Below are 57,671 nucleotides of genomic sequence, written 5' to 3' on the forward strand. Positions count from 1 at the left end.
GACAAACGCCATATATAAATACATATAAATTTGCCAGTTAATCTTTTAAATTTAATTGTTTTTTATCATAGAATGCGCTACTTCGGTAGCTAGCTTCTATCCCTCACGCGGTCGTAATCAACATCAGTTTTCAATAAAAACATTTAGTTCTTTCAAAATCACTCACCCTATTTTCAATCTTCTTTCTGAAATCTGAAATCTACCTTCTTTATTCCATACTCTTTTTTCTAATTTCTAACTTTCAAAATCATCCAAACAAATTTCCGCCTTTCAGCCTAGCCTTCAAATGCGCTTGAGCCAATCGGGATCTTTTTCCCTCAGGGCTTAAATCCAAGTGTGATGTTCCGTCTTCGTGCGTAAAATCAAAACCCAATTGTTCAGTTACGGTTTTCAAATCTTGAATATGAAGTTTTGTGGCAAACTCCTCTCCGGTATGCGGGCAAACCGCCATTCCCATTTTCATTCCTTGCTTCTTGTAAATATGTGCTCCAATTTGAGCCGGACGCTGAATGATATGGAAAAACTTTCCAAACGGAATCCAAATCAAAAACATAATTACCGTAACGGCGTGTAATACCGCCAAGAAATCAAACGCAAATCCTTTCATAAATTGATACGAATACGTCAATCCCAATCCCGTTACCGAAATCGCTATCAACAAAATAAGTGGCAACAAATCGCCCTCAAAAGATTGTGTGGCAATCAATCCTGGATTCGTCAAACGTCTTCTTAAATAATACAGTGAACCAAAAATCACCAAGTACGAAGACCAGTTCAAAGCGTGGAAAGTCAAAAAGGCGATTATAGAACCCAATTCAAAATCCATTACTTTAAATCCAAAAAAGTAGGCTTCATATGTAGAAATCGTGTTGGGAGCCATCGCAAAATGAATCCACCCAAAGGTAAGCGGAATGGTAATCAAAAATGCCGAAGTACATCCCACCGCAATCATAAAATGCGCCACCCAACGGTATTTCCCTCTTGGATAAATAAACTTCTGAAAAGCAATATTCTCTACGGTCTCTTTCGTGGCAAACCAAAAATGCGAAAACACTTTTCCAGTTACCAAATACGTAATTCCACGTTTGAAATAAATCCAAGTAGGCGGTCTTTGCAACCAAACCGAATAGCGGTATACAATTCCGAAGAAAGCAAACACGGTCCCGAACAAATAAGTCACCAGTGCCGCATCAAAATTCTGTAATTTTCTGGAACCAAAAAAAACAAGAGCAATCATAAAAATGGAAAGTCCCGTTGAAATCAGTAAGGCTTTGGTGTTATAGGTTTTGTTTTTCATTATTTGATATTATTTTGAAAACACAAACTGTTCTCATTTATTATTTTTAATTCCGATAGCGTACTTGCAGCTACAAATACGCTAGCGGAATTAATAAAATTTGATCAATAAACAATTAACTTGGTTTCTCACATCCTTTACGGTTGTAAAACCACCAGTTGATAACTGTAGCTAAGATAGTAAAAACAATCAAGCCAAAAAAGAATTGATTTACAGTTCCGTTTGCTGAAATGTTATTCCCTATTAATTTAGAAAAGATAAACGGTCCAAAAGCAGCAATAGCGGCAGTCCAACCAATTACTCCAGCTGCCTGACGTTGGTTCTCTGCAAAAATGATAGGGTATTGTCTAAAAGTCCCCGCGTTACCAACACCCGTAAAGAAGAACATAGCCAAAATTACTCCCACAAACAGCGGAAACTGATCCATACTTGTAGGCGCAACCAATCCTTGAGTCACTAAGATAATGGCTCCTGCCAAAATCCCCAAACCGGTGATAGTTGTGAGTATTGCACCTCCCACTTTATCGGCCACAAAACCAAAAGCGATTCTGCTGGCAGAACCAATCAGTGGACCATAAAAAGCATATACCAACGGATCCGGAGCATTTGGAAAATCTCCATATAAAAATTTAATCATCAATGGAAATGCTGCCGACATACCAGCGAAAGTTCCAAAAGTCATAACGTAGGTAATCGTACAATACCAAGTGTGTTTGTTTTTAAAAATATCCATTTGTTCTTTTATAGAAGCTTGCATCGGAATACTTCTCAAGTAAAACCAACTGATAACAGACAAAATCAAAAGGAAAGGAATGTACCAAAAAGCAGCCGATTGGATGTAGATCTCTTTGTTTTTTACCGCCGTATTGTCGGGGCTGATTTTGTTTAATATTTTCTCAGCCAATTTTGGATTGGCATTGGCAATGGCTTTTGATTTTGCTTTTAAGGGCAATGCAGCAAAAATAACGGCATTATCGGTAGCATGAGTAGCCGCCGTAACCGAATCCAATACCGGTTTTTTTACATTCGATAGAATTTTAGTTTGCACTTCGGCATCCAAAGTAGCAAATACTTCTTGTTGTTTTTCAATGGTTGAATTTTGAAAAACGGTAAGCGTTTCTTTCGGGTCAATACTGGTAAAAACCGATGCCGCTCCATAAATACTCACACTGATGATCAGCGGTGTTATGAACTGTGCTAGAGAAACCCCAAAATTCCCAATCCCCGCTTGTATTCCCAAAGCGGTTCCTTTGAGTCTTTTCGGAAAAAACAAACTCGTACTTGGCATATAGGAAGAGAAATCTCCCCCACCAAAACCACAGGCAAAAGCCAAAACGGCGAATACCCAAAACGGTGTATTAGTATCCATCACGGCAAAACCAATTCCGATAACTGGAATCAATTTAATGAAAGTAGCAAACGCCACCACATGTCGCGTTCCAAAAATTGGCAATATAAACGTGTGTATGATTCTTAAAAAACCGGCCGCCAAACCTGGAATAGCCACCAACCAAAAAAGCTGATCTTTAGAAAACGGAAAACCAAGCCCCGGAAGTTTCACCGCAATCACACTCATCATAAACCAAGAGGCAAATGACAAAATCAAAGATAGTGTTGTAATTGTTAACGTTTTCCAAGCAATTTTACTTCCTGTGTTTTCCCAGAATTCTTCGTTTTCCGGTTCCCATTTGTCTAGCCAAGTTTTCATATTATGTGTATTTAATTTGTATTTGATATTGTTTTTTATATTGACATTGAAATTGATATTGCCATTGTCATTGAAATTGTCATTGCCATTGATATTGCTTAATGATTATGCTCAATATCTTTTGTGAAATTCGGTGATTTGATTCTTAGAATTTTGATAATGGTACGGTGCATCCAAAGCAGACAAAGCACGGAAATCACAAAAATGAAGATCCAGGAACTAGTCCAAAGCCCGGTGGAGTTCAGCAGATACCCAAAGATAATTGGCCCTACAAAACCTCCCAATCCGCCTATCAATCCAACCATTCCACCCACTACACCCACTTCATTTGGAAAATATTCCGGTATGTGTTTGAAAACGGCAGCCTTACCAATTCCCCAAGAAATCCCGATAAGGATAACCAACACCAAGTACACCCACATATTGGCCTCAAACTTGATTTGTGTAATTCCTTTGGCTAAAAGTTCTTTCTTTTTTACCTCCTGATTTTGCTGTACCACAATTTCCTGCCATGATTTTTTTACGGGAAGAATCGATTTTATTTCTTTTTCTGAAACCTCTTTAGTGTTTACGCTTTGTGCTTTCCCGTCTATTTTTATTTCAGCAGCCGATATTTCGGTAACTACTCCCGATTTTGCTGCCAAAACACCTGGGCCTGCCGTAAGGATTTCCATTTTTGGAAACATCAATAAAAAGCTGATGACTATAGAAGAACCCAATACCCAATACATCACTTTTCGGGCACCATATTTATCCGACAAATAGCCTCCAAAAGCCCTAATAACTCCTGACGGTAAACTGAACATGGTGGCAAACATTCCTCCCATGACCAATGTTGTTTGATACACATTCATGAAATTGGGCAACAACCATTGCGAATAGGCTACGAAACAACCAAAGACCAGAAAATAATAGGCTCCAAATCGCCAAACACGAACCGATTTTAATGGTGTCAATAGCGTTTTGATATCTTTAGAATCACCTAATGGTTTTTTGTTTTTGGCAAATAGTATAAAAAGAAATCCCATTACTACCAATACAATTGCATAAGTAATAGGCAACATTTTCCAACCGTTTATAGGATCATTTTTGGAGAAATTATTCAATAACGTAGGTGCTACAAAAGTGGTGATGGCGGCACCTGCATTTCCCATTCCGAAAATACCCAAAGCTCTACCTTGCCAATTCTGGGGGTACCAAACCGAAGTGTACCCAATACCCACAGCAAAACTGGTTCCCACTAATCCGAAAAGGAAACTCAATACCGCAAAACTCCAAAACGAATTGGCCAATGGCAATAAAAAAAGAGGAATTGAACAGAGTAATAATAAAGTTGAAAAAATTATTTTGCCCCCATATTTATCCGTCAAAATCCCAATTGGTAATCTAAAAATGGCTCCTGATAAAATTGGAATTCCAAGTAGCCACCCCACCTCTACGACACTCCAATTGAAAATTCCTTTGTCTACGAGATAAGTGACCAAAACACCGTTTAAAGTCCAACAGGCAAAACATACCGAAAAGGCTAAGGTATTTAGAAATAAAATTTTGTGGGATTGAGATAAATTGCTCATATTCTAACTATTCATTTATAAATTCAGTTCAAGTTTCTTCTATACTATAAAGATAAAATAGTCCTTTATTCTTTGATGTAAAATTAATATCTAAAAATAAAATAAAATATGATATTTATCATTTGGTTCTGCTCATAATAAATCCTTTCACAATAACTATTTTGATAATCCATTCCAATTCAATATTGGTTTTGTCTTTCATTTTTAAAAATGTATTGTGATACGTTTTAATAACCGCTCTCTGAGCCCCTGTTATCTCTTAAACCTAGTTACCGCATTAGAATCATAGTAGTTAGCTTTTGAATCGGTAAATTGCCCACCGAAATAACGAATTCCACTGATTCTCACTGATCCTTATTTTTTTATAGGCATTTTGAATTGGTGATAAAAATTCGTATAAATCCGTTTGATCTGTAATCCCGATAGCTATCGGGAGTGGGCTATTGCGTAATCTGGGTACAATCATGAGACCATCTTCATAAGCAAAAAGCTCCGAAACCTTTCGAATTCGGAGGTTGTTTCTTTTAGGCTCATTGAAACCATTTAGTCAAGACGATTAGTTATACTTTTTATTCCGTTCCATTTCGTCTTTTATTCTTTTGTTGACATCCACTTTTGCGCCTCGCAAAACATAAATGGAGATTTCTGGTTCTCTGGCAAACTTATTGATTCTTTTGCCTGCTAAATAAACGGTGTCAAATAATGGAATTTCCTCTTTTCTGTCTTTGTCCTCATCGTCTTCCTCTTTTACTAAAATAACATCTTTAATTTCCCTATCTAACGGTAGCCAATTGATATAGTCGGCATTAAAGGAATGGGCAACCACTTTTTTGTTGGCAGTGTAATAATTGATGGCTCCTGCTTGCCCATAATTGTCACAAAGAATTAAGGTATGATCCAAATTGGGCAATGTTGCAGAAACAGAATCTACTTTCATGGCCAATTCTTTCCAACCCAGCATATCTGCAAAGTCTTGCGGCAACAAATGATCTTTACCATCTTCCCAACGAAGTAAGCCGAATTTCTGGTACTTTTTAGCATGATTCACTATATATTCAGGGCTTTTATTTGGAAAAAAAGCATTGTACATCGGAATAAAAAGCAGTATTGGTATTATAATTAAAACTGGTTGCAAATATCTTTTCCAACCTTCTTTTAATTGATTCCCTATATAAACAGAACCAAAAGAAATATAAATCGGATACAATCCAATCGCATAATAATCTTTGGCTTTGAAATACATAAAGACTACAAGTGTAAACATAATAGTCCAAAAGAACAGTTTGTATTTTTGGAACGGTTTGTACAAAAACAAGGCCAACCATCCCGATACAATCACAAAAAAAGACCCTATAAAAAAGAGTATTTGTGATTTTAAAAAATCCAATCGATCCACATAAACCAACTGCGTATCGGCCAATACCTTTAAATGATGAATCACCGGGAAGTTGTTTCTATATTGCCACCAAAGGTTTGGTGCTATTAATAACAACCCCACAACAAGGGCAACATACAATTTGGGTTGACCAAAGATTTTACGTTGTTCTGTCAATACAAGAGCGGGTATCAAACCAATAATTAGAAAACCGATGTTGTACTTATTTAAAAAACCAAAAGCAAATAGAATCGCTCCAATGAAAAGCCACTTGGTGTTTTCGGTATTGATGTATTTAATTAGGATAAAATAAAAAGTGGTCCAACATAACACATCAAAAGAGTTGGGTTGATACAATGTGTTCAGCCTTAAAAGGGCCGAAAAAAACACACAGGTTGCGCCCAAAACTAAGGCAAACAAACTCCCTTTTAATTCTTCAATGGCCTTCCATACCACCACAATGGTCAAGGCACCAAACAAGGCAGGGAAAAATTTAATCCAAAAAACCGAATTCCCCAAAAGATAAATAATATAGGAAATCCAAGAGGTAAAAGGCGGCACCGATAAATACCCCCAAGCCAAATGATGCGCTTGGTCTAGATGCAAATATTCATCTCGCTGTAAGTCGTAGTCGGCACTTATTAGTGAATATTGCAAAACAAATTTTAGTATGATGAAGCCGAGTAATAGGACTGTTTTTTTTGTCATTGGGTATTATCTATTAAAATCATCGCTAATGTCAGTTCGTATAAATACCACTAAATTAAACTTTTACTACAATTTGTTGTTTTATACTCTCCTTTGCTTTTCCCCATTCAGTATTCAAAATACTATAAAAAGCTGTATTTCTAGGCATTCCATTTGGCTCAATTTTATCTTTCCTTAAAATCCCTTCAAATACACCTCCAATCTTTTCAATTGCCCTTCTAGAACGCAGATTATTATCTTTTGCTCTAAACTGAACTCTATTGGCTTCTAAAGTTTCAAAACAGTAATTTAGTAATAATAACTTACATTCTAGGTTTACTGTTGTTCCCCAAAATTCTTTCATAATCCAAGTAACACCTATTTCTATTTTTTTATCATTAGGGCATATTTCAAGTAATCTTGTAGTTCCAATAATCGTATTTGAATATTTATGAAGTATTACAAAAGGATAAACATTTCCGCTATCCCTTTCATTCAAGGCCTTGTGAAAATTTGGATAAAAAATCTCCTCAACAGAATAATCTACGGATGTTAGCTCCCAGATTTCTTTATTAGACGCAGCAAGAAATAAACTATCTAAATGTGCTCCCTCTAAAGGAAGAAGTTCTACTTCATTACCTTTTAAAATTATAGGATGATCTATCCAATTGTCTTTCATATTTTTTGTTTTTTAAGCTTATCGCTAAAGTTAGTACATCAAAAAAAATTAGATGAACCACTTTTTATTAATTACAACGTAAATATAACAGATTTAAACTACAGTAAAAGTGCTTCTTGCAAAAAGACAAATTTGCAGGAAGTTTAAGAATACTATTGATTGATAAAACAAATCCCCTCGCTTTCCCTAAACATCTTGAGAGCTGCGTGAGGGATAAAAGCTAGCTACCGAAGTAGCGCGTCCCGATAGCTATCGGGAAGCCCGACAGCATTATGGAAAGAGGCCGAATATGCGCAATACAGAATAGGCCTATTTCCATAATGGTGGCACGCCCAAAAATCCTAATTGATTTCTAAATTAGATTGTATTTTGAACCTTGGATGATTCCTCTGCTCTCGATTGTGGAGTCGATGTAATGCTGAATTTGGGTCTTTTTGAGTCCCCAATTTGGTGCGATGAGCAAATCCCTCTGGTGCTCGTTTACAACGAGCGCCAGAGAACTTGAACAAACGAGCGCCAGTAAGATGATTTTTCTATCAAATGAAATCGAAAGCTAATTTCAATTAATAACTTTAAATTGTTTCATTTCTTGTAAAGGTTCGATGGCATTGTAATCTTTCCACATCTTAGGATCATAGGATTTAATAGTTTTAAATTGAAAGTTCTCTTCCTTGATTTTTTCAATTGCTGATGCAGTCGTTTCAGAACGAGACATATTTAGGAATTCAATTTTATTGAGAATATTGGCTTCAATTTTAAAATCAAATGCCAAAACATCTTTTTCGCTATTGGTCAATTCTATAAGTTTTAAAGGTCGATTTAAATATAAGTAATTTCCGTTTTCTGTTGCGGCGTACTGCATGTAGTAACTATCGTCTTCGGCTCTTTTTTTGTAAATTATTGTTCCTTTACTAACATTTTCGGATACTTTAATTCCAAAAAGAAACTTCATATTAAAATTATGCACCTTTTCACCTTCGTCTAGAACATAATCGGTTCTCAGGACGGCATAATCGCTTTCAGAAATATATAATTTGCCCACATACATGGCTTTACTTTTTCGAGGTTTAAAAGTAAGGACATAAGCAAATTCATTTTGATTATTGTAGATCGTGCCTTCCAAAGTATAGTAATAAAGCTCAGGTTTTTGTATAAAATCGAATCTCTTGTTACTTAACAAATTATTTTCATACATGAAGTTGTTAAGATTACTTTTTTCAGCAGTTAATTGATTTTTTGGTTCTTTGTCTTTACCTGGTTTTTTATTGAACTCTTTACGCAATGATATAGTATCCCTTGATCCTATAAGACCGCTCTTTATACGGTAATATTTAGTAGTATCAAGATGTTGTAGCATCAAGTTTTTGGCTTTTTTTTCTAAATCTTCTATAGACGTAGACTCTCCTTCCTTTTTTAAGATAGTGGCTTTTAAAACATCTAATTTTGAGGTAAACACAAACTTATCTGCTTTTTTTGTTTTAACCGAATAGTAATTACAAAGGATATCAGTAAATGACACCGGTGGATGCGAAATTAATTGACTAGAAAAAGTCTGCAAGTCATTGTTGACTTTTGACAAGGCTTGTTTACTAAAACCCGTTGATTTGTTAATCTCCACATCGATTATTGAAGGCTTAAAATAATTGGAGGTTCTATAAAAGAACATTTCTTTTGACCCTTTTTCTCCAGTAGTATAATTTCGACTTAAGTTGGCTTTTACATTTGCCATGATTTCGTAGGCATTCGGTTTTTTATTAGACACCACAACATCATTCAGTTCGTAAATTCCGGGTAATAGTTTTATTGTATAATCGAGCTTTTTCAATTCCCCAACGGTCAGTTTCCTATTAACAAAACCCATATAGGAAACCGTAAGTAGCGTATCATCCTTACTATTGTTTTCAGAGAGTGCAAAAAAGCCTTCGGCGTTAGAGACCAGGTTTTCGGACTCGTTTACCATAATATTAGCATACGGAATACTTTCTCCCGTTGTAGAATCAATAATTTTCCCTTTTGTATTTTGAGCCATTCCAAGCTGGAAGAAAAGCAAAATAAAAAAAACAGTAAAAAAAGTTGTTCTCATCAGTATAATGTTCGTTCATAAACAAGACTAATTTATGGCGGTTTTGTTACAGAATTTAGTAAACTTTTTACCAAGGGGCTTATTTATGAATAAAGTATTAAACATAAAAATAAAAAAAAACAGAAGTATTATTTTAAAAACACTTCTGTTGTAGTGAGCCGAGTTGCAAACGCTACGATTTATCTTTTACTATAACTTAGGTACTCATTGCAAACGAGTACTAGAAAACGCAAACAAACGAGCGCCAGTGAAAGACATTCACGGAAAAGTCGGGAGACTTTTATCGTATTTATGGTTTTTAAGGACTTTTAAAAAAAACAAAGTCATGAGACTTCGCATAGCAGCTACACTTTGCGCAGCTGGGAGAAGGATAAGATTTCTAGGATTCTCTAAATGGGATTGTATTGGGAGCCTTGGATGATGCCCCTACTTTCGATTGTGGAGTCAATATAATGTTGAATTTGAGTTTTTTTTATTCCCCAATTTGGTGCGATGAGCAAATTCCAATCGGAGATTCCGAAGAGGCGTTGGATGACGATATCGGGGCGCAGGAGCGGGATGAGATCGCAAAGCAAATCGGTGTATTGTTCTAAAGTGAAAAGCGGGAACGGGTTTCGCTTGTAATGCACACCCATAATCGAGCCTTCGACGATGTGTAAATGATGGAATTTGACGAATTTTATTTGGGGGAAACGGTTGATTTCGGCAATGTAGTTGAGCATCATTTCGCGGGTTTCCCAAGGGAATCCAAAAACGGTGTGCACACACAAATCGATAGGACTGTCTTTTAATAATTCTACGGCGGTGATGAACTCGGCGTGGGTACAGCCTCGGTTTATTTTCGAGAGTGTTTCGTCATACATCGATTCCATTCCCATTTCGAGGTCGACATCAAATCTATCGCAATAGCTTTCGAGCAAGGCTATTTTTTCGGCATCAATACAATCGGGACGAGTCCCTACCGAAAAGCCAACCACTTCTTCTGGATTGAAAGACAAGGCTCGGTCGTAAATATTTTTGAGATAATCGACGCTGGCGTAAGTGTTGGTGTTGGGTTGAAAATAGACTATGAATTGGTCGGCTTTGTATGATTTTTTGGCACGCTCCATTCCTTGCAGTAACTGCTCTTCGATGGTGGGCGCTTTTCTGGAAATATCGGGCGTGAAGGAATCGGTATTGCAATACGTACAACCACCGTAGCCTTTTAGTCCGTCTCGATTGGGACAACTAAAATTACCGTCTACAATTACTTTGAAAACTTTTTGACCGTTGTATTTTTCACGGAGATGGGTGCCGTAATTGTTGTACCCTTTCTTGCTAGATTCTGTTTCTGCCTTCATCTTGCAAAGGTATTCACTATTATATCGTGCCAACAATGACTTTTGTCAGGAATTTTAAAATGGGTTTTTGTTAAATTAAAAATTTGTTTCGCAAAGTTTCGCAAAGCACACGCAGAGAATCCCAAAGGTTCTGTAAAAACAGTAATAACCTTTGCGAATCTTTGTTTTTTCCGCGAGTCTTCGTGAAATGATTTTCTATTGCTTCACTTACCCCCCAATCTTTATCATACTTCGGTTTTGGGAAAAAAGCAGAGGATTTTGGAATTTAGCATCATCGTCCATTCCGCCGCGCATGGCGTGTTTGGATTTTATGTTTTGAAAGATGAGCGGTTCTATCGATTCTCCTGCTCGTAATATATCGAGCAATGATGTTTCCGTATTCGAAAACAAACAGTTTTTCAGCTTTCCATCGGCGGTTAAACGGATGCGGTTGCAAGTGCTGCAAAAAGGATTGGTCACCGAACTTATTACCGAGAAACTGCCTTTATACGATTCTATTTTGTGATTTTTGGCCGTGTCGTTCGGTTTGTCTTGGGTACGTTCTACGTTTTGTTCACTATAAAAAGTGTTGACTTGCGAAAGGATTTCGGCATAGGATACCAGCTTTTCTTTGTTCCATTGATTGCCGTCAAAAGGCATGAATTCTATAAACCGAATCTGAATGTTTCGGTCTTTGGTCATTTCAATAAAATCGATGATTTCATTGTCATTAAAACCTTTGATAACGACAACATTTAGTTTTACCTGAAATCCATTCACCTCCAATAAATCTAGATTTTCAATTAGTTTTTCAAAATAATTGCGGCGGGTGATTTGGTTAAATTTGTCTTTTTGTAAACTGTCAATACTCACGTTCAATGTGGTAATTCCAGCTTCTTTGAAAGTATCTATAAATTCGTGTACCAGTATTCCGTTGGTCGTCAATGTCAATTCGACACCCAATTTTCCTAATTGTTCAATAATGACTTTGGCATCTTTTCGTACCAAAGGCTCGCCACCGGTCAATCGTATTTTGGTCACACCGAGTTTTACGAAAGTCTTGGCGATGGTAACAATCTCGTCTGCAGTCATCAGATGCGCTCTTGGGGTAAGCGCAATCCCCTCGGCTGGCATACAATACGTACATCTCAAATTACAATGTTCTGTAATCGAAATGCGGAGGTAATTGTGCCCTCTGCCGTGGTTGTCCTGCATTGGATTGGTGTTATTTTCCATGGTTGAAACCATTTAATATTTTGAATAAATGCAATATGGAAGGAAATACAGCATCCATAGATTCGCTGGCGCCTGCTGTCGAACCCGGCAAGGCCATAATCAAAGTATTTCCTTTGAAACCCACCACCGATCTGGACAACATCGCATAAGGTGTTCTGTCCTGCCCGTACGAGCGAATGGCTTCCTCAATACCTGGAATGCGTCGGTCGAGCATTGGGATTATGGCCTCGGGTGTGACATCTCGGTTGGACAAACCTGTTCCGCCAGTGATGATAACCAAATCTTTGTTGGCTAAACATAGTTTGTTTACAGTTTCTTGTATATCAAGAACCTCATCCGGAATGACCGAATAACTCGAAACGCTCAATCCTAGATTCTTGATTTTATCCGAGATTACTTTTCCCGCTCGGTCTTCTTTCTTACCGCTGGAAACAGAGTCCGAACAAACGATTACAGCTACAGATAAATCAAGATTTTCTTTGACTCCATAATCGGATTTTCCTCCTTTTTTATGGAGTAATTTTATGGTCGAAATTTCGACTTGCTTGTCGATGGGTTTTAGCATGTCATACATCGTCAGGGCAACTATTGATGCTCCGTGCATGGCCTCGACCTCAACACCGGTTCTGTAAATGGCTTTGACGGTTACCTTTATCAAAACCGAATCTTCGAGCATTTCATACTCAATTCCGGTAAATTCAATCGGCATAGGATGGCAATCCGGAATGGAATTCGACGTATTTTTTACGGCAAACAATCCCGCTGTTCGTGATACTTCCAACACATCGCCTTTTGGAACGGTTTTGTTCAAAATAGCCTGCATCGTTGCCGGAGAACCTACTTTCACAATGGCTTGCGCCGTAGCGGTGCGTTGTGTGATTATTTTATGGGTGATATCTACCATTACTTATTTTTATTTTATGGGCCACTGATTACACAGATTAAACGGATTTTGGCTGATTGTTTTTACAATATAAAAAATTACATTTCTATATTAAAAAATCTGTGTAAATTCTGTTTCGTCCGTAATATCCGTGGGCTATTTTTTTATGTGTTCTTTTTCCAAGTATACGATTCGTCTTCAAAAATTTCCTTTCCGAAAATGGCTGTTTTTTCTTTTATTTCTTCCACCAAAAACTCCAAGGCTTCGTAAACTACTTTCCTTCTTGGAGCCGAAACAAAAACAAACAAACAAATTTCGCCCGTTTTTACCGTTCCCAAGCTGTGGTAAATGTGCAAACACGAAAGTTCATATTTGGCGAAAGCCGCTTCTCTAATTTCATAGAACGTTTGTTCTGCCATTTCTTCGTAGGCGGTGTATTCAATTGCGGCGACTGTTTTGCCTTCAATCACATCGGCACGAACTTGACCCAGAAAAATATTATGGGCACCAATCGTAGTTTTGCTTTGGTGTTTGGCAATCGAATTTCCAATGAATTCGGATGTTATTGGTCCCTGAATAAAGGAACTTTTCTTTGGTTTATCTGTTGACATATTTTTGTGTTTTGGCCACGGATGACACTGATTTTACGGATTCTCGCTGATTCCTTTTTATAATGACTAATTATTAAACCGTATTCTCGATACATTTTATTTTCGCAATGCTTCCAAAAAACACTCGCATTGAGGTTTTAATAATCTGTGTCTATCTGTTTCATCCGTGCAATCTGTGGCCTATTTTTAACGTGTTATTTTTTTATTGACATTGGCATTGTAATTAAATTTGATTTTTCAAAGATTCAATGCCTTTTCCTAAATGAAAAACCCCAACAAATCCTGATTTTTGTAGATAATTCATAGCGGCTAAACTGCGTTGACCTGTTTGACAAAACAAAACTATTTCCTGATTTTTATCCAATTTCTTACTGTAATCTTCTAACATACTCAAAGGAATCCGAATAACATTATTCCCTTTAAACTCTGGTGTTTCTTCCAATTCTCGAACGTCAATAACAACGATTCCTAACTGGTTGCATTTTTCTAAAAACGCTTCCGGGCTTAAATCAACTTCTGTTTTTTTACTGTTTAAAAGCAGAGTTCCATTTATAATTCCTTTTTCAATCATTTTCGGATTTTTGGAAAAATTGATGGTTTGAGTTTGAAAATGCAAAGCATCATAAATCAATAATTTACCCGACAACACCGTGCCAATTCCCAGTACTATCTTGAGCACTTCGGTGGCTTGAAACGTCCCTAAAGTATTAGGCAAAATGCCCAAAACTCCAGATTCCACACAATTTGGAACCGCATTCAATCCTTCTTGCTCCGGAAACAAACAACGGTAACTGGGTCCATTTTTATAATTAAATACCGAAACCTGACCTTCAAATTTATGAATCGAAGCATATACTACCGGAATCCTTTTGGAGACAGCCACATCATTAATCAAATAGCGAACAGCGATAGCATCGGTGCAATCCACAATGATTTGGTATCCTTCAACAATTCGAGCTGCATTTTGAGCAGTAAAAAATTCTGGAAACACCATCATATTAATCTCTGGATTGAGTTCCAAAACGGCTTTCTTCGCTGTTTCGACTTTGCTGTTTCCGCAATCTTTTAAGGTGTATAATAATTGTCTGTGCAAATTGGTTTCATCCACTACATCACCATCTACAATCCCGATGTTTCCAACTCCTGCCGCAACCAAATTTTGCAGAACAGGACAGCCCAAACCACCCGCACCAATTACTAGAACACGAGCATCCTGTAATTTTTGCTGACCTATTTCTCCGATTTCCGGGAGAATCATTTGTCTGGAATATCTCATATTGTTTAAAGTTTAATGGTTTAAAAGTTTAAAGTTAAACGGGTTTGAACCATTAAACTTTAAACAAATTTCACCCTCCCGCAAATGGTGGCAAAAAAGCAATTACATCTTGGTCTTTTATAGTGGCTTGCAGACTACTCATCGCTTGATTGACAGCAATTGTGTAAGTCGTATTTTGCATGCTTTGGTAACTGTTTTCTATTTTCGATTTTAATGCAGAAACTGAAATAGTCTCTTCCACGAAAGTGAATTGCTCCTCTTTCAATTGCGTAATATCGGCGAGTAAACCAAAATATTTTAACGTTATAGTCATTTGATTAAATTTTGATATTCTTCTTGTGTATTTATATTTTGTAATTGATTGCTCCATTTTTCTGGAACTTCAATAGTTTGATGTTTGACATCCTCAATCACTTGTCGTAATTTCAACTGGTTTCCAGCCATGTGTTCCCCAAAAACAATTCGCATCGAGCGGTCGTAAACCCCAATAAGCGGGCTGGTTTTATCTCCGCTTTTCGTTTGTGTAACCATATCTGTTTCGTTATGACTTTCTATCAGCCATTGCAATAATTCAGTCGATACCATTGGCACGTCAATACTTAAAACCAGATTAATTTTAGTTTTAGATGCTGCCAGAGCAGTGTACAATCCACCAACTGGGCCTTTGTTTTCAACAATATCTTCTACTCTGGAAAAACCTAAAACATCATATTCCTTGTTGGCAGACACAATTAAAATATTGGAACCGACAATAGGCTGTAAAGCATCGCAAATGTGTTTGATGAAGGTCTTTCCGTTCAAATGCAATGAACCTTTGTCGGTTCCCATGCGTTGGCTTTTCCCGCCGGCCAATAGTATTGCTGTGATTTTATTTTCCATAATTCTCTTTAATGTTGATTATGCTGTTGCATATAATTTAAAAATGGCAATTCCTATAACAACCGACAAAACGTAACGCAATGCCTTCGAATTGAATTTGACACTTCCATAATACGCTCCAAATAATCCTCCTATAAAAACCAATCCGATTAACATTCCCGAAGATGCCGGCAAACTTCCGCCTTGGGAAACAAAACCAAAAAGTCCCGATATTGAATTCACCAAAATAAACAATGCCGATACGGCTGCTGTTTGCTTCATTGTAGCCCAGCCCATAAGCAATAGAACGGGACTCAAAACAATACCTCCTCCAATACCCAACAAACCCGACAAAAAACCGATTAACGCTCCAAATCCTAATGCCATTGAAACATTTATGGCTTTTAAATTTTCTTTCTCTTTGCCAAAAAAACCTAATAATCGCATTACTGCAAAAACCAATACGGTAGCCAGAATTATTTTATAATAAAAAGCATCTATTTTTAAATAACCGCCAATAAACGAAAACGGAATTGAGGTTAGCGCAAAAGGATAAAAGAGATTGAACTTAAAGTTTTTTTCTCTGTAATAAAAATAAAAAGAAAGCCCCGAAACCAAGATATTCAACACCAAGGCTGTCGGTTTCATGAATGTCATTGGGAAAGCAAAAGCACTCATCAAAGCGAGATAACCACTCGCACCCCCGTGTCCTACACTGGCATATAAAAAGGCTACAATAGGAAACAACAATAATAATAAAGGCATGTCTAATAAATGTTCTACGCTCATAAAGAATATTTTTTAAGTTCCGAATCCAAAAATTTCCAACAAGCAATATTGATTTTTTCGAAAGAGTCAATTAGTAATTTACCATAAGGAGTCAAAACAGTGCCTCCGCCTTTATTGCCTCCCACTTGGGTCGCTATCAAAGGTTTTTTGGAAGCTTTGTTCGAAGCATCAATCAATTTCCAAGCTTTTTGATACGAAATATTCATTTCCTTGGCCGCTTTGTTTAGCGAACCCGTGGATTCAATCAATTTTAACAACTGAATACGTCCTTCGCTAATGAGAATCCCCTCATCGGTTTCAATCCAAATTTTACTTTTAATTTTCATATGGAAACACCTATTGATTTTTTATTGGTCATATGTAATTCACATAACTACTTTTGGTAGTCGCGACCAATTTACGGTCATGCTCATTTCAAAGTCGATTGTTTTCGTTATGCTTTTACAAATATAACGAAATGATTGTTTCCCGAAAATAAAAAAACACCCAAGCCGTACATTTTTTGTTATAAAAAAAACGGCTACTAGTACACTTGCTAACTTTAATTATTAAAAACAACAAAACAGCAAGATAATTACTTCAAAATAATTCACTTAAAAAATAAAAACAATTATATTCGCTCTCCCTATTTAACCATAACCAACTTTAAATGAATACAAAACAAGCCACTACCATAGACGAAGTCATTCAGTTTTTGGATGATATAATAGAAACATCAAAACAAGAGCAAAGTGCCATCGGTTTATTTACCACATTATACCGTGAAGTAACCCTGAAAATAAAAGAAGGCATCGATAATGGTTTGTTTCAGGATGGTCCACGAATGGAGAAACTGGATGTTATTTTTGCCAATCGGTATTTAAACGCCTATTACCAATACCAGGCAAATGAAAAACCATCTGAGTGTTGGGAATTTTCGTTTCAAAAAGCTGAAACCTATTGGCCTATCGTTGTGCAACATTTGTTACTCGGAATCAATGCCCATGTAAACTTAGATCTAGGAATTGCCTCTGCCCAAGTTAGTACTGTAGAGAACATCGGATCCTTAAAATCCGATTTCGATCAAATCAACGCTATTCTTAGTAATCTGGTAGGAAGTGTCGAAAAAGCCTTAACGGTAATTTGGCCAACGATGACGATTATACTAAAATTATCCGGTAAGATCGATAATTTCTTTATTGACTTTAGCATGAAAACCGCAAGGGATGGAGCATGGAAATTTGCCAACGAATTCGTGGCACTTCCAGAAAATCAAAGAGAGGCGATCATTCAAGAAAGAGATGTCAAAATCACCCAAATAGCCCGATTAATTTCAAATCCCGGATATTTGGTTAGTGGTGTTTTTAAATTCATTCGATTATTTGAAAAAGGAACCGTTTCGCAAAAAATAATCGATTTAGGGAAAATTGAGTAAAAAATTTAACCGCAAAGCTCGCAAAGTAGGCACAAAATTCACAAAGTATTGGCAAAGCTTTGTGAACTTTGCGATTTTTCTTTGTGAACTTTGTGGTTAGACATTTACTTAAGCGCGTTCCTTTACAAACCCATCAATGACTTCCTGATAATAATTAAAGGTGATTTTGGCAATCGATTCCCAGCTAAATTGTTTCAAAACCCGAACCCTACCCGCTTTTCCCATAGCTGTTGCCAGCTCTTCATTATCCAACAGTACATTCACTTTAGCCGCAAAGGTTTTCTGGAAACCCGCTGGATCTATTGGATTAAAATTGGTTCTCGAAACACTTTCCAGCGGAATCAAATAGCCTGTTTCTCCCTCTACCAGTATCTCCGGAATTCCACCCACATGACTGCCTACAACTGGTGTTTCGCAAGCCATCGCTTCTAGATTGATGATCCCGAAAGGTTCGTACAAAGAAGGACAGGCAAAAACTCGGGCATGGCTGTACAACACTTTGACTTTCTCGCGGGGCAGCATTTCCGAAATTAAAATTACCCCTTTTCGTTTCGATTTGAGCTGATCGATCAATGTTGCCGTTTCAATAGCAATTTCTTCGGTATCGGGAGCGCCGGCACAAAGCACTATCTGGCAATCTTCATTAAAATATTGAGCCGCTTCTATCAATTGCGAAATTCCCTTTTGGCGGGTAATTCGACCTACAAAAAGCACAAACGGAATATTCGGGTCAATACCGTATTCCTTTAACAAATCCGTATCAAAAGTAGGTTTATAAAATTCAGGATCGATTCCGTTATGAATTACGGTTACCTTTTTCGGATCTACGCCATAGGCCTCAATCACGTCGGTTTTCATTTGCTCGCTTACGGCTATGACACCATCGGCTGTTTTATAGGCATTGGCTTCAATCCATCTGGACATAAAATAACCGTTCCCCAATTGTTCGACTTTCCAAGGACGATGCGTTTCCAGACTGTGCGTGGTCAAGATCAACGGCACCTGCAACAATTCTCTGCTAAAAACACCTGCCAAATGTGTATACCAAGTATGGCAATGAATGATGTCGGCAGTTGGAGTTGCTTGAGCCATTTCGACATTTCGGCTTAAATTATGAAACATCTTAATGTGCTCATTTTCGGGATCAACTCCTTTTGTCAAGCAAGAATCAATTCCTTCCACGTGCATGGTTTCCTTGTTTTCTTTTTGATCTCCAAAACATCGAACTTCAACTTGGCCCAATTTGGCCAATTCATGACTTAAAAAATCAATATGAACTCCTGCTCCGCCATAAATATTTGGTGGAAATTCATTAGAATAAAGCGCTATCTTCATTTAGTTATTTTATAATTAATAGTATTTGATACAACTGAAGCACACCGATTAAAATCTTGAACAACATAAAGCATCAATTTAGTAAAAATACAAAACCTCAATTTAACTCGTCTTGAAACAAACCATTATTTTTAAACATTTTAGCACAAAAAAATCGCTTTTGTCTGCACAAAATTTATTAGGCGACTTATATGTTTTTAATTAAGACTACAAAAATCTTAAACTTATCACAAAATACATCATTATTTAATATCGATAATTACTACAATTTAACTAGATTAGCTTAATAATATTTTTGCTTTTTTATTCATCTAAAAAAATTAAAAATGGACCAAAATAACTCAAATTTCTACGGTTACAATTTCGAAAAAATAGCAGATACCATCATCCGACTCGGAGTCCTGTTTTTGTTAATCGGTTGGTGTTATGACATCTTGAAACCCTTTGTTTTAATCCTGATTTGGGCGATTGTTATTGCCATAGCTTTCAGTCCAGTCTACGAATCGGTTGTGAAATTATTTAGAGGCAAAAAGATTTTGGCCACTGTTTTTTTAGCCTTAGTATTACTCAGCATTTTAGTTGTTCCCAGCGTACTCGTATCCAAATCTTTGTACGAAGAGATCAATAATTTAAACATCTCTTACCGAGCAGGAGAACACTTGATTCCGCCACCGGGAGAAAGTACCAAAGACTGGCCTACTGTAATAAAACCCATCTTGGATATATGGAAAAGTGCCTCCGAAGACGTTTCCAATGTCGTATTCAAATATTCCGACCAACTAAAAGTCGTTGGAGAATGGTTATTGCTCACCTTAGCCGGGATTGGAAAAGGTATCCTGCAATTTATCGCCTCTATCATAATTGCCATGGGGTTATTATTGTATTCTGAATCACTAACTGCCGTTTCCAAAAACATATTCACCAAATTAATAGGCAAAAACGGCGAACACTACGCTATGATTACCGTAGCTACGATTCGCAATGTCGTAAAAGGATTTTTGGGAGTAGCGTTAATTCAATCCTTAATGGTGGGTGCCGGATTCTTTATGGCAGGAGTTCCCTTTGCCGGTATTTTTACCATTATTTGTCTTATCCTCGCCACCATACAAGTAGGGGTTGGTCTCATTGCCATTCCTGTGGTGATTTATATGTTTTCGGTCACCGATACCACTACTGCCACCATTTTAGCCATTTGGATAGGCATCACCATGATTTCAGACAATATCTTAAAACCCATCTTTTTAGGAAGAGGCAATCCTCCTGCCCCAATGCTTGTAATCTTTCTTGGAGCCATCGGAGGTTTTCTCTACAACGGCTTCATCGGATTATTCCTTGGCGCAGTTATCCTAACCTTAGGATATAAATTTTTCCTTTCTTGGATAGAAATAATAGAAGACGAAAAAATAGAAGAATAGTTTTTTTCATAAGTCTATTTGCAAAATACCCACCACTGACCATACGAGAATTTGCCGAATTAAGTAAAACATCAAAACTGGACAGTGAACACTTATTTGAAAAACTTACGAAACAAACCAAACTCCACAAAAACAATCACTAAAAATGGAGTCCTTTACGCAATCAAAAACACCACATTGCAACAGTTAGCTAACTAGAATGAACCTCTTAAAAATACATTTGAGAGGTTTTCTTTAGCTTAAAAAAATGCAACAAAAATACTTTCAGCTTATCTCTTTTTTCAAAACACCATTACACTTACGCAATTTGCAAATTACAGTCTAAGAAACAATACCTTATTCTATACCATAAATGGTGCAGAGTTTATAGTAAAAATCCAGGCATTGAAAGAATAAATTTAAAATAATTATCCCCAAATCAAATACGTTTGTTTACTTTTATGGAAGCAAAAAACATCAATAATTAGTTAAAAATTACAATATAAAAAAATGGAAAACAATATAAAACCTGATTTACTAAATTGGGAAACCACTAAAATAAAAGGATTTTCATCAAAACAACTTATTGAAATGAAAAATGGGGGCTTGAAGCTTATAAAGGTCGAACCAAATTCGTCCTATCCTCTTCACAACCACCCAGATAAAACTGAGTATATTTATGTTTTGAAAGGTTTACCGGAAATAAGTATTGGAGAGGATGACTTTACAGGAAAAGAAGGAGAATTTTATATATTGAATGAATCAGTTAGACATAGTATAAAAAATAACGACAGCAAAGATTGCATTCTGTTAATTGGCTCTATTCAAAGTTAATACATCCTAATATTTGATACCATTCATGTGACACGAAAAGTATTTAACTAGTTCATAAAAAAGATACGTATTCACAACAAATACACTTTAACCTTTTCTTCTTTTTTCAATTCATAATGCCCGTGGGGTACATTAATCAATCCGTTGGCAATAGAGAAAGAGTTGAGCATCGACGAATTTTGATGCGTCAAAATTTGCACTTCTCCATTACTGATATTCACTTTCAAAAACTGACAACGGGTAATTTTTACCGCAGAATCATCTACCAATTGGTCGGCGGTACTATAGGCGTCCTTCGACTTCGTTCTGCTTTATGGTAGTTTTACATTGCAAAAATTAAAATCGCCATTCGCTCTTGATTTTTATTTTATGCTTGATTTTTCAATTTAAAACACAATTTCCATTACCTATAAATGGGGATTTTAGGCAAACTTTAAGGATTTTTTGTATCTTTGAACTCACTGATTAACAGAAAGTTGTGTCGTATATTTTTTAAAATACCCCAAAACATCGAATATCAAAGCTCCATTAATATATTGTATTTCATAAATCAGCTGGTTAGTATTCCCTACTTCCATTTTGATTTAAAGCAACCCAAAAACATAAAACGATTAATACTTTAAACATGGATTACATTAAGGTTTGTACCAAAGATGAGTTGCCTAACAATTCACAAAAAGTAGTTAATTTAGATACTAAAAAAATAGCCCTTTTTCATTATAATGAAAAAATTTCGGCCATTGCTAACGCCTGCCTACACAAAGCAGGGCCATTGGGTTTAGGCGTGGTAAGAGCCAAATATGACGGTATGTATGTAACCTGTCCTTGGCACGGATGGGAATATAATATTGAAACAGGTGGCGCGCCTCCAGGTTATTTAGATCAACAAGCATTGTACGAAGTAAAGATCGAAGGTGAATTTATATTGATAAGCAAAGAACCCATAGTGAATGCGCACAAAGCACACCATGACAATCCTTTACTGGAAGATTTAATGAAACTAAAATACCAAACTTCGGAAAACAGTCTAAATGTTTTAGGCATTAGTACAACCAACATGTCAGCCAATTTACCACGTTTTTCAACTTCTGAAGATGCATTAGAGAAATCTTTGACTTACGCACAAGAGAAATATGGTGCTGCCATCAAAATGGTGAAACTTCGAGAGCTGGAATTTCGCAATTGTGAGGGATATTATTCGCAACATAGCCATGCTTGTACTTGGCCTTGTAGCATTACCCAAATGAATCCCCATGATGGAATGACCGAAGTTTATGAAAGTATGATTCTATGGGCTGATATTGTAATTGTAGCTACACCTATACGATGGGGAAATGCATCTGCATTGTATTATAAAATGGCAGAACGATTAAACTGTGTGCAAAATCAAATTACAATAAGCAATAGAATTTTAGTAAAAAACAAACTGGCCTCTTTTATTATAACAGGCGGACAAGATAACATTCAGCAAGTGGCAGGACAAATGATGTATTTCTTTACCGACCTTGGATTTACTTTTCCACCATTTAGTTTTTTGGGATGGAGCCGTGGCTGGACAGCCGAAGACATGGATAAAAATGTAATGCAATTTAAAAAAAGCCAATACATAAAACGCACCACAATGGAAATTGTAGATAATTGTGTGGAACTCTTGAAACAAATAAAAAATGTAAATAGCGCTAATATTAATGCTCCTTTACCTAAACCTTCCGATTCATTAAGTTCTGAAATTGAGAATAAGGATATGAACCTATAGAACATTCGTCCATTGATTGATTCCGAGATGTATCCCTAAGTCCAACATCATGTCTTCGCGAGCTATTCTGTCTTAACTACTGATTATCAGCAAATAAAAGCGAAATTTTTCTCTATAAAAGTTATTTTATTAGAATTCCTTACTAACTTTATAACATCATTCACCAATTAAATTCAAAAAAATGGAAGAACCAATTAAGGGTTACACCTACGGGCAAGTAGGGCAATCACCTGTAAGCATTGCCGATTTAGACCTTCTTAAAAAAACGGTACTGTTTACGGAAGAAGATGAAAAATATTTGCGTCTTGCAGGCGAAGTATTGAAAGATCAAACAAATGAGGTTCTTGACCTTTGGTATGGTTTTGTTGGTGGTAACGAACATTTGGTTCATTATTTTTCCAAAAACGGTCAGCCTAATATGGATTATCTCACAGCTGTTAGAGTAAGGTTCGGACAATGGATTATGGACTTATGCAATAAGCCTTATGACCAAACTTGGCTGAACTATCAACACGAAATTGCTTTGAGACATCACAGCACTAAGAAAAACAAAACGGACGATGTTGACACTGTTCCTATTGTCAACTATCGCTATATGACAGCATTTATTTTTCCAATTACCGCAACGATCAAAGGATTTTTGACTAAAAAGGGACATGATGCCGAAACAGTGGAAGCTATGCACTCGGCTTGGTTCAAAGCTGTAACGCTTACCATAATTCTTTGGACTTACCCTTACATCAACAAAAATGAATTCTAATTTAAAGCTTATCTTAAAAAAAAGGAATAGTCTGATTTTATTTTTTTTTCAGCTGAAGACTCTGGCTATTCTTTTTTTTTACAAAATATAAGGAGGAAATGCTGCCCGTGTCCATTCCAATTGTCAAGAACAAATAAACCCATCATTCCCTATAACAAATACACCTCCACTTTGTCGCCTTTCTTCAATTCATAATTTCCATCGGGCAAATAAATCAATCCGTTGGAAACCGAAAAAGAATTCAGCATCGAAGAAGCCTGATGTGGTAAAACACTGACTTCATCAGCAACAACATTTGCTTTCAAAAACTGGCAACGGGTGTTTTTTACGACATAATCATCCGCCAGCGATACTAATACCGCTTGATTATAATTAGCCTTTGCTCCAGACAAGATCGCCAATGTAGGCAAAACATACACATAAAAACAAGTCAGGCAAGCTGCTGGATTCCCAGGCAACGCAAAAACCATTTTATCCTGTAACTTCCCTGCAAATAACGGTTTTCCCGGTTTTTGGTTTACTTTATAAAATAAGGTTTCGACTTCGAGTTCATGCAAAGCACGCGCCACAAAATCATAATCGCCAACAGAGATTCCTCCAGACACCAAAACCACATTATTGGCAGTTAAAGCTTCCTTCAATTTATTTTTAGTATTATCAAAATCATCATTGACTTCATATAGCCTAACGGCATCATAATAGGCATCAATTAATGCTGATTGCAACATAATCCCATTACTTTCGTACACTTTGCCGTATTCTAGAGGCATTCCGGGTTTGGATAGCTCATTTCCTGTAACCACAATTCCGATCTTTGGCTTTTTATAAACCATAACTTCTGTAAAACCAAGTCCCGCCAAAAAACCAATAGCGGCGGCGTTCAACAAAGTTCCTTTTTCGAGTGCCAAATCCCCTGCCGAAATTTGTTCGCCAATGGGTCTAACGTTGGTTTCAGGCAGTACCAATTCATCCAACAATAATTGCGTTCCGTTTGCAGCTACTTTCTCAATTTGAATTACTGCTTGAGCCGAATCCGGTACGGCAGCTCCCGTAAAAATCTTGACGGCCTGGCCCGGAAGCAATTCGACTAAGCGCGAATCCCCCGCTTTTATTTCGCCTACAATTTCATAGGTCAATCCATCATGCAAGCACAAAGCATAACCATCCATCGCCGATTGCCGAAAAGGCGGCATATTGATGGGCGAAAAAAGTGATTGCGCTAAAATATGTTTTCTGGCTTGAGAAAGAGGACATTCTACTTCTTGCAAAGCGGGCAAGTTATTTTGTAATATCGAAAAGGCTTCTTGAACGGAAATCATGGGTTAATTTTTAATGGTATTCAAAAATACAATTTCTTTCGCCATTCTCCACTACAGAATTAAAACTTCAATTTATCAAAAAAAATATGAAAGCCCAATAAAATTGAATACTATATCTGTATTTAAAAAAACGCTAAGTAATTAATAACAAGCAATATCTGATTATTTAAAACACAAAAAAATCGTAACATGATAAAAATCATATAATTATATTATGTATATTTATATTTTTATCGCTAAATAATTTTGCTTTTATATAAATCAAAAGACACTTATTAAACCTTGAATCTTATGCAAATAGACTTAGATTTACTATTTACTTGGGGAGCAGTTGCGAAAAAATACAAAAAAAACGAAGTGATTTTTGAGGAAGAAGAAACGGCTAATTTCTATTATCAAATAATTGAGGGTAGTGTCCGAATGTTTAATCTAAATCTTGAAGGAAAAGAATTCACCCAAGGGCTTTTTAGCAAAGGAGATGGATTTGGTGAACCGCCATTATTCATAGATGAAACCTACCCATCAAAAGCCGTTACGACTCAAGACAGTACCATTATAAAATTATCTAAGGACAAGTTTTTGAAAATTATTGATGAGTATCCCTCCGTTCAAAAATCATTTTTATTTTTGCTTGCCCAAAAAGTATATACCAAATCTAAATCCTCCAACGAAATAATCAACCATAAACCTGAGCACAGAATTATTGCTTTTTTAAATTCATACAAGAAAAATGCCGAAAACAAAGATGCAAAGCTAATAATTCCATATACCCGTCAAGAAATTGCCAACCATACCGGTCTGAGAGTTGAAACGGTTATTCGTGTTTTATGTAAAATGAACACTTGCAACAAAGTAGAGATCATTAATCATAAAATATATTATTAAATGAACTTAAATGTCAAATTCTGGCTTAAAATCTCCTTGTTAAACCTTTGTATTGTTGCCTTTCTTGGTGTTTTAATGCGATATAAAATAGGCTTTGATTTCCCTTATTTAGACCAAAAAAACCTCCAACATTCCCATTACAATTTTGCCTTTTCGGGCTGGATAGGTCATACTTTAATAACCTTGATGGTTCATTATCTTCAAACTAAAATAACTTCTTTCAATGGCAATAAATACAGATCAATAATCATTGCCAATCTAATTTGTTCTTACGGACTGCTAATTAGTTACATTATACCCAGATTCGATTTATTGTCTATTATTTTTTCTACACTCTCCATTTTTGTAAGTTATATTTTTTGTTATCAATTTATAAAAGACCTAAAACAACTGGACAATGATTATTTGGCAAAAAAATGGTTTAAAGCGGCGTTACTTTTCAATGTTTTATCCTCTTTGGGAAGCTTTTATTTGGTTTACATGATGATCAGTAAAAATATCGTTCAGGATATATATCTTTCCTCTGTATACTTTTACCTTCATTTTCAATATAACGGCTGGTTTTTCTTTGCTTGCATGGGTTTATTTTACGGTTTTTTAAATCTAAAAAAATCCGACCACCCTTTTTTCGAAACCTTTTTCTCTTTATTTACGATTACCTGTATCCCCGCTTACTTTTTATCTACATTGTGGTTAGATCTGCCGTTATGGCTTTACAGCATCACAACACTCGCGGCATTTATACAGCTAATTATATGGTTTAAATTCCTTGGTGTTTTGACAAAAACAAGAACGGGTTTCCTAGAAAACTATACGGTATCACTACGTTATATTTTAGTTTTTGTTGGTCTTGCTTTAAGTGTAAAATTAGCGTTGCAATTAGGATCAACACTACCAACTGTCAGCCAGCTGGCATTTGGGTTCAGACCAATTGTAATTGCCTATCTGCATTTGGTTTTATTGGCTGTAATTTCATTGTTTTTACTGTTTTATATCTATGCCAGCCATTTGATTTTAATCACAAAAAAAATAAAATTTGGCTTGATCTTATTTTCAATCGGCGTTTTACTAAATGAAATAATTTTAGCCGTTCAGGGAATCGCTTCTTTTAGCTACACTCCAATACCCTATGTAAACGAACTGTTATTTATTACGGCTTTGATTCTTTTTTCGGGCATAGGAATCACTACTTATTATTCATTAAAAAAAGTCAAAAACAGTCAGGTTTTATGATTTCACTCATAAAATAAACGCTAGATATTTTGGTTATTTGTTCTATAAACCAAAGTCTTATAATTATGAAAAAATCGATTCAATTATTATTGGCTGTTAGTTTTGTGACCTTCTTAAGTTGCAAGCAAAACAGTGAAGCCAACGCCGAAACAGCAAAAACAACAGAAGCTACAGAAACAACTGGAACTGGACAATCTGGAGTAAAAGATGAAACTTCGTCCCCAAATATTGTACAGGTCGCATCAGGAAGTAAGGATCACACCACACTTGTAGTGGCCGTAAAAGCTGCCGGATTGGTAGATGCATTAAGCAATGCAGGTCCATTTACAGTATTTGCACCAACAAATGCCGCTTTTGATAAGTTACCTGCAGGAACAGTAGATGGCTTGCTAAAACCTGAGAAAAAAGGAGATTTAGAAAACATATTGGGATACCATACCTATGTAGGAACTTTGAAAATAGAGTATATGCAAGACGGTCAAGAATTTGATATGGTTTTTGGTGGTAAAGTAAAAATTACCAAAAAAGGGGATAAAACCTATGTAAACGGTTCCGAAATTGTAGCTTCAATACCAACTTCAAATGGAATTATCCATGTTATTGGAGATGTCTTATTGCCTAAATAAAATATTATTAATTCACTAAATTGAAAAAAGCGGTAGTTGTAACAACTACCGCTTTTTTTTACAAATCTTTTTTACAAGCAACTACTCTAATGCTTTAGTCATCATAACTGCAGCAATATTCTTTGCCCTTTGCTTGATTTCAGTAGCTCTTTCACCTGCAAACAACTCATCAACAGTATCATTAAATAGTGTATTCCAGTGTAGAAAATGAGTGGGGTTTAATTTGCTTTTTTTATTTAATTCTTTGTGTTTAAGCATCGGATTTCCATCAAAATTTCCAGTAGAAAACAAAATGTTTTCCCAGAAATTATACATTATAGGCAAATGTTTTCCCCAATCTACTCTGGCAACTTCTGTAAAGAAATAACCAATTTCGGCATCTGTTTTTATTTTATCATAAAATACATTGACTAACTTTTCTATATCGGCTCTATTTTTGATATCTGGTTTCATATTAGATAATATTTAAATTTTGGAGATATAGTATCGCCAGATCTTTATTAGTGTTTGCAACAAACAGGGTTAAGGCGATTTCATCCATATAAAATTATCATTAAATACTAACTCCTTTTAATATTAGAAATAAAAGTCTAAAGATCTTTATATTTAAATTTTCTTAAAGAAATAAAAAACGGAATAACGACCCACAAACACAACAATGAAAAAGACAGTATCAGCCCCAAAGTTGTGCCAAAAAAATCTTTAAAAATAGCCCCAGTATACCCCATCATTGCAGATTGATCCAAGTGTAACAAAATTTGTATTCTCGCTAAATCTATTGGACTAAATGCGGTAATCAAAACCATTGCTTTTTCTATAGGATAATCCGAAAGTTGAAACAGTAAAAACAAAACTATTCCGTCAAAAAGCAAGGCAAAATACAGCCAGGTCATGATAACAATACCTATTCCTTTTGCTTTATCCCTAGTGAGAATTGAACACAAAAAAGCCAGTGCAACGAAAACAACCGAAATCAAGCATCCCACAATAAGCATCATTATTCCAATACTATCGGCTGCATAGATCAAAAGCGGTATTCCGGCTCCGATAATAAAAGCTAGAACCATAGAAAGTGACAAACCAAAAAACAAGCTCAACCAAATCTTTTTTCGTTTGATGGGCTGACTCAATAACAGCTCGATAAACTCCGAACTATTATACAAATATATCGTGGCAAAAAGAATCGAAACCAAAGGCACCGTAAACAAAATAACGTTTAAAATAGTAAGTAATCCCTTGGCGGAATTATCTTCTAAACCAAAGGAACTCCAGGAGAGCAGCCCCAATATTAATGTATACCCAATGATAATTTTATTCTTAAGAATGTCCAACAGAATAATTTTAATGATTCTATTCATTTTTTTTCTCTTTTAATATTTTAGCAATTGCTTTAGATATTTTTTGTTCGTTTGTAGAAAGTAATAAATCGTCAATTGTTTTATGAAAATGCACTTTCCCTTCTTGCATAAAAATAATTTGCGTAATCATGTCGTCCAACTCGCTTAATAAATGTGACGTAATCAAAATTAATTTCCCCTTCTCCCTTTCTTTGATTATTTTTTCTTTTAATATCTCGGAGGCCAATGGATCTAAACCAGCTGTAGGCTCATCAAGAATCAACACATCCGGGTTGAACAAGAAAGCCAATGTGGCACTTACCTTTTGGGTGGTTCCTCCCGAAAGGGTTCGCATGGGCTTATCGAATATTTTTTCCAGTTCAAAACTCTTAATCAAATCTTCGTCCAATTCCTGGTTTGAATTCCTGATTTTCTTCATCATTTCGATAATTTGACCAATGGTCATATAATCTGGGTAGCGCCCCATTTGTGGCATGTAGCCAATGTTTTCGCGGTATCTATATTTTCCTAAAACAGACTTTTGATCAAATAAAACGTCTCCTTTGGTCGGGATAACCATCCCCAAAACACTTTTTATCAAGGTTGTTTTCCCACAACCGTTTGGGCCAATGAGTGCAATACATTCGCCGCTATTGAAAGTTAGGTTGACATCATTTAAAACTTCTAACTTTCCAAATTTTTTACTAATATTTTTTATTTCAATCATAAAGACAAAGAATGCATTAATGGGGTTTTATCCACAAAATTATCGGGAGTAATACTGGGTAATATTTTTTCTGATTTATCCAAAAGCGTAATCATGAAACTTCTAAAAAGCAACATCGCAGAGGGATTATTTTCCGTAAGAACGGCAAATAAACTCAACGGATGATAGTGAACATCTCCCACCCCGTTTTTATCTAAATCATAACCCTCATATTTATCCCAATAATTACTATTGAAGGTATTGAGGACTAAACTCCCGTTGGTACTAATATCAAAAGTATTTCCAACAAAATTATTGTTCTTGATTTCATTATCCATACAGCTGGCCTGAATTTTCATCCCCCAGCCGTTGGCTTCAAAAATATTTTTTTCAATAAGAATCCTACTCGTTCCTTCCATGTGAATTCCCGATGTGTTTTTCTTAAATTTATTGCCAATGATATAGCTGTCCGAGATTTCTTTTAGCAATAATCCATAAGCGGCATCACCCCAATTTTCCTCAAAATAATTATTAAACATTTTCACTCGTCTGGTAAACATAACCGCTACTCCAGCTCCATTGTTTTTAAAAACATTAGAAATGTAAGCATCATCATTAGAAAACATAAAATGTAAACCGTAACGGATATTTTTAGACGAAAAATTTCTCCAGATTATAGAATTGGTGACAAACTCAAAATAAATTCCGTCACGATGTCCCGAAACTGTATTGGCAATAACTTGAAGACTGTCGCTTTTCCAACAATGAATCCCATTACCAATGCGTTGCTCTTCTTTTCCGTAAGCCTTGATTTTATTGTTTTTTACAATGCAGTTTGTTCCGTTCTGAATATAAATCCCAAAGAAATTGTCATTCAGGATATTATTCTGAATGGTAACATGACTTTTATTATAGACTTTTATTCCGCAGGGATCTTCGAGTGTTCCATAACCCGAATTTATTATTTTGAAACCATCAACGATTACGCCATCCGATTTTACAGAAAGGACTTCGTATTTCTTTTGGCCATCTAATACTGGAAAGTCTTTTCCCAAGAAAACAATCTTTTTATTGATAACAATATTTCCTTCTTTATACAATCCTTTATGGACCAAAACTGTGTCTCCAACTTTGGCTAAAGCAATGGCTTTTTTTATCGATTTTATGGGTTTATTTACTCCAACTTCAATTACATTGGCTTGGAGAAATGAGGAAAAGAGAAGAATTAAATAGAAGAGATTTTTCATGTATTGATTGAAAAATTATATTTGTTAAATGAAGAACTTATCCGCTTAACAAACTGATATGTGCTTTAAATTATTTTTTAATAACTGCTTCCCAAGGTATTACTTTGGCATTAAATTTTGATTGTAATGCTTCAGTTTCCTTCTCGGATGAGAATGCGATAATCCCTCCTCTCATAGGACTTTGAATCATTTCACCTGAAAGAAAAAAAGCAGTCTCGGCAGGAATTAAAACATTTTCTTTAGTAAAATCATTTACATAAAACACCTTGATTTTTGTCTCGGGATTAGCTTTACTGTAATTGACCATGCACATAATATCATCAAATTTATAGACTCTCCCTTTTTGGGTGATTGCTTCTGCCCCAAACTTACCGTCGGCAATACTCATTTTACAGAAATCGCAATTATCACTATTCAATTTAAGGGGAACCGCATTGTAATTGGTACAGGAAAAAACAGAAAAAGATAACATCAACAATAAAACAGATCCTATATTGGGTTTTCTGATACTGCGAATTAAATGAATTTCTTTGACCACGATGACAAAAAGTAAAACCCCAGCAAGAATCATCATCCATCCACCAACATCCGGAATGGAGTAGGCCCCAAAATTCAACAGCTGCTTATAACCTATTAATGGTGGTTGGTAAGCCATTCCCGGCACAACAATAGCTGCGTTGGGATCTAGATTATGCCCATATTCATAGTTCCATCTATAAAAATCCACACCTGCCAAAAGACCAAAAAGCATAAAAGAAATAAAAAGTAAAATTACCCCTTTTCTTTTGGCTACAAAAACCATTATCAAGGAAAACAATCCGAAAAATCCAAATACATAAGGCAATATTGAAAATTCAACAAAGTCTTCTGTATGCAAGGTTTTCATACCGATATAATGATTCAATCCATTGATAATTTCTACATCTCCACCTATTTTATTGGCGTGTAATTGTAATACTAATCCTTCTGGATATTGAGGTGCTTCGAGTTCAATTCTCCACATTGGAAACAACAAAGAACCAAAAAACAATGCACTCACTATCAAAAGAATCACTTTTGAAAATATAGATAATTTTAAAGTTTTCATATTTTATTTCTTAATATAAAAGTGATATAAAAAAATTGAACCATTAAGCAATTAAGCAGATTAAGACTGTGAGTAACTTAAAATTCTTAACTTCTTAATGGTTCAATAATAATTTTAACCTTAATGTATTATTTTACTGCGGGCAAATTTGTTCCTAAGCTAAAAGCCAACGGAACTTTACTTCCTGCTGGAGATACTCTTACATATCCCTGCATTTCTTGATGCAAAGCACTACAGAAGTCGGTACAGTAAAAAGGAACTATTCCTGTTTTCTTAGGAACCCATTTTAAAGTACAAGTTTCACCAGGCATAATCAATAGCTCACCGTTATCTGCTCCTTTAATGGCAAATCCGTGAGGAACATCCCAATCCTGTTCTAAGTTAGTAACGTGGAAATACACCTCATCACCCAGTTTTATTCCTTCAATATTGTCTGGTGCAAAGTGAGAACGAATTGAAGTCATATAAACGTGAACTTTATTGCCCTGTCTTACAACTTTAGATTCTTTTTCTCCTTTTGTAACATACGGATGATTGTTATTCTCGATTTTATGGAATTTTAACTGTCCATTATTTCGAATCAAATCAGCTGGTGCAGCTTGAGCGTAATGTGGTTCTCCAATGGTTGGAAAATCCAAAATCAATTGCATTTTATCGCCACTAATATCAAATATTTGGGCACTTTGTGTCAATTCTGGTCCAGTAGGTAGATAACGGTCTTTAGTGATCTTGTTGTAAGCGATCAAATATTTTCCAAATGGTTTTTTACTGTCTCCACCAGGAATACAAAGATGTCCAACAGAATAGTACGTAGGGACTCTATCTAATACTTTTAATGATTTGATATCCCATTTCACCACTTCGGAAGAAACGAAGAAAGTGGTATAAGCATTTCCTTTTCCGTCAAATTCAGTATGCAATGGTCCTAAACCTGGTTTTTTAACTTCACCATGTAAAGCTGCTTCATATTTGATAACTGGAATTCCTTCATATTCCCCATCAAATTGTTTGTTTTTAATAGCATTTTGTAATTTATCAAAACTAAACACTGGAATTAACGCGGCTAATTTTCCACTACCTACAATGTACTCCCCTGTTGGATCTACATCACAGCCATGAGGAGATTTTGGGCAAGGAATCATATAGCAAATATCTTTGAATTCTTTAGAATCAAGTACTAAAACTTCAGTTTTGATTTCAGATTTTGCAGTATGTGTTTTTTCATCATACGTATTGTGTGCATATTTTACAGCTTGTTTTTTTCCTTTACCCGCTTTGATGTACTCTTCGGCTTTTTTCCAGTTGACAGCCATAATAAAATCTTTGTCTTTTTGAGAAGCATTCACTTCAAGCAAAGTATTGGCTTGTTCTGTATTATAGCAAGAGAAGAAAAACCAACCATGCGATTTCCCTTTACCAGCATGACTTAAATCGAAATTAACACCCGGAGCTGCAATTTGAAAAGCAATATCCATTTGACCTTCCTTACCTACTTTTACAAAACTCAAATACCCTTTAAAATTTTGTTTGTATGTATTAATTGCCACATCACCATTTGCATCGTCTGGCGGAACGCTAAAACGTGTTCCTGCTACTACATACTCCGTATTCTCCGTAATAAATGGGGAAGAGTGATTTCCAGCACTGTTTGGTAATTCAATAATTTCTTTTGTAGTAAACGTTTTCAAATCAACACGTGCAATACGAGGTGTATTGTTGGCATTGGCAAAAAGCCAACGTCCATCCACTTCACCATTGGTTTGAGATAGCTCTGTGTGGTGTTGATCATCCCATGGCACAAAACCGTGAGAAGTATTTAACATTGGTTTTGTTTCTTCATTGTATCCGTAACCACTTTGTGGATCGGCAGAGAAAACAGGAATTACCCTAAATAATCTTCCACTTGGAAGGCCATAAACGGAAACTTGCCCACTAAAACCTCCAGAAACAAAATTATAGAATTCATCATATTTTCCAGGTGCAACATACGCTTTTTGTGCTGCATCGCCACTTACCACATCATTGGAGTCTTTGGGTTTACAAGAACTAAAAAAAGCAGCAACTAAAGCAACGGCTAAAGTCCCTTTTAAAAATTTATTTTTCATAGTATATTCAGTTAGTTGTTATTTTATTTTCTAAAACTATTTTACACCATCATTTTGACGCATATACTCTAATACATTTCTAGCATCATCATCGTTTAAAGATTGATTTGGCATACGCATTAAACAAAGTTCCAATTGTGCTTGAAGCGCTGGATCTTTGTCAATCATAGGGTCTGGGTTGGTAACAAAGTTCATAATCCATTCCGGTTTACGACGTTCAGTGACTCCTTTCCATCCTGGTCCAACTAATTTTTCATCTGTTAATTTATGACAAGAAGAACATTTCACAGCCTGGATTTCCTCTCCTTTTTTGGCCATAGCCACATCTAGCTTATCGCCTAAATCTACAGATGAATGTTTTCCTAACCCTCTGTTCGGGTCATATGAAGACGGATCAGCCGCTTCGGTTGTTGTAGCTTCTTCTGTAGAAGAACCTTTTGAAAAATCTTCTGTAGACTTACTTTTATCTCCACAAGAAATTAACATTAACAGGGCAGCTGCAATAAATGATAATTTGTACATAATGATTTGTTTTAATTATTTCTTAGGCAAATTTCAGAAAATAGTAACAATCAGAATATGATTATAATCATAGTTTCCTGCTTTTTAAATCCTATTTTAATCGAAACGGCTTAAAGTTTTATTTAAAGAATTAAATCTTTCAACATCCTGAACACCTTATAAGTATAACATAAAAAAACAATCAGCCTTAAAAGCTAAACACGAATTCAACAAATTAATCCGAATCAATCAGCGATATTCTGGGCTTAAATCTTATCTAAATATTGGTGTCTACACAATCGGGAAATTTGGATTATTGCACTAATTTGAAATAACTAACCGTATTATTTCAAATTTAATTACTTTGCACAAAATTTAAAGTCAAATGAATAAAATTTACTACCATCTCCTTTTTTGGATGTTTATCTCTTTATACGTATTTGATTACATATCATCTTTTTACGATTTCAAAGAAAGTCTTATTTACTCCTCTTTTGAAGTAACCATTCTTTGCTCAGAATTTTATATAAACCTGTGTTTTTTACTTCCTTTTGTTTTAAACAAAAAAGGCAAAACAGCCTATGCAGCAGCTTTAATCACGCTATTGAGCCTTAGCTACTCTGCCTATTATCTTACTGGTTTAAACATCACTTTATACAATGATGATTTACTAAGGTCTATTATTTCTTTTCTGTTAAACCATTCCCTTTATATTTTCATCTCTTATATTGTTTGGGTTTTCAATAAATATTTTACCGAAAAACAACTGCGACTGCAATTAGAAAATGAAAAATTGCAAGCAGAAATGATGTTATTAAAATCGCAAATAAGTCCTCATTTCCTTTTTAATGCACTCAACAATATTTACACTTTAACCTTGATAAAAAGTGATAATGCACCAAAAATGCTTGCAACATTAGCCGATATATTACGGTATTTTCTTTATGAAGGAAGTAGAAAACAAACATTCCTAACATCCGAAATTGAGATAATCAATAAATACCTTCAAATTCAAAAGTATCGTCAAATTGAAGGAATGGATAACATCACTTTTAATGTTTCGGATGATAATTCGGTAAAACAGGTTCCGCCACTGCTATTAATCACACTTGTAGAAAATGCTTTTAAACATGGAGATATTACAGAAAATAAAAATGGTTTTGTCAACATTGATTTGGTAACTACCAATAATAAGATTGAGTTTACCATTGCCAATTCCTTTCAATTTAAAGTGACTAACGAAGGAATTGGATTGAGAAATCTGGAATCGCAGCTTAAAAACCTATTTAAAAATAATTATCAATTAAAAATTGAAGACAGCAATTCAATTTATAAAGTAAGCCTACGTTTTTATGGAAACAAAGACAATATATAAATGTTTGATCGTCGATGATGAAACTTTAGCTCGTATATTAATACGCACACACCTACTACAAATTCCTGAACTCGAGGTCGTACAGGAATGCTCTTCTGCAATTGAAGCGGATCTATATCTAAAAACACACCAAGTTGATTTATTGTTTTTGGACATACAAATGCAACATCTTTCAGGAATCGATTTCTTAAAGTCATTAGAAAATCCGCCCAAAGTAATTTTTACAACCGCCTACTCCGAATTTGCTTTAGACGGATATGAATTAAATGTTGTCGATTACTTATTAAAACCCATAACTTTTGAACGTTTTTATAAAGCAGCTCATAAAGCATTAGAATTATTAAATTTAGAAAATGACAACAAAGAGGCTGCTGAAGCTACTTTTATTGACAAATCAATAGTAATAAAATCCAGTCATCAACACATTAAAATTCTCTTGACAGACATTTTATTTATTGAAGGTCTTCATAAATATGTTAAGATTGTTACGGAGAAAAAAAACTACACTACCTTAATTCCCCTTTCTGCAATGGAGGAAGAACTTTCAAACCAACTTTTTTATCGTTGTCATCGTTCCTTTATTGTTAACCTTAGTAAGGTTGAATTGATTGACGGCAACCAAGCTATTATTGGTACTCATAAAATTCCAATAAGCAAATTAAATAAACAAGAGTTTCTTGCCAAATTAGGTAAGAAAATAGGCTAGAAAAAAAGTTAAACTAACTTTCTGTACCCAAAACTAATCATTTGGGAGAAAAAAAATCATTTGGGTAGTATTATTTATTCTATTTATCGAATAATCATTAAACCCCAAACCTATGAAACCAAAATTATTTTTATCTGTAGTTGTTTTCCTTATGGGAATCAACTTTAATTTGAACGCGCAAACCGTTCAGTACACTTTTCCTGATGAGTCAGAACCACATGAAGGCACTTGGTTGCAATGGCCACATCAATATGAATATGGAGCGGCTTTCCCAAACTCAACTGATGCTACTTGGGTTGCCATGACAAAAGCATTAGTTGCCAATGAAAAAGTGCATATCATTGCTTATAATGCAACAGAACAAACCAGAATAACCAATTTATTAACAGCAAATAGTGTTGCATTAACCAATGTAACCTTTAAAATAGCACAAACCAATGATGTTTGGGCCAGAGATAACGCAGGTGTTTTTGTTCGCAATTCATCTGGCGCATTAGTGCTTCAAGATTGGGGATTTAATGGTTGGGGAGGAGATTTTGCCTTTGCAAAATGCAACGTAATCCCTACAGCCATGGGTGCCGCTACAGGCGTCCCAGTTGTGAACTTAAACAGCACAATGACAATTGAAGGCGGTTCGTGGGAATTGGATGGTGCCGGGACTTTTCTAGCAACTAAAACTTCCATTTTGAGTCAAGCAAATCCTACTACTCCAGCTGGAATTAAGTCTGTTAGAAATTTAGGAATGACTCAAACACAGGCCGAAGCTATTCTTACTCAAAATATAGGGGCAACAAAATTTATCTGGTTAGACGGTTGGTTTAGCACAGCGGATATTACTGATGCTCACATTGACGGATTTGCTAAATTCGCTCCAGGTAACAAATTAGTTACTATGAGTCAAGCCGATTTGTTGTATTGGGGAGCACCTCAATCGGATATAGACAAATTATATGCGGCAACAAATGCAAGTAATGTTGCTTATACAAAAGTAATCATACCGCTTACTGCAAACTTTGTTAAAACAACTGTCGGTAAAGATTTAGGTTACAAAGGAAGTTATGCCAACTATTATGTGGCAAACAATCGTGTATTAGTTCCAAACTATAACGACCCTAATGATGCTATTGCTAACGCTATCATTGCAGGATTGTATCCCGGAAGAACAGTCGTGGGAATTGATTGTAGAAATCTATACGCTAACGGAGGAATGGTACATTGTGTAACGCAACAACAACCAATGGCTGGAGTAGTAGTTGGTGACACACAAGCGCCAACGGCACCAACCAATTTGGCTGCAGCCGGAACTACCGCAACAGCTACAAATTTAGCATGGACAGCAGCTACAGATAATATTGGAGTTACAGCTTACGATGTTTACCAAGGAGCAACGTTAAAAGCAACTGTTACAACAACATCGTATTCTGTTACAGGACTTACAGCTTCTACTGCCTATTCATTTACAGTAAAAGCAAAAGATGCTGCAGGAAATGTTTCTGGAGCAAGTAACGCAGTAAGTGTTACAACAACTGCTGCTACAGATACACAAGCACCTACAGCACCAACCAATCTGGCTGCTTCTGGAACTACTGCTACAGCTACAAATTTAGCATGGACAGCAGCTACAGATAATATTGGAGTTACAGCTTACGATGTTTATCAAGGAACCACTTTAAAAGCAACTGTTACAACAACATCGTATTCAGTTACTGGTTTAACAGCTTCTACTGCTTATTCATTTACAGTAAAAGCAAAAGATGCTGCAGGAAATATTTCGGGTGCAAGTAATATCGTGAATGTTACTACACTTGCTGCAACGACAACTGCTTACTGTGCTTCAAAAGGGACAGATGCTTCTGGAGAAGTTATTGCAAATGTGGATTTTGCTTCAATTTATAATTTTTCTACGGCAACTGTAGGCTACGAAAATTTCACATCAGTTTCAACCGATATTGCAAAAGGGACAAGCTATTCTATTACAATTACACCACAATGGTTTTATGGAACTTATGCAGAAGGGTATGCTGTATTTATTGACTACAATAATGATGGGGATTTTACAGATGCAGGAGAAAAAGTTTTTACAAAATCTGCAACTACAGCAAGCTACGTTACCGGAAACATTACAATTCCAACAACAGCTACTACAGGTAGTACTCGAATGAGAGTTGCTATGAAATACAATGGAATTCCTACCGCATGTGAGACTTTCTCATATGGACAAGTAGAAGATTACACAGTAAACATTACAGCTAGTAGTACTGTTAGAATGTCATCGTCTGAGCCAATTGCAACAAAAAAAGAAACTAGTTTAACTGTTTACCCAAATCCTGCGAGTTCAGAAATTGCAATAGAAGGTGTTTCAAATGATTCAACTGTTGAAATATATAACAGAAATGGGCAATTAGTAAAAACAGTAGATTTAAAATCGAATGGAAATAAAATTTCAGTTTCAGATTTATTGTCAGGAATATACATTGTCAAATGTTTCGATACTACATATAAAACAGTAAAAACAACAAAACTAATCAAAAAATAAACTATCAAAAAATAGTCAGTATGTATTTTACCCATAAAAAGGTATTGAGAAAAACCCTTTTTGTAGGTATTGATGTTAGAAATCTATACCAGAATGGCGGTATGGTTCATTGTGTAACACAACAACAACCAAAATAAGAAAACTGGCTTAAATATCAATACAATAAGAAGCTCCTCGAAATTTATTTTTGTGGAGCTTTTTCAATTTCCAACATATTATTAATGTTACTTCTAAATTAATTACTTTGCACCAAAATTTAAATTCAAATGAATAAAATTTATTACCACCTTCTTTTTTGGATGTTTATATCCTTATACGTCTTTGATTACATAGCATCTTTTTACAGTTTCAAAGAAAGTATTATTTACTCCTCTTTTGAAGTTACAATTCTTTGCGCAGAATTTTATATTAATCTATTTGTTTTACTTCCTTTTGTTTTAATCAAAAAAGGAAAAATTGCCTATACAACAGCGCTAATCATACTATTGAGTCTTGGTTTCTCTGTCTATTATTTTACTGGTTTAAACATCACTTTATACGACGATGATTTGCTAATGTCTATGATTTCTTTTCTATTAAACCATTCTCTTTATATTTTCATCTCCTATATTGTTTGGTTCTTCAATAAATATTTCACAGAGAAGCAACTACGACTGCAATTGGAAAACGAAAAATTGCAAACAGAAATGATGTTGTTGAAATCACAAATCAGTCCACATTTTCTTTTTAATGCTCTCAATAATATTTATTCCTTAACTTTGATAAAAAGTGATACTGCACCAAAAATGCTTGCCACTTTAGCCGATATACTTCGTTATTTCCTTTATGAGGGAGACAGGAAACAAACATTTCTTACTTCAGAAATTGAGATAATCAACAAATACCTTCAAATCCAAAAGTATCGTCAAATTGAAGGAATGAACAACATTAATTTTAATGTCTCGGATGACAATTCGGTAAAACAAGTTCCGCCACTTTTGTTTATCACACTTGTTGAAAATGTTTTTAAGCATGGTGATATTATTGAAAATAAAAATGGATTTGTCAATATTGATTTGGGAACTGCCAATAATAAGATTGAGTTTACCATTGCCAATTCCTTTCAATTTAAAGGAAATAACGAAGGAATTGGTTTGAAGAATTTGGCATCACAACTTAAAAACCTATTTGGAAATAATTATCAATTAAAAATTGAAGATAGCAATTCTATTTATAAAGTAAGCCTAAGCTTTTATGGAAACAAAGACAATATATAAATGTTTGATCGTCGATGATGAAGTGTTAGCTCGTATGCTGATACGCACACATCTTTCCCAAATTCCAGAACTCGAAGTAGTACATGAATGTTCTTCTGCTATTGAAGCGGATCAATATCTAAAAACGCATAAAGTTGATTTACTGTTTTTGGACATACAAATGCAGCATCTTTCAGGAATCGATTTTTTAAAGTCATTGCAAAATCCGCCCAAAGTAATTTTTACTACTGCCTTTTCAGAATTTGCATTGGATGGATATGAATTAAATGTTGTTGATTATTTATTAAAGCCAATAACTTTTGAACGGTTTTATAAAGCAGTAACTAAGGTATTAGAGTTATTGAATTTAGAAAATGACAACAAAGAGGTTGCTGAAGCTACTTTCATTGACAAATCAATAGTAATAAAATCCAGTCATCAGCACATTAAAATTCTCTTGACAGACATTTTATTCATTGAAGGACTTCATAAATATGTGAAAATTGTTACTGAGAAAAAAAACTACACTACCTTAATTGCCCTTTCCGCAATGGAAGAGGAACTTCCACTCCAACAATTTTATCGTTGTCATCGTTCCTTCATTGTTAACCTTAGTAAGGTTGAATTGATTGATGGCAATCAAGCTATTATTGGAACTCATAAAATTCCAATAAGCAAATTAAACAAACGAGAGTTCATTACCAAATTGGGCAAGAAAATAGGTTAGAAAAGAAGTTAAACTAACTTTCTGTACCCAAAATTAATCCATTGGGAGAAAAAAAATCATTTGGACTCTAATAATTATTCTATTTGTCGAATAAATTATAAAATAAAAAACAAAATGATCAACAAAGCAATCTTATCAATGACTCTTGCAATTTTAATTTCGTCTTGCGATGGCGGTGGAGCTGAAGAAACAGTACCTAATCCGGTTCCAACACCTACACCAACTCCTACACCTACAACCGAAATTCTTTATACTTTCCCTGATGAGGCAGAAGCACATGAAGGTACTTGGCTACAATGGCCACATGGAAATGAATACGGAAATGAATTTATGTTAGACAATAATGCTACTTGGGTTGCCATGACAAAAGCATTACAAGCAAATGAGAAAGTGCATATTGTGTATTATGATGATACCCATAAATCACAAATCACAGATTTACTTACAGCTGCAAATGTTCCTTTAACAAATGTAACTTTTCATTTATCACCAACCAATGATGTTTGGTCTAGAGACAATTTAGGTGTTTTTCTTCGTGATTCAAAAGGGGCTTTAGTATTAGGAGACTTTGGATTTAATGGTTGGGGAGGCGATTTTAATTTTGCAAAAGACAATTTAGTCCCAGCAGCTGTTAGTTTAGCAACTGGTATTCCTACAGTAGATTTAAATAGTTTAATAACTGTAGAAGGCGGATCTTGGGAATTGGATGGAGCAGGTACTTTTTTAAGCACAAAATCGGCAGTATTGAGTCAATCTAATCCAACTGGAATAAAATCTATCCGTAATCTAGGGATGACCGTAGCGCAAGCTAATACCATCTTTACAAAATATGTAGGTGCCAAAAAATTTATTTGGTTAGATGGTTGGTTTAGTAAAGATGACATTACTGATGCACACATTGATGGATTTGCAAAATTTGCTCCTGGTAACAAATTGGTTACTATGAATCAAGCGGATTTATTGTATTGGGGAGTACCACAATCTGATATTGATAAGTTGTATAGCGCCTCTAATGTAAACAATGTAGTTTTTACAAAAGTCTATATCCCACTAACAGCCGCTAATGTAAAAGAAACTAACGGAACAGATTTAGGATTTAAAGGAAGTTATGCTAATTATTATGTAGCCAATAGTCGTGTATTAGTACCCAATTATAATGATGCTAATGATGCTGTTGCAAATGCTATTCTTGCTGGTTTATATCCTGGCAGAACAGTTGTTGGTATTGATGTTCGAAATCTATACAAAAATGGTGGAATGGTACATTGTGTAACGCAACAACAACCAAAATAGCAATAGAAAATGTCATAAGCATTTGACCAACAATTCAAAACCCCTCATACAAAAATGTTTGAGGGGTTTTTTAATACGTAACCGTCCCTGTTTTTCATAAATTAGCGTTAAGACATTAAACCTTTAATTGCCATAACTGTCTTATAGCCATAACTTAAAAACAAAATCAAAATGAAAAAATTAATTATCACCTTAGTACTCGGAATGGGATTGACTGGATTTGCACAAGAGACCACCTCAAAACCAAACAGAGCCGACATGGAAAAAATGACTCCAGAGCAACGTCAGGAAAAACACTTGGCTCACCTAACCAAAGAATTAAACTTAGATGCCAAACAACAAGAAGCAGTCGGTACAATTTTAGCAGAGAAAAGTGCCAAAGCACAAGATGTAAAATCTCAAAAAGATGCCCGCAAAGCCAGTGGAAATAAAATGACAACTGGAGAAAGAACTGCGTTTAAAAATACGATGCAAGCCGAAAAAACAGATACTGAAGCTAAAATGAAAGCCGTTTTATCTGCCGATCAATACCAAAAATGGATTGTATTGAAAGAAGAAAACAAAGAAAAAATGAAACAGAGAAGAGCAGAAAACAAAGAGTAATTTCAATTGAATCCTTTTTGATCCCAAACACGAATTCCACTAATTTGCATGAATTGATTCATGCAAATTAGTGGAATTCGTGTTTTTACTCCTGCAAGGTTTTTTTCTAACCTTGTAGGTATAACTTTTATAAAGACGTTTTCAAACATACCCACAAGGTTAAAAAAAACCTTGCAGGATATCAATAAATTAGAACGTTTTAGAAACTTTATCTATTGCTTGAATAGTAAAATCTAAATCTCCATAGGTCAATGCATCGGTGATGAACCAAGTTTCATAAGCTGATGGTGCAATATAAACGCCTTCGGCAACTAATCCATGAAAGAATTTCTTGAAGGTTTCATTATCTCCCGCAGCAGCAGATTGAAAATCGGTTACTGGATTCGCATCAAAGTGAACCGAAATCATAGAACCAATTTGATTGATGGTAAAAACAACATTATTGGCTTTCAATACTCTTTCGATTCCTGCCCCTAAATAAGCGGTTTTATCTTCCAGTCTTTTAAAAATAGCGCGATCAGTATCTAATGCTTGCAACATAGCCAATCCCGCTGCCATAGCCAATGGATTCCCGGACAAAGTTCCCGCTTGATAAACAGGTCCCAATGGTGCTAGATAATTCATGATTTCGGCACGAGCAGCAAAAGCACCAACAGGCAAACCACCTCCAATTACTTTCCCGAAACAAACTATATCTGCATTGATGTTGAATAATTCCTGCACACCACCTCTGGCCAATCTGAAGCCTGTCATTACCTCATCAAAAATCAATAAAATTCCGTTTGCTGTACACAACTCACGCAATCCTTCCAAAAACCCTTTGACTGGCGGAATACATCCCATATTTCCGGCTACAGGCTCGACAATTATGGCTGCAATTTCATTTTTGTTAGCTTCAATTAAGGCTGCCACATTCTCTAAATCATTGTATTTGGCTAGCAAAGTATCTTTGGCCGTTCCTGCTGTTACACCCGGACTATTTGGTGTTCCAAAAGTAACTGCTCCACTACCCGCCTGTATCAAAAACGAATCGGAATGACCGTGATAACATCCGGCGAACTTGATGATTTTGTCTCTTTTGGTAAATCCACGGGCCAAACGCACCGCACTCATACAGGCTTCTGTACCTGAATTCACAAAACGAATTTTATCGATATTCGGAACCATCGAAACGGCTAAAGCGGCAATTTGAGTTTCCAATTCGGTTGGCATCCCGAAAGACGTTCCCAGTTTGGCTTTCTCAATTACAGCTTCCACTACTGGTTCGTAGGCGTGACCCAGAATCATTGGCCCCCAAGAATTGATATAATCGATCAATCGGTTTCCGTCTTCATCGTACAAATACGCCCCTTTGGCACTTTTTACAAATATTGGTGTTCCTCCCACGGCTTTAAACGCTCTTACTGGTGAATTTACTCCTCCCGGAATTACTTTTTCTGCTTCCGCAAAAAGTTCGCTACTTCTTTTATATATCATTACTATTTTTTATTTGAGATAAGAGAGGATAGACGAAGAGATAATAGACTACAACTAGTTAGAAAATTATGCCTAAAAGAAAAAATATTCTTCCCCCTTTCAAAAAATCTCATATTCTATACTCTATTCAATCTATTATCTATTCGTCTTTTATCTATTATCTAATTATCTATCTGTCTTTACTTAACTATCAACTTCTGTCCTATCGAAAGCGCATTCTCTGTTAAATTATTTTTCTGTTTTAATTCATCAACCGATAAATTGAATTTTTTGGAAACCGAATAAAACGTATCTCCTTTTTGAATTTCATACAAACTGGCTTGATCAGCATCAAAATTGTCATTAAGCAATACTTTCGCCTCTTCTTTTGCCATTGCTTTTCCTAAAACTTTGGTGTCAAATTGACTTAAATTATACGATTCTATATAATTTACTAATTTTTCTGGATATTTAGGATCAGTGGCATACCCTGCCTCTTTCAAGCCTTTTGCCCATCCTTTGTAATCTCCTTTGGGCAATGTAAACAAATTGGAATATCTTTTTTTACCGGTCAATACCATCGCGTGATCTTGATAGGATTCTGATGCCTGATTGTATTTTCGAAAACATTCCTGAGCGGAGTCATCATCTTTATAAACCTTATCTCCCGTCCAATCGTTATGGCATTTAATGCCGAAATGATTGTTGGAGGTCATTGCCAAATCTCCTTTTCCAGCTCCCGATTCCAGAATTCCTTGCGCCAAGATAATACTGGCAGGAATTCCATATATTTTCATATTACTCATCGCCACTGCGTTGTATTGCGCGATGTAGGCTTTAGTAACTTCATTGGTAGTCATTGTTTTGGAAGTCACTGTTGCATTGGAGGAAGATTCCTTTTTTACCTGCTTATTATTTTGTTTTGTTTTAGAATACTTCCAATTAACAGGTTGTTTTGTAGTAACAATAACCGGTTTCGAAGAACCACATCCTATGAGGGTTCCAATTAAAAGGAATAAGATTATTTTTTTTAGCATGAAGCAGTATTTGGCTGTTATATTGTTATCGCTATTAAACGTCAATCAATGTTTTGTTTTTGTTTTTCAAAATCAAATTCATCCCTTGGATTCCCTGTAATCCTCCGGTATGAATCAATAAAATTTTGGCATTATTGGGAAAATAGTTTTTCTGAATTAAATCTATAACGCCAAAAACCATCTTTCCTGTATAAACTGGATCTAATGGCACTTGCGTTTGTCTGTAAAACTGATTTATAAACTGAACCAGTTCTTCATTTACCTTTCCGTAGCCTCCAAAATGATAGTCAGTTATTAATTCCCAATTTTCATTGGCGACAAATTTACGAATTTCATCTTTTAAAAAGTCTCCTTTTAATGCCGGAAATCCCAAAACTTTTTGGTGTGCTAATACGCTGTTAATAATCCCAGAAATGGTTCCGCCCGTTCCTATCGCGCAACAAATAAAATCGAAAGCGGTATCTTCTTCAGTCAGTATTTCTTCGCAACCTTTTATCGCATATTCATTGGTACCACCTTCCGGAACAAGATAAAACGAACCGAACTTCTGTCTTAGATTGGCTATAAAATCAGGTTCGGTTTTTAATCTATAGGCTTCTCTGGTTACAAATTCGAATTGCATACCACACTCTTGTGCAAATTGCAAGGTTGGATTATCGGCAATTTTATCGCCCAGCTCTTCCCCGCGAATCACTCCAATGGTTTTAAAACCCTGCTCTTTTCCTGCATAGGCCACCGCCGCAATGTGATTGGAATAAGCACCACCGAAAGTGAGTACCGTTTCCTGATTTTCGGCTTTCGCCTGAAGCAAATTGTACTTTAGTTTCCTGAATTTATTCCCCGATATAAAAGGATGGAGCAAATCTTCTCGTTTTATCTCAAGAGAAATTCCATTAGGCAATTCGTATGTTATTTTTTGGTTCAAAATTTATGGGTTATTTTAAATCTTTAAAAAAATTAACCGCAATCCCGATAATTATCGGGACGCAAAGAGTTCCGCAAAGTTCGCAAAGCTTTGCGTGCATTGCGCTTCCTTAGCGAGCTTTGCGGTTAAACAAGCATCTAAATTCTTTTTATATACAAATAGTTTAAAAAACTAAAAAAAGGCCTCGTTTTCAGATAGTCAAAATGGAATTCATTGGCGTAGGCTTCTCTTTCAAAACTAATATTTCTATAGGCCAAATTGGCGTTTTTATATTGTAACAAACGTACCGCATATTCAACAAAATACCAAACAAAAAAAGGCAATACCAATAATTCTAATTGCTGCCGAAGATGTATTTTTTCGTGGTTCACCAATACTTTATTGTCGAAATCATATCGATATTTTACAAACACAAACGGAAAGAGAGTTAACCCTCGATATCCTTTCGGAATTAAATATTTGGCAACAATAACAAACATTGATTATAAAATTTATAGATTTGTACAGGCAATTTAGGTCAAATAAAAGAAAAACACAATCGCCTAGTAGCGAATTTCAAGCATAAAACAGAATGGCAGAACAAAGTAATGAAAATAAATTAATAGAAGGAGAAGATTTTTATTACACCCCTGAGGGTTACAAATGTTTTACCGAAAAACACCATTTAAAAAGAGGGTATTGCTGTAAAAGCGGTTGTCGCCATTGTCCCTATGGATTTGATAAGAAAACGGGGGAGATTAGAAAATAGAATAAAGAGAAAAGAATATAGATTGCAGAAGGTAGAATTTAGATTTCAGGAAATAGTATTCTTTTTAAAATTTTAAAACATTCAATAACAGCAATGGACATCATTTCTTTAAAATATAAAATTAAAATCCATAAATCCTACCATAGGTCGGATATACGGTATCCCTAGTAGATGTTGTTTTTAGTGCATAAAAAAGCAACAAACACGATCGAATATTAGGTCCATAATTTAGGAAACAGACTCTTTTGACCTTTTCATTTGAAAAAGTCATTTCTGGTTTCCCTAAAAAGATCTTGATTCACGGGATGCGCGTGAGGGATAGAAGTAAGCTACCAAAGTAGCACGGATAGCCCGACCGCAATAGGAAAAGGGGCGACTCACGACCCACCTAAATCTGCCCCTTTTTCTATTGTGGTCACGCCCAGATGTTGCTCATTAGAACGATTAATTTTAAATTTTAAAAACATGAAACATGACTTTTCAAGAACAAATACAACAAGGAATTCCATCTATATTACCTCAACCTAAAGCGTATGAAGCCAACATCAACCACGCGCCGAAACGGAAAGAAATCTTGTCTGACGACGAGAAAAAACTAGCGCTTCGCAATGCTTTGCGCTATTTTGAGCCGAAGCATCACGCTGATTTAATGCCTGAATTTCGTAACGAACTGGAGACTTACGGTCGTATTTACATGTACCGTTTGCGTCCTGATTATAAAATGTATGCCCGCCCAATTTCGGAATATCCTGGGAAAAGTGAGCAAGCCAAAGCCATTATGCTAATGATTCAGAACAATCTGGATTATGCGGTGGCGCAACATCCGCATGAATTGATTACCTATGGAGGGAACGGTGCGGTTTTCTCGAACTGGGCGCAATATTTATTGACGATGAAATACTTGTCGGAAATGACCGATGAGCAAACTTTGACGATGTATTCCGGACACCCAATGGGATTGTTTCCTTCCCACAAAGAAGCACCGAGAGTTGTGGTTACCAACGGAATGGTAATTCCTAATTATTCGCAACCCGATGACTGGGAAAAAATGAATGCTTTGGGCGTTTCCCAATACGGGCAAATGACCGCAGGAAGTTATATGTACATAGGTCCACAGGGAATTGTACATGGAACAACGATTACCGTTTTGAACGGTTTCAGAAAAATAAAACGCAGTCCAAAAGGTGGATTATTCGTAACTTCTGGTTTGGGAGGAATGAGCGGTGCACAGCCGAAAGCCGGAAATATTGCAGGTTGCATCACAGTTTGTGCCGAGGTCAACGCCAAAATCACTCACATTCGTCACAGTCAAGGTTGGATCAATGAAGTGGTTGAAGACATCAACGAATTGGTTAAAAGAGTCGCTCAGGCGAAAGCCAATAACGAAACCGTTTCTATCGGTTACCTAGGGAACGTGGTAGATGTTTGGGAACGATTTGACGAGGAAAACCTTTATATTGATTTGGGTTCCGATCAAACTTCGCTTCACAATCCGTGGGCTGGTGGATATTACCCAGTTGGAATTTCATTTGAGGAAGCCAATGACATGATGGCCAACAATCCTGTTTTATTCAAGGAAAAAGTGCAAGAAACCTTGCGTCGTCACACTACCGCTATCAACAAACATACGGCCAAAGGAACGTATTTCTTTGATTATGGAAATGCATTTTTACTCGAAGCCTCTCGTGCCGGAGCTGATATTATGGCCGAAAATAATATTGATTTTAGATACCCAAGTTACGTGCAAGACATCATGGGGCCTATGTGTTTTGATTATGGCTTTGGTCCTTTCCGTTGGGTTTGTGCCTCTGGAAAACCGGAAGATTTAGCCAAAACTGACGCTATTGCTTGTCAAGTTTTGGAAGAAATGGCCAAAACGGCTCCAATTGAAATTCAACAACAAATGCAGGATAATATTCAGTGGATCAAAGGCGCACAAGAAAATAAATTGGTTGTGGGTTCTCAAGCCCGAATCCTATACGCAGATGCCGAAGGTCGTGTAAAAATTGCCGAAGCTTTTAATCAGGCTATTGCCAAAGGTAAGATAGAGACAGTTGTCTTGGGTCGTGACCATCATGATGTATCAGGAACTGATTCTCCTTATAGAGAAACCTCTAATATTTATGACGGATCTCGTTTTACGGCCGATATGGCGATTCAAAACGTGATTGGCGACAGTTTCCGTGGCGCTACCTGGGTTTCCATACACAATGGTGGTGGTGTAGGATGGGGAGAGGTTATCAACGGTGGTTTTGGCATGGTTCTTGATGGCACTAAAGAAGCTTCAAGACGTTTAGCTTCTATGCTTTTTTGGGATGTCAATAACGGAATCTCAAGACGCAGTTGGGCTAGAAACGAAGGAGCAGTTTTTGCCATAAAACGAGCTATGGAAGCCGAGCCTTTGTTAAAAGTGACTCTTCCAAATCTTGTTGATGAAACGTTATTTTTAACTTAAAGTAGCCGTTTTGTAAGGCATTGCAAGGGAAATTGCGTAACTTTATTCAAATCTAAACCTATAAAAAGCATTGTCATGAAATCAATTCAATCACTATTAGTACTACTTTTTTTTACATTAGCTTCATGCAGTTCGGTAACCGTAAATGCGGATTATGATAAAACGGTCGATTTTACGAAACACAAAACTTTTGCTTATATGAAAGAGGGAATCAACAAACTTGAAATTTCTGATTTGGATAAAAGAAGAATTTTAAAAGCAGTCGACGAACAAATGCTGGCCAAAGGATTTGTTAAAAGCGAAACTCCTGATTTTCTGGTCAATATTTTTACCAAATCTCATGAGGAAGTAAATGTTCATTCCGGTTGGGGATATGGTTGGGGATACGGTTATTATCCTTATTACGGATTTGGAGGCTACCCTTACGTAAGTTCTTCTATTGAAGGGACATTATATATTGATTTTATAGATGCTAAAAAGAATGAATTGTTTTGGCAAGGAATAGGAAGTGGTTATTTGACACAGGATGTTAATAGAAAAGAACAACGAATCAACGAATTTGCCACTCAAATTTTGGCTCAATATCCTCCTGTAATAGCTCCAAATAAAGAAAAAACAGAAAAGAAAAATTAATTTATTGTTTCGTTTACCGAAAAATCAATACATTTGCAGCTCAAACAAGAAGAATGAAACACTTAATTAACATCATTATTGTCATTATTATAATTATCATTCGATAATTATGGCGAGGTGTTATATAAATAAGTAATCAATATACAATTTATGAAACCTCCCACATCGGGAGGTTTTTTATTTTAAACAAACATGAAAAATTTAGCAACAATTATTAGTATCGTAATTATCATTATTCGTTTCACGTGACGAGTCAGGATTCTATTTTCTAATAAAGCCTTTCTCTGTCCATATAGAGAAAGGCTTTTTTTTTAACCAAAAACAAACTATTCAGTAATGAGACAAGAATTTACAATAACACTTTTCAGTGAAAAACAGGAAGGATTAATCAATAAAGTAGCCTTTATTTTGACTCGAAGGAAAACAAACATAAACAACTTCTCCGTATTTTTTTGCAAAACAGTAAATTTATATCGCTTTACGATTACGTTTATTGAAACAGAATTAGCCGTTCAAAACATAGTGTGTCAAATGGAAAGAATTATCGAAGTTTTTAAATGTTATTTACAGACTGAAGCCGAGCTTTCAACTCATCAAATTCTACTATTAAAGTTTCCGAATTCCGATGAAAAACAAATCACATCTATTATCAATGCCTTCCCAATTATTCAGGAAACTGATTATTGCGTTTATACCAGTAAAACGCACAAAGAAACAATCCACCAATTAGCCACCAAAATAGCCGAATTAGAACTAACGAGTTCCTTTTAATTCCAAATACAAAAAAAATGACTTTATTCAAAGCAATACAACAAGCCCAAAAACAATTACAAAATGTAGTTCCTTCTACTCCCTTGATTGAAAACTTAAATTTATCGGAGGAATTTGGCGCAACTGTTTTACTGAAACGCGAAGACCTGCAAGTCGTTCGGTCCTATAAAATAAGAGGAGCCTATAACAAAATTAGCTCCTTAACGGATGCCGAAAAAGAAACCGGAATCGTTTGTGCCAGTGCCGGGAATCATGCTCAAGGTGTCGCTTTCTCTTGCCATCTTTTGAAAATAATGGGTAAAATTTATATGCCAAAAACCACACCCAAACAAAAAGTCAAACAAGTGCAATTGTTTGGAAAAAAATACGTCGAAATTGTTTTGACAGGCGACACTTTTGATGACGCTTACACAAAAGCCCTAGCAGACTCCACACTCAACAACAAAGCATTCATCCATCCTTTTGACGATTTAAAAGTCATTGCGGGTCAAGGAACTGTAGGATTGGAAATTCTGGACAGTTACAAAGAACCTATTGATTATGTATTTGTACCCATCGGTGGTGGCGGACTGGCCTCTGGTCTTTCAACGGTATTCAAACACCTGAGCGCGAATACCAAAATCATTGGAGTCGAACCACAAGGCGCTCCTTCGATGAAAACTTCAATTGCCAATGACAAAAACACGGCATTAGACACTATCGATAAGTTTGTGGATGGAGCAGCCGTAAAACAAGTGGGCGATCTGACTTTTGACATTTGCCAAAAAAACCTAGACGACATTATACTGGTTCCCGAAGGAAAAGTATGCACCACCATATTGCGATTGTACAATGAAGAAGCCATGGTAGTAGAACCCGCAGGAGCATTAACCATTTCTGCATTGGATTTTTACAAGGACGAAATAAAAGGAAAAACGGTAGTTTGCATTGTAAGTGGCAGTAACAACGACATCGAAAGAACTGCCGAAATCAAAGAACGTTCCCTACTCTACGAAGGATTAATGCATTATTTCATGATTCAGTTTCCGCAACGCCCCGGAGCATTGAAGGAATTTGTAAACGACATTTTGGGCCCTGATGATGACATTACTTATTTTCAGTTTGCCAAAAAGAATAGTCGCGAAGTAGGATCTGTAGTCGTTGGGTTAGAATTGAAGAATCCAAATGACATTCATGCCATCAAAACCAACATGAATACCAAAGGATTTGAATACCAATACCTCAACGAAAGGCACGATCTTTTTACCCAATTGATAGGATAAATTAACAGATCTTTTTCTGTCGATTTTCTAATTATAGCCTACCTTTGCGTAGGCTTTTTTATAACCAAAAACAATGACAAATAAAGACATCACAAACATAGAAGACATTAAATTATTGGTAGACACGTTCTACTCTAATGTGCGAAAAGACGAACTAATCGGTTCTATTTTTGACGAGAAAATTGGCGATCGCTGGCCAGAGCATCTAGAGAAAATGTACCGCTTTTGGCAAACTGTTCTGCTCGATGAACACACGTATTCCGGAAGTCCTTTTCCGCCACACAAACAACTCCCGGTCGAGAAAGAACACTTTACCCGCTGGATGGAAATTTTCACCAACACCGTAGATAGTTTATTTGCAGGACCACTTGCTGAAGAAGCCAAACTACGAGGGCAGAATATGGCAGAAATGTTCAACCACAAAATTGAGTATTTCAGGCATGAAGCGAAGCATCCGCTTTTGTAATCTAAAGACAGAAACCGTACTGATTAAAAATTACCGCAGATTCGCAGATTAAAATATTTTAAAATCTGCAAATCTGCGGTAATTCATTTTCAAAACCATTGTATTACTTTTGCTACACTAACAAAACCAAATTACAATGACTTACCGTTTAAAAACAATCCTTTTTCTATTTATTGCATTCTCCTTTTTTACGAGTACCGCCCAGAAAGACAAAAACACAACTATATACCAATACGCTACGATCAACGCCTTGATGGAAGGCGGTTTTGACGGAGATATGACTCTGGCTGCATTACAAAAGAAAGGAACTTTCGGAATTGGGACTTTTAATGAATTGGACGGCGAAATGATTGGGTTTGACAATCATTTTTACCAAATCAAATCCGATGGAAAAGCGTATGCTGTCGTTCCTTCACAAAAAACACCTTTTGCCGTAGTGACGAATTTCTCGAAAGATCAAACTTTTTCCAGTACCCAGACATTAGACCTCAAAAAACTCTACGCTTTGCTGGACAGTTTATCGCCCAATAAAAATCTATACGTGGGGTATAAAATCAAAGTGAAATGCCAAACGATAAAAACCAGAAGCGTCTCCAAACAAACCAAACCCTATCCTTTGATGGTTGATGCCGTAAAAAAGCAGTCGGTTTTTGAGATGCAAACGATTTCCGGAACGCTGGTTGGCTTTCGATTTCCTGAATATATGAAAGGCTTGAATGTTCCCGGTTATCATTTTCATTTTCTTTCGGATGATAAAAAATCGGGTGGACACGTATTGGATTTATCCGCATCTAATCTTGAAATCGAAATCGACTTCATGGATGATTTTGAACTTCATATTCCTAACAATGAAAACTTTAACCGACTGAATTTAACCAAAACCAAAGCAGAAGATTTAGAGAAAGTGGAGAAATAATTTCTAACATAAAAGTTAGAATTCGCTTCTTAAAATTGTATTTTTGCATAAAACTATATCGATTTCGCCATGAACACAAACATAGAAAGCAATCCCTTATTAGAGCGATTGCCTAAACATTTAAAACAGTTTATCAAACCACAGGATTATAGCGATTACACACCTATCAACCAAGCGGTTTGGCGTTATGTGATGCGCAAAAACGTGAATTATCTCTCGAAAGTTGCCCACAGTTCGTATCTGGATGGTTTGAAAAAAACAGGCATAGAGGTTGACAATATTCCGAGTATGTATGGCATGAACCGCATACTAAGCGAAATTGGCTGGGCTGCCGTTGCGGTAGATGGATTTATTCCGCCTAATGCTTTTATGGAATTTCAGGCCTACAACGTGTTGGTTATTGCTTCGGACATTCGCCAACTCGAACATATCGAATACACTCCTGCTCCGGATATTATTCACGAAGGTGCCGGTCATGCCCCTATTATTGCGAATCCGGAATATGCAGAATACCTGCGCCGTTTTGGAGAAATAGGTTGTAAAGCCATTTCTTCGCATAAAGATTACGAAATGTACGAAGCCATTCGCCTGCTTTCTATTTTGAAAGAAGCCGAAGACACTCCAAAAGCCGATATTGAAGCTGCCGAAAAAGCAGTCGAAGACTTGCAAAATAACATGGGTGAATTATCTGAAATGGCCCAAATCAGAAACCTACACTGGTGGACAGTTGAATACGGTTTGATTGGAACTATCGAAAACCCAAAAATATACGGTGCCGGATTATTGTCTTCCATTGGCGAAAGCGCTTGGTGTATGACTGATAATGTAAAGAAAATCCCTTATGGTTTTTCGGCAGTTCATCAAAGTTTTGATATTACCAAATTACAACCTCAACTGTATGTCACTCCAGATTTTGCTTACTTGAGTTTGATTTTGGAAGAGTTTGCCAATACTATGGCTTTACGTACCGGTGGATTGTCTGGAATTAATAAACTAATCCATTCGAAAGCATTAGGAACCGTTGAATTGAGTACTGGTTTACAGATTTCGGGCGTATTTACAAATGTTATTGAAGACGAAGGAAGGCCAATCTATTTTCAAACCACAGGAAAAACAGCTTTATCGTATCGTGAAAAAGAACTGGTAGGCCACGGAACGAGTACGCATCCCGAAGGTTTTGGTAGCCCAATTGGAAAACTAAAAGGAATCAATTTGGCTATTGAAGACATGAGTCCAAGAGACTTAAAAGCGTATGGCGTTTATGAAGGCCAAACAGCTACTTTGGAATTTGAAGGCAATATAACAGTGGTTGGAGAAATCATTACCGGAAAGAGAAATCTACACGGAGAAATCATTTTAATTTGTTTTAAAAACTGTACCGTTACACACGGAGACACTATTTTATTCCAACCGGAATGGGGGAATTATGATATGGCCGTGGGTAAAAAATTGGTTTCGGCCTTTTCTGGTCCAGCCGATGTGAATAGCTTCGATTTGATTTCACATGTACCGTCGAGCAAAACCATTAAAGCCAAACATACTGCCGAAAGAGACGATCTAGAAGTATTGTACCAAACCGTAAGAAGCATTCGCGAATCTAACGACACGACGACTTCACTAGAACCTATTTTTACTAAATTACAAAATAATCATCCAAAGGATTGGTTGCTTTCCGTAGAAATAGCAGAACTTTTGAATGCCAGAAATGAATCGGGTTTAATGCAACAAGTGTTGTTACATTTGGAGAACCTGAAAAAACAACGTCCTGAAATCGAAAAATTAATTTCGAATGGATTGGAATTGATTTTTGAAAACGAAGAAACTGTTCATTAAAAATATAAACACACATTACACAGATTTTCAAAGTTTTTCACCTAAACCACAGCTTGCAAATCAAACAGCAAAAAAATAACCGCAAATTCGCAAATTTTTACATCAACATTAAAAATTTGCGAATTTGCGGTTAATACATTTTCAGAACTTTAGCCCCAGATTCCGCTATAGAAATCTGTATTTTTTTGGCTAAAATTCACTACGAAAAATAAGTTTGTACTATTTCGTGTTGAAACAAAACTTACAGCTTCAAATCCTGTTGTAACTGGCTTTCGTTTTCGATGACTTCACCATTGTATTGTAGTTTCCAGCCTAAAGAATTCGTTAAGATTAGCATTTTGGAGATTTCGCTTACCAAACGATTTTTCGCATTGGTTTTCAATGTCGATTTGTCTACTTTCTTGGCCATATTAGCTTTGACCGTCTTATTGATTTTGTTGTAATCGGCACCTGTAAATTCGTTGAATTTGCTTTGCTCCACATCATAATATTGAATGTCGGGATAAATAGCAATCTCTTCTTTTGGGATAGAAAGAATCGTTATGGTTTTATTCTTTTCATCGATATCATATTTCATTTGATGCAAATCATAAGCTACTGTCACCTTCGCATTCACAATCACGATCGCCTTCTTTTCAAAAGAAATCATATCCAAAAAGTACTTATTCGAATTCTTAAAAGTGATTACTTCCGAAAAATGTCCTTCGGTAACCACCAATTTACCCACATTCACAATTTGTTGCTGAATCAAATTGGTATTGTAATCCAAAGTTGAATCATCCCCTTTCTTGAACTCACAAAATTTGAATGCCAAAATTATGACTACTACAACAACTGCTCCAACTAAAATTCTTTTTAACATAATTAAAATTTCATAAATGAATACTGAGCCACTAATGTAGTAATTTTCGTTTGAAGATTGGCTTCAAACTTTTTATGGCTTTCAGAATTGGGATTAAATGGGCGATGTTGTAAACTTTTCTGAATGCTTTCAACAGCATCCATTGTTGCATAAGTTGCTTCTGAAATCGTAGTTTCCCTGAATCGTTCCCAGATATAATCAATCGCCATTGGACTCGGATGCAACATATCTTCAGCATAAAAACGATAATCGCGAAGTTCATCCATCATGATTTCGTAAGAAGGAAAGTATTCAGTCTTCAGTTTTAAGTGTTCAGTGCTCAGTTTGTCGTGAATCGCCGCAATCAAATGTGCTTTGCTGACTTGATTTTCGACAAAACCATCTTTGAGATGACGCACAGGCGAAACCGTAAAAATGAAATTACAATTGGAATTTATCGATCGAATCAAACGTATTGTGTTCTCCATACTCTCCTGAATAGTTATGACAGAAAGTAGCTCTTTTGTAAACTGCTTTTGAGGCACTTTATGACAATTGGCAACTATTTCGTTACTTTCAATGTTGCGATACACCCAAGAAGTTCCATACGTAATAATGATATGGGTTGTTTCCTGCAATTGTTTTTTAGTTTCCAAAAGAATTTGATTTAGACTCGTCAATAATTCATCTTGACTTGCACAACTCAAATCCGAATGTACTTCAAAACAATGCCAACGCTCATTGTGAAAAAAAATATCTTCATCTGTGAATAGCGTATCATTGACAACTCTATCAATAATCCTCTCAATAGAAACAGGATTAAAAACAATTCCGAATGGATTGGTCGAGCTCTGAAATTTAAAATACTGGAATTTATCTCCCATATTTTCAGCAAAGCAAGAACCCAACGAGACAATTTTGGAGTTGTAGTCTATTGGAT

The 57,671-nt window shown here is 35.9% G+C and carries 55 protein-coding genes (1 of these 55 running past the window's edge); 24 read left to right on the forward strand and 31 right to left on the reverse strand.

The annotated features are described in order from the left end of the window. Positions 1-247: 247 nt before the first annotated feature. The 15 genes from DB891_RS13715 to DB891_RS13790 form a co-directional block, all read right to left on the reverse strand. A complete protein-coding gene (locus DB891_RS13715) occupies positions 248-1,297 on the reverse strand; it encodes an MFS transporter (RefSeq protein ID WP_116764152.1) in 1,050 nt (349 codons plus the stop codon). 115 nt (positions 1,298-1,412) lie between these two features. After that, the gene (locus tag DB891_RS13720; protein WP_116764153.1) at positions 1,413-3,005 is read right to left on the reverse strand and encodes a magnesium transporter MgtE N-terminal domain-containing protein; all 1,593 of its coding nucleotides are present in this window, start codon (positions 3,003-3,005) and stop codon (positions 1,413-1,415) included. Between the two features lie 98 nt (positions 3,006-3,103). Continuing rightward, positions 3,104-4,579, reverse strand: a complete 1,476-nt coding sequence (locus DB891_RS13725; protein WP_116764154.1) for an MFS transporter — start codon at positions 4,577-4,579, stop codon at positions 3,104-3,106. Positions 4,580-5,135: 556 nt separating this feature from the next. Further along, positions 5,136-6,662, reverse strand: a complete 1,527-nt coding sequence (locus DB891_RS13730; protein ID WP_116764155.1) for a glycosyltransferase family 39 protein — start codon at positions 6,660-6,662, stop codon at positions 5,136-5,138. Between the two features lie 55 nt (positions 6,663-6,717). Then, entirely contained in the window at positions 6,718-7,320 is a 603-nt protein-coding gene (locus DB891_RS13735; RefSeq protein ID WP_116764156.1) for a GNAT family N-acetyltransferase, read from the reverse strand. A 559-nt stretch (positions 7,321-7,879) separates the two neighbouring features. Further along, entirely contained in the window at positions 7,880-9,403 is a 1,524-nt protein-coding gene (locus tag DB891_RS13745) for a carboxypeptidase-like regulatory domain-containing protein (protein ID WP_116764157.1), read from the reverse strand. A 389-nt stretch (positions 9,404-9,792) separates the two neighbouring features. Next, positions 9,793-10,743, reverse strand: a complete 951-nt coding sequence (locus DB891_RS13750) for a TIGR01212 family radical SAM protein (RefSeq protein WP_116764158.1) — start codon at positions 10,741-10,743, stop codon at positions 9,793-9,795. A gap of 207 nt (positions 10,744-10,950) precedes the next feature. Then, complete coding sequence (gene moaA / locus DB891_RS13755; RefSeq protein ID WP_116764159.1) at positions 10,951-11,958, reverse strand: GTP 3',8-cyclase MoaA; 1,008 nt, start codon at positions 11,956-11,958, stop codon at positions 10,951-10,953. After that, complete coding sequence (moaCB, locus tag DB891_RS13760; protein ID WP_116764160.1) at positions 11,948-12,862, reverse strand: bifunctional molybdenum cofactor biosynthesis protein MoaC/MoaB; 915 nt, start codon at positions 12,860-12,862, stop codon at positions 11,948-11,950. The genes moaA and moaCB overlap by 11 nt, the downstream gene beginning before the upstream one ends. A 143-nt stretch (positions 12,863-13,005) precedes the next feature. Then, a complete protein-coding gene (locus tag DB891_RS13765; protein WP_116764161.1) occupies positions 13,006-13,452 on the reverse strand; it encodes a molybdenum cofactor biosynthesis protein MoaE in 447 nt (148 codons plus the stop codon). 223 nt (positions 13,453-13,675) lie between these two features. Then, the gene (locus DB891_RS13770; RefSeq protein WP_116764162.1) at positions 13,676-14,728 is read right to left on the reverse strand and encodes a HesA/MoeB/ThiF family protein; all 1,053 of its coding nucleotides are present in this window, start codon (positions 14,726-14,728) and stop codon (positions 13,676-13,678) included. A 70-nt stretch (positions 14,729-14,798) separates the two neighbouring features. Next, positions 14,799-15,041 carry a MoaD/ThiS family protein gene (locus DB891_RS13775; RefSeq protein ID WP_189337153.1) on the reverse strand — a complete coding sequence of 81 codons (243 nt, stop codon included), beginning with the start codon at positions 15,039-15,041 and terminating at the stop codon, positions 14,799-14,801. Then, the gene (gene mobA, locus DB891_RS13780; RefSeq protein WP_116764164.1) at positions 15,038-15,607 is read right to left on the reverse strand and encodes a molybdenum cofactor guanylyltransferase; all 570 of its coding nucleotides are present in this window, start codon (positions 15,605-15,607) and stop codon (positions 15,038-15,040) included. The genes DB891_RS13775 and mobA overlap by 4 nt, the downstream gene beginning before the upstream one ends. Positions 15,608-15,625: 18 nt before the next feature. Continuing rightward, on the reverse strand, positions 15,626-16,375 hold the full coding sequence (locus DB891_RS13785; RefSeq protein ID WP_116764165.1) for a sulfite exporter TauE/SafE family protein: 750 nt from the start codon (positions 16,373-16,375) through the stop codon (positions 15,626-15,628). Continuing rightward, positions 16,372-16,701 carry a winged helix-turn-helix domain-containing protein gene (locus DB891_RS13790; RefSeq protein ID WP_116764166.1) on the reverse strand — a complete coding sequence of 110 codons (330 nt, stop codon included), beginning with the start codon at positions 16,699-16,701 and terminating at the stop codon, positions 16,372-16,374. Before DB891_RS13790 ends, DB891_RS13785 begins: the two co-directional genes overlap by 4 nt. Positions 16,702-17,024: 323 nt before the next feature. Here DB891_RS13790 and DB891_RS13795 point away from each other — a divergent pair, with 323 nt between their 5' ends. Further along, positions 17,025-17,789: a DUF5995 family protein gene (locus tag DB891_RS13795; protein WP_116764167.1), complete on the forward strand. Its 765-nt coding sequence runs from the start codon at positions 17,025-17,027 to the stop codon at positions 17,787-17,789. Between the two features lie 108 nt (positions 17,790-17,897). Here DB891_RS13795 and glgA read toward each other — a convergent pair whose 3' ends face one another. After that, complete coding sequence (glgA, locus tag DB891_RS13800) at positions 17,898-19,124, reverse strand: glycogen synthase (protein WP_116764168.1); 1,227 nt, start codon at positions 19,122-19,124, stop codon at positions 17,898-17,900. A 326-nt stretch (positions 19,125-19,450) separates the two neighbouring features. On the opposite strand from glgA, the gene DB891_RS13805 reads away from it, so the two are divergent. Continuing rightward, positions 19,451-20,539 carry an AI-2E family transporter gene (locus tag DB891_RS13805; RefSeq protein ID WP_116764169.1) on the forward strand — a complete coding sequence of 363 codons (1,089 nt, stop codon included), beginning with the start codon at positions 19,451-19,453 and terminating at the stop codon, positions 20,537-20,539. Positions 20,540-21,028: 489 nt separating this feature from the next. Next, positions 21,029-21,352, forward strand: coding sequence for a cupin domain-containing protein (locus DB891_RS13810; RefSeq protein ID WP_116764170.1), 324 nt, complete (start codon positions 21,029-21,031; stop codon positions 21,350-21,352). A gap of 71 nt (positions 21,353-21,423) precedes the next feature. On the opposite strand, the gene DB891_RS13815 is transcribed toward DB891_RS13810, so the two are convergent. Beyond that, positions 21,424-21,621 carry a hypothetical protein gene (locus DB891_RS13815; protein ID WP_116764171.1) on the reverse strand — a complete coding sequence of 66 codons (198 nt, stop codon included), beginning with the start codon at positions 21,619-21,621 and terminating at the stop codon, positions 21,424-21,426. A gap of 356 nt (positions 21,622-21,977) precedes the next feature. On the opposite strand from DB891_RS13815, the gene DB891_RS13820 reads away from it, so the two are divergent. Both DB891_RS13820 and DB891_RS13825 read left to right on the forward strand, forming a co-directional pair. Continuing rightward, positions 21,978-23,108: a Rieske 2Fe-2S domain-containing protein gene (locus DB891_RS13820; RefSeq protein WP_116764172.1), complete on the forward strand. Its 1,131-nt coding sequence runs from the start codon at positions 21,978-21,980 to the stop codon at positions 23,106-23,108. A gap of 181 nt (positions 23,109-23,289) precedes the next feature. Continuing rightward, on the forward strand, positions 23,290-23,868 hold the full coding sequence (locus tag DB891_RS13825; protein ID WP_116764173.1) for a protoglobin domain-containing protein: 579 nt from the start codon (positions 23,290-23,292) through the stop codon (positions 23,866-23,868). 149 nt (positions 23,869-24,017) lie between these two features. Here the strand turns inward: DB891_RS13825 and DB891_RS13830 are convergent, their stop codons facing one another. Beyond that, positions 24,018-25,187, reverse strand: a complete 1,170-nt coding sequence (locus DB891_RS13830; protein ID WP_116764174.1) for a molybdopterin molybdotransferase MoeA — start codon at positions 25,185-25,187, stop codon at positions 24,018-24,020. Between the two features lie 291 nt (positions 25,188-25,478). On the opposite strand from DB891_RS13830, the gene DB891_RS13835 reads away from it, so the two are divergent. The 3 genes from DB891_RS13835 to DB891_RS13845 all read left to right on the forward strand — a co-directional run bounded on the left by DB891_RS13835 (position 25,479) and on the right by DB891_RS13845 (position 27,931). Further along, the gene (locus DB891_RS13835) at positions 25,479-26,072 is read left to right on the forward strand and encodes a Crp/Fnr family transcriptional regulator (RefSeq protein ID WP_116764175.1); all 594 of its coding nucleotides are present in this window, start codon (positions 25,479-25,481) and stop codon (positions 26,070-26,072) included. Then, the gene (locus tag DB891_RS13840; protein ID WP_124019521.1) at positions 26,073-27,305 is read left to right on the forward strand and encodes a hypothetical protein; all 1,233 of its coding nucleotides are present in this window, start codon (positions 26,073-26,075) and stop codon (positions 27,303-27,305) included. Positions 27,306-27,370: 65 nt separating this feature from the next. Then, on the forward strand, positions 27,371-27,931 hold the full coding sequence (locus DB891_RS13845; RefSeq protein WP_116764177.1) for a fasciclin domain-containing protein: 561 nt from the start codon (positions 27,371-27,373) through the stop codon (positions 27,929-27,931). Positions 27,932-28,012: 81 nt separating this feature from the next. On the opposite strand, the gene DB891_RS13850 is transcribed toward DB891_RS13845, so the two are convergent. From DB891_RS13850 to DB891_RS13880, 7 genes are all read right to left on the reverse strand, one after another. Then, positions 28,013-28,384, reverse strand: coding sequence for a group III truncated hemoglobin (locus DB891_RS13850; RefSeq protein ID WP_116764178.1), 372 nt, complete (start codon positions 28,382-28,384; stop codon positions 28,013-28,015). Between the two features lie 137 nt (positions 28,385-28,521). Continuing rightward, positions 28,522-29,289, reverse strand: coding sequence for an ABC transporter permease subunit (locus DB891_RS13855; RefSeq protein WP_116764179.1), 768 nt, complete (start codon positions 29,287-29,289; stop codon positions 28,522-28,524). After that, the gene (locus tag DB891_RS13860; protein ID WP_116764180.1) at positions 29,282-29,995 is read right to left on the reverse strand and encodes an ABC transporter ATP-binding protein; all 714 of its coding nucleotides are present in this window, start codon (positions 29,993-29,995) and stop codon (positions 29,282-29,284) included. The genes DB891_RS13855 and DB891_RS13860 overlap by 8 nt, the downstream gene beginning before the upstream one ends. Further along, a complete protein-coding gene (locus DB891_RS13865) occupies positions 29,992-31,221 on the reverse strand; it encodes a nitrous oxide reductase family maturation protein NosD (RefSeq protein ID WP_116764181.1) in 1,230 nt (409 codons plus the stop codon). Before DB891_RS13865 ends, DB891_RS13860 begins: the two co-directional genes overlap by 4 nt. A gap of 70 nt (positions 31,222-31,291) precedes the next feature. Beyond that, positions 31,292-32,308 (reverse strand): nitrous oxide reductase accessory protein NosL, encoded by a 1,017-nt coding sequence (locus DB891_RS13870; protein ID WP_116764182.1) that lies wholly within the window; start codon positions 32,306-32,308, stop codon positions 31,292-31,294. Between the two features lie 128 nt (positions 32,309-32,436). Further along, the gene (nosZ, locus tag DB891_RS13875; protein ID WP_116764183.1) at positions 32,437-34,413 is read right to left on the reverse strand and encodes a Sec-dependent nitrous-oxide reductase; all 1,977 of its coding nucleotides are present in this window, start codon (positions 34,411-34,413) and stop codon (positions 32,437-32,439) included. Between the two features lie 36 nt (positions 34,414-34,449). Beyond that, positions 34,450-34,935, reverse strand: a complete 486-nt coding sequence (locus DB891_RS13880; protein WP_116764184.1) for a c-type cytochrome — start codon at positions 34,933-34,935, stop codon at positions 34,450-34,452. Between the two features lie 364 nt (positions 34,936-35,299). Here DB891_RS13880 and DB891_RS13885 point away from each other — a divergent pair, with 364 nt between their 5' ends. The 8 genes from DB891_RS13885 to DB891_RS13920 all read left to right on the forward strand — a co-directional run bounded on the left by DB891_RS13885 (position 35,300) and on the right by DB891_RS13920 (position 43,389). Continuing rightward, entirely contained in the window at positions 35,300-36,289 is a 990-nt protein-coding gene (locus tag DB891_RS13885; RefSeq protein ID WP_116764185.1) for a sensor histidine kinase, read from the forward strand. Continuing rightward, on the forward strand, positions 36,267-36,995 hold the full coding sequence (locus tag DB891_RS13890) for a LytR/AlgR family response regulator transcription factor (protein WP_116764186.1): 729 nt from the start codon (positions 36,267-36,269) through the stop codon (positions 36,993-36,995). The genes DB891_RS13885 and DB891_RS13890 overlap by 23 nt, the downstream gene beginning before the upstream one ends. A 112-nt stretch (positions 36,996-37,107) precedes the next feature. After that, positions 37,108-39,531, forward strand: coding sequence for an agmatine deiminase family protein (locus tag DB891_RS17800; protein ID WP_223256109.1), 2,424 nt, complete (start codon positions 37,108-37,110; stop codon positions 39,529-39,531). Positions 39,532-39,551: 20 nt separating this feature from the next. Next, positions 39,552-39,668 (forward strand): agmatine deiminase family protein, encoded by a 117-nt coding sequence (locus DB891_RS17930; RefSeq protein WP_317046011.1) that lies wholly within the window; start codon positions 39,552-39,554, stop codon positions 39,666-39,668. Between the two features lie 129 nt (positions 39,669-39,797). After that, positions 39,798-40,787, forward strand: a complete 990-nt coding sequence (locus tag DB891_RS13905) for a sensor histidine kinase (protein ID WP_116764187.1) — start codon at positions 39,798-39,800, stop codon at positions 40,785-40,787. Next, positions 40,765-41,493, forward strand: a complete 729-nt coding sequence (locus DB891_RS13910) for a LytR/AlgR family response regulator transcription factor (protein ID WP_116764188.1) — start codon at positions 40,765-40,767, stop codon at positions 41,491-41,493. The genes DB891_RS13905 and DB891_RS13910 overlap by 23 nt, the downstream gene beginning before the upstream one ends. A gap of 114 nt (positions 41,494-41,607) precedes the next feature. Beyond that, on the forward strand, positions 41,608-42,786 hold the full coding sequence (locus DB891_RS13915; protein ID WP_116764189.1) for an agmatine deiminase family protein: 1,179 nt from the start codon (positions 41,608-41,610) through the stop codon (positions 42,784-42,786). Between the two features lie 171 nt (positions 42,787-42,957). Beyond that, on the forward strand, positions 42,958-43,389 hold the full coding sequence (locus DB891_RS13920; protein WP_116764190.1) for a hypothetical protein: 432 nt from the start codon (positions 42,958-42,960) through the stop codon (positions 43,387-43,389). Between the two features lie 189 nt (positions 43,390-43,578). On the opposite strand, the gene hemL is transcribed toward DB891_RS13920, so the two are convergent. The 4 genes from hemL to DB891_RS13940 form a co-directional block, all read right to left on the reverse strand. Beyond that, positions 43,579-44,865 carry a glutamate-1-semialdehyde 2,1-aminomutase gene (hemL, locus tag DB891_RS13925; protein WP_116764191.1) on the reverse strand — a complete coding sequence of 429 codons (1,287 nt, stop codon included), beginning with the start codon at positions 44,863-44,865 and terminating at the stop codon, positions 43,579-43,581. 179 nt (positions 44,866-45,044) lie between these two features. Beyond that, positions 45,045-45,881 (reverse strand): glucosaminidase domain-containing protein, encoded by an 837-nt coding sequence (locus tag DB891_RS13930; RefSeq protein WP_116764220.1) that lies wholly within the window; start codon positions 45,879-45,881, stop codon positions 45,045-45,047. Positions 45,882-45,915: 34 nt separating this feature from the next. After that, positions 45,916-46,806: a 1-aminocyclopropane-1-carboxylate deaminase/D-cysteine desulfhydrase gene (locus DB891_RS13935; protein WP_116764192.1), complete on the reverse strand. Its 891-nt coding sequence runs from the start codon at positions 46,804-46,806 to the stop codon at positions 45,916-45,918. Between the two features lie 137 nt (positions 46,807-46,943). Then, positions 46,944-47,285: a hypothetical protein gene (locus DB891_RS13940; RefSeq protein ID WP_116764193.1), complete on the reverse strand. Its 342-nt coding sequence runs from the start codon at positions 47,283-47,285 to the stop codon at positions 46,944-46,946. A gap of 92 nt (positions 47,286-47,377) precedes the next feature. Here DB891_RS13940 and DB891_RS17635 point away from each other — a divergent pair, with 92 nt between their 5' ends. From DB891_RS17635 to DB891_RS13975, 8 genes are all read left to right on the forward strand, one after another. Beyond that, a complete protein-coding gene (locus DB891_RS17635; RefSeq protein ID WP_189337154.1) occupies positions 47,378-47,554 on the forward strand; it encodes a DUF5522 domain-containing protein in 177 nt (58 codons plus the stop codon). A 472-nt stretch (positions 47,555-48,026) separates the two neighbouring features. Next, entirely contained in the window at positions 48,027-50,009 is a 1,983-nt protein-coding gene (locus DB891_RS13945; protein WP_116764194.1) for a urocanate hydratase, read from the forward strand. 75 nt (positions 50,010-50,084) lie between these two features. Next, positions 50,085-50,642: a DUF4136 domain-containing protein gene (locus tag DB891_RS13950; RefSeq protein ID WP_116764195.1), complete on the forward strand. Its 558-nt coding sequence runs from the start codon at positions 50,085-50,087 to the stop codon at positions 50,640-50,642. A 336-nt stretch (positions 50,643-50,978) separates the two neighbouring features. Then, on the forward strand, positions 50,979-51,413 hold the full coding sequence (locus tag DB891_RS13955; protein WP_116764196.1) for an ACT domain-containing protein: 435 nt from the start codon (positions 50,979-50,981) through the stop codon (positions 51,411-51,413). Positions 51,414-51,430: 17 nt separating this feature from the next. Further along, positions 51,431-52,675 carry a threonine ammonia-lyase IlvA gene (gene ilvA, locus DB891_RS13960; RefSeq protein WP_116764197.1) on the forward strand — a complete coding sequence of 415 codons (1,245 nt, stop codon included), beginning with the start codon at positions 51,431-51,433 and terminating at the stop codon, positions 52,673-52,675. 73 nt (positions 52,676-52,748) lie between these two features. Further along, the gene (locus DB891_RS13965; RefSeq protein ID WP_116764198.1) at positions 52,749-53,141 is read left to right on the forward strand and encodes a group III truncated hemoglobin; all 393 of its coding nucleotides are present in this window, start codon (positions 52,749-52,751) and stop codon (positions 53,139-53,141) included. Positions 53,142-53,277: 136 nt separating this feature from the next. After that, positions 53,278-54,057, forward strand: a complete 780-nt coding sequence (gene budA / locus DB891_RS13970; RefSeq protein WP_116764199.1) for an acetolactate decarboxylase — start codon at positions 53,278-53,280, stop codon at positions 54,055-54,057. 69 nt (positions 54,058-54,126) lie between these two features. Beyond that, positions 54,127-55,890: an aromatic amino acid hydroxylase gene (locus DB891_RS13975; protein WP_116764200.1), complete on the forward strand. Its 1,764-nt coding sequence runs from the start codon at positions 54,127-54,129 to the stop codon at positions 55,888-55,890. A 241-nt stretch (positions 55,891-56,131) separates the two neighbouring features. Here DB891_RS13975 and DB891_RS13980 read toward each other — a convergent pair whose 3' ends face one another. Together DB891_RS13980 and DB891_RS13985 are read right to left on the reverse strand one after the other, a co-directional pair. Then, positions 56,132-56,752 (reverse strand): DUF4230 domain-containing protein, encoded by a 621-nt coding sequence (locus DB891_RS13980; RefSeq protein ID WP_116764201.1) that lies wholly within the window; start codon positions 56,750-56,752, stop codon positions 56,132-56,134. Positions 56,753-56,754: 2 nt separating this feature from the next. After that, positions 56,755-57,671, reverse strand: partial view of a GSCFA domain-containing protein gene (locus tag DB891_RS13985; RefSeq protein ID WP_116764202.1) — the 3' portion only. Its footprint extends 40 nt past the window's final position; the window shows 917 of its 957 coding nt (coding positions 41-957); the start codon falls outside the window, past its right edge; it ends in the stop codon at positions 56,755-56,757.

The organism is Flavobacterium laiguense (genome assembly GCF_003097655.1).
In the GTDB taxonomy this organism is placed as follows: Bacteria; Bacteroidota; Bacteroidia; order Flavobacteriales; family Flavobacteriaceae; genus Flavobacterium; species Flavobacterium laiguense.

What these genes read in the sequence shown, in the direction of transcription:
- DB891_RS13715 (WP_116764152.1), bottom strand. Translation starts at nt 1,297, where the DNA reads ATGAAAAACAAAACCTATAACACCAAAGCCTTACTGATTTCAACGGGA.
- DB891_RS13720 (WP_116764153.1), bottom strand. Translation starts at nt 3,005, where the DNA reads ATGAAAACTTGGCTAGACAAATGGGAACCGGAAAACGAAGAATTCTGG.
- DB891_RS13725 (WP_116764154.1), bottom strand. Translation starts at nt 4,579, where the DNA reads ATGAGCAATTTATCTCAATCCCACAAAATTTTATTTCTAAATACCTTA.
- DB891_RS13730 (WP_116764155.1), bottom strand. Translation starts at nt 6,662, where the DNA reads ATGACAAAAAAAACAGTCCTATTACTCGGCTTCATCATACTAAAATTT.
- DB891_RS13735 (WP_116764156.1), bottom strand. Translation starts at nt 7,320, where the DNA reads ATGAAAGACAATTGGATAGATCATCCTATAATTTTAAAAGGTAATGAA.
- DB891_RS13745 (WP_116764157.1), bottom strand. Translation starts at nt 9,403, where the DNA reads ATGAGAACAACTTTTTTTACTGTTTTTTTTATTTTGCTTTTCTTCCAG.
- DB891_RS13750 (WP_116764158.1), bottom strand. Translation starts at nt 10,743, where the DNA reads ATGAAGGCAGAAACAGAATCTAGCAAGAAAGGGTACAACAATTACGGC.
- moaA (WP_116764159.1), bottom strand. Translation starts at nt 11,958, where the DNA reads ATGGAAAATAACACCAATCCAATGCAGGACAACCACGGCAGAGGGCAC.
- moaCB (WP_116764160.1), bottom strand. Translation starts at nt 12,862, where the DNA reads ATGGTAGATATCACCCATAAAATAATCACACAACGCACCGCTACGGCG.
- DB891_RS13765 (WP_116764161.1), bottom strand. Translation starts at nt 13,452, where the DNA reads ATGTCAACAGATAAACCAAAGAAAAGTTCCTTTATTCAGGGACCAATA.
- DB891_RS13770 (WP_116764162.1), bottom strand. Translation starts at nt 14,728, where the DNA reads ATGAGATATTCCAGACAAATGATTCTCCCGGAAATCGGAGAAATAGGT.
- DB891_RS13775 (WP_189337153.1), bottom strand. Translation starts at nt 15,041, where the DNA reads ATGACTATAACGTTAAAATATTTTGGTTTACTCGCCGATATTACGCAA.
- mobA (WP_116764164.1), bottom strand. Translation starts at nt 15,607, where the DNA reads ATGGAAAATAAAATCACAGCAATACTATTGGCCGGCGGGAAAAGCCAA.
- DB891_RS13785 (WP_116764165.1), bottom strand. Translation starts at nt 16,375, where the DNA reads ATGAGCGTAGAACATTTATTAGACATGCCTTTATTATTATTGTTGTTT.
- DB891_RS13790 (WP_116764166.1), bottom strand. Translation starts at nt 16,701, where the DNA reads ATGAAAATTAAAAGTAAAATTTGGATTGAAACCGATGAGGGGATTCTC.
- DB891_RS13795 (WP_116764167.1), top strand. Translation starts at nt 17,025, where the DNA reads ATGAATACAAAACAAGCCACTACCATAGACGAAGTCATTCAGTTTTTG.
- glgA (WP_116764168.1), bottom strand. Translation starts at nt 19,124, where the DNA reads ATGAAGATAGCGCTTTATTCTAATGAATTTCCACCAAATATTTATGGC.
- DB891_RS13805 (WP_116764169.1), top strand. Translation starts at nt 19,451, where the DNA reads ATGGACCAAAATAACTCAAATTTCTACGGTTACAATTTCGAAAAAATA.
- DB891_RS13810 (WP_116764170.1), top strand. Translation starts at nt 21,029, where the DNA reads ATGGAAAACAATATAAAACCTGATTTACTAAATTGGGAAACCACTAAA.
- DB891_RS13820 (WP_116764172.1), top strand. Translation starts at nt 21,978, where the DNA reads ATGGATTACATTAAGGTTTGTACCAAAGATGAGTTGCCTAACAATTCA.
- DB891_RS13825 (WP_116764173.1), top strand. Translation starts at nt 23,290, where the DNA reads ATGGAAGAACCAATTAAGGGTTACACCTACGGGCAAGTAGGGCAATCA.
- DB891_RS13830 (WP_116764174.1), bottom strand. Translation starts at nt 25,187, where the DNA reads ATGATTTCCGTTCAAGAAGCCTTTTCGATATTACAAAATAACTTGCCC.
- DB891_RS13835 (WP_116764175.1), top strand. Translation starts at nt 25,479, where the DNA reads ATGCAAATAGACTTAGATTTACTATTTACTTGGGGAGCAGTTGCGAAA.
- DB891_RS13840 (WP_124019521.1), top strand. Translation starts at nt 26,073, where the DNA reads ATGAACTTAAATGTCAAATTCTGGCTTAAAATCTCCTTGTTAAACCTT.
- DB891_RS13845 (WP_116764177.1), top strand. Translation starts at nt 27,371, where the DNA reads ATGAAAAAATCGATTCAATTATTATTGGCTGTTAGTTTTGTGACCTTC.
- DB891_RS13850 (WP_116764178.1), bottom strand. Translation starts at nt 28,384, where the DNA reads ATGAAACCAGATATCAAAAATAGAGCCGATATAGAAAAGTTAGTCAAT.
- DB891_RS13855 (WP_116764179.1), bottom strand. Translation starts at nt 29,289, where the DNA reads ATGAATAGAATCATTAAAATTATTCTGTTGGACATTCTTAAGAATAAA.
- DB891_RS13860 (WP_116764180.1), bottom strand. Translation starts at nt 29,995, where the DNA reads ATGATTGAAATAAAAAATATTAGTAAAAAATTTGGAAAGTTAGAAGTT.
- DB891_RS13865 (WP_116764181.1), bottom strand. Translation starts at nt 31,221, where the DNA reads ATGAAAAATCTCTTCTATTTAATTCTTCTCTTTTCCTCATTTCTCCAA.
- DB891_RS13870 (WP_116764182.1), bottom strand. Translation starts at nt 32,308, where the DNA reads ATGAAAACTTTAAAATTATCTATATTTTCAAAAGTGATTCTTTTGATA.
- nosZ (WP_116764183.1), bottom strand. Translation starts at nt 34,413, where the DNA reads ATGAAAAATAAATTTTTAAAAGGGACTTTAGCCGTTGCTTTAGTTGCT.
- DB891_RS13880 (WP_116764184.1), bottom strand. Translation starts at nt 34,935, where the DNA reads ATGTACAAATTATCATTTATTGCAGCTGCCCTGTTAATGTTAATTTCT.
- DB891_RS13885 (WP_116764185.1), top strand. Translation starts at nt 35,300, where the DNA reads ATGAATAAAATTTACTACCATCTCCTTTTTTGGATGTTTATCTCTTTA.
- DB891_RS13890 (WP_116764186.1), top strand. Translation starts at nt 36,267, where the DNA reads ATGGAAACAAAGACAATATATAAATGTTTGATCGTCGATGATGAAACT.
- DB891_RS17800 (WP_223256109.1), top strand. Translation starts at nt 37,108, where the DNA reads ATGAAACCAAAATTATTTTTATCTGTAGTTGTTTTCCTTATGGGAATC.
- DB891_RS17930 (WP_317046011.1), top strand. Translation starts at nt 39,552, where the DNA reads ATGTATTTTACCCATAAAAAGGTATTGAGAAAAACCCTTTTTGTAGGT.
- DB891_RS13905 (WP_116764187.1), top strand. Translation starts at nt 39,798, where the DNA reads ATGAATAAAATTTATTACCACCTTCTTTTTTGGATGTTTATATCCTTA.
- DB891_RS13910 (WP_116764188.1), top strand. Translation starts at nt 40,765, where the DNA reads ATGGAAACAAAGACAATATATAAATGTTTGATCGTCGATGATGAAGTG.
- DB891_RS13915 (WP_116764189.1), top strand. Translation starts at nt 41,608, where the DNA reads ATGATCAACAAAGCAATCTTATCAATGACTCTTGCAATTTTAATTTCG.
- DB891_RS13920 (WP_116764190.1), top strand. Translation starts at nt 42,958, where the DNA reads ATGAAAAAATTAATTATCACCTTAGTACTCGGAATGGGATTGACTGGA.
- hemL (WP_116764191.1), bottom strand. Translation starts at nt 44,865, where the DNA reads ATGATATATAAAAGAAGTAGCGAACTTTTTGCGGAAGCAGAAAAAGTA.
- DB891_RS13930 (WP_116764220.1), bottom strand. Translation starts at nt 45,881, where the DNA reads ATGCTAAAAAAAATAATCTTATTCCTTTTAATTGGAACCCTCATAGGA.
- DB891_RS13940 (WP_116764193.1), bottom strand. Translation starts at nt 47,285, where the DNA reads ATGTTTGTTATTGTTGCCAAATATTTAATTCCGAAAGGATATCGAGGG.
- DB891_RS17635 (WP_189337154.1), top strand. Translation starts at nt 47,378, where the DNA reads ATGGCAGAACAAAGTAATGAAAATAAATTAATAGAAGGAGAAGATTTT.
- DB891_RS13945 (WP_116764194.1), top strand. Translation starts at nt 48,027, where the DNA reads ATGACTTTTCAAGAACAAATACAACAAGGAATTCCATCTATATTACCT.
- DB891_RS13950 (WP_116764195.1), top strand. Translation starts at nt 50,085, where the DNA reads ATGAAATCAATTCAATCACTATTAGTACTACTTTTTTTTACATTAGCT.
- DB891_RS13955 (WP_116764196.1), top strand. Translation starts at nt 50,979, where the DNA reads ATGAGACAAGAATTTACAATAACACTTTTCAGTGAAAAACAGGAAGGA.
- ilvA (WP_116764197.1), top strand. Translation starts at nt 51,431, where the DNA reads ATGACTTTATTCAAAGCAATACAACAAGCCCAAAAACAATTACAAAAT.
- DB891_RS13965 (WP_116764198.1), top strand. Translation starts at nt 52,749, where the DNA reads ATGACAAATAAAGACATCACAAACATAGAAGACATTAAATTATTGGTA.
- budA (WP_116764199.1), top strand. Translation starts at nt 53,278, where the DNA reads ATGACTTACCGTTTAAAAACAATCCTTTTTCTATTTATTGCATTCTCC.
- DB891_RS13975 (WP_116764200.1), top strand. Translation starts at nt 54,127, where the DNA reads ATGAACACAAACATAGAAAGCAATCCCTTATTAGAGCGATTGCCTAAA.
- DB891_RS13980 (WP_116764201.1), bottom strand. Translation starts at nt 56,752, where the DNA reads ATGTTAAAAAGAATTTTAGTTGGAGCAGTTGTTGTAGTAGTCATAATT.